Source organism: Phenylobacterium sp. Root700, from assembly GCF_001429025.1.
GTDB lineage: Bacteria > Pseudomonadota > Alphaproteobacteria > Caulobacterales > Caulobacteraceae > Phenylobacterium.
In genome coordinates this window covers 1-54244 of sequence record NZ_LMHT01000008.1, presented here as the reverse complement: position 1 = coordinate 54244, position 54244 = coordinate 1, and the positions used below count along the sequence as shown (strand labels likewise).

Annotated in this window: 56 protein-coding genes (1 of these 56 cut by a window edge); 33 read left to right on the top strand and 23 right to left on the bottom strand. The window is 67.9% G+C overall.

Annotated elements, in window-relative coordinates:
- The 3 genes from ASE02_RS03965 to ASE02_RS03955 all read right to left on the bottom strand — a co-directional run.
- A protein-coding gene (locus tag ASE02_RS03965; RefSeq protein WP_056731377.1) for an Hsp33 family molecular chaperone crosses the window boundary here: on the bottom strand, positions 1-182 show its start. 733 nt of this gene lie to the left of the window's left edge; only the first 182 of its 915 coding nucleotides appear in the window; it begins with the start codon at positions 180-182; the stop codon falls past the left edge of the window.
- A 57-nt stretch (positions 183-239) separates the two neighbouring features.
- Entirely contained in the window at positions 240-1178 is a 939-nt protein-coding gene (gene argF / locus ASE02_RS03960) for an ornithine carbamoyltransferase (RefSeq protein ID WP_056731376.1), read from the bottom strand.
- Positions 1179-1283: 105 nt separating this feature from the next.
- Positions 1284-2462, bottom strand: coding sequence for an aspartate aminotransferase family protein (locus tag ASE02_RS03955; RefSeq protein WP_056731389.1), 1179 nt, complete (start codon positions 2460-2462; stop codon positions 1284-1286).
- Between the two features lie 224 nt (positions 2463-2686).
- Between ASE02_RS03955 and ASE02_RS03950 the strand changes: the two genes are divergently transcribed.
- Complete coding sequence (locus ASE02_RS03950) at positions 2687-3097, top strand: YbaY family lipoprotein (protein ID WP_082601866.1); 411 nt, start codon at positions 2687-2689, stop codon at positions 3095-3097.
- A 15-nt stretch (positions 3098-3112) separates the two neighbouring features.
- On the opposite strand, the gene ASE02_RS03945 is transcribed toward ASE02_RS03950, so the two are convergent.
- The gene (locus ASE02_RS03945) at positions 3113-3934 is read right to left on the bottom strand and encodes an ABC transporter permease (protein ID WP_056731374.1); all 822 of its coding nucleotides are present in this window, start codon (positions 3932-3934) and stop codon (positions 3113-3115) included.
- A 315-nt stretch (positions 3935-4249) separates the two neighbouring features.
- Between ASE02_RS03945 and ASE02_RS03940 the strand changes: the two genes are divergently transcribed.
- From ASE02_RS03940 to ASE02_RS03925, 4 genes are all read left to right on the top strand, one after another.
- Positions 4250-4753, top strand: a complete 504-nt coding sequence (locus ASE02_RS03940; protein ID WP_056731372.1) for a GcrA family cell cycle regulator — start codon at positions 4250-4252, stop codon at positions 4751-4753.
- A 122-nt stretch (positions 4754-4875) separates the two neighbouring features.
- On the top strand, positions 4876-6345 hold the full coding sequence (gene xseA / locus ASE02_RS03935) for an exodeoxyribonuclease VII large subunit (protein ID WP_056731370.1): 1470 nt from the start codon (positions 4876-4878) through the stop codon (positions 6343-6345).
- Between the two features lie 28 nt (positions 6346-6373).
- Complete coding sequence (locus ASE02_RS03930) at positions 6374-6592, top strand: DUF2093 domain-containing protein (protein ID WP_056731368.1); 219 nt, start codon at positions 6374-6376, stop codon at positions 6590-6592.
- 49 nt (positions 6593-6641) lie between these two features.
- On the top strand, positions 6642-7427 hold the full coding sequence (locus ASE02_RS03925; protein ID WP_235536605.1) for a M23 family metallopeptidase: 786 nt from the start codon (positions 6642-6644) through the stop codon (positions 7425-7427).
- Positions 7428-7525: 98 nt separating this feature from the next.
- On the opposite strand, the gene ASE02_RS03920 is transcribed toward ASE02_RS03925, so the two are convergent.
- A complete protein-coding gene (locus ASE02_RS03920; protein ID WP_056731365.1) occupies positions 7526-8440 on the bottom strand; it encodes a lysophospholipid acyltransferase family protein in 915 nt (304 codons plus the stop codon).
- 126 nt (positions 8441-8566) lie between these two features.
- On the opposite strand from ASE02_RS03920, the gene ASE02_RS03915 reads away from it, so the two are divergent.
- Together ASE02_RS03915 and hisN are read left to right on the top strand one after the other, a co-directional pair.
- Entirely contained in the window at positions 8567-8962 is a 396-nt protein-coding gene (locus ASE02_RS03915; RefSeq protein ID WP_056731363.1) for a helix-turn-helix domain-containing protein, read from the top strand.
- Between the two features lie 75 nt (positions 8963-9037).
- On the top strand, positions 9038-9859 hold the full coding sequence (gene hisN, locus ASE02_RS03910; RefSeq protein ID WP_056731360.1) for a histidinol-phosphatase: 822 nt from the start codon (positions 9038-9040) through the stop codon (positions 9857-9859).
- Here the strand turns inward: hisN and ASE02_RS21930 are convergent, their stop codons facing one another.
- The 3 genes from ASE02_RS21930 to ASE02_RS03895 all read right to left on the bottom strand — a co-directional run bounded on the left by ASE02_RS21930 (position 9860) and on the right by ASE02_RS03895 (position 12220).
- Positions 9860-11362 carry an alpha/beta fold hydrolase gene (locus ASE02_RS21930; RefSeq protein WP_082601865.1) on the bottom strand — a complete coding sequence of 501 codons (1503 nt, stop codon included), beginning with the start codon at positions 11360-11362 and terminating at the stop codon, positions 9860-9862.
- The gene (locus tag ASE02_RS03900) at positions 11359-11670 is read right to left on the bottom strand and encodes an SCP2 sterol-binding domain-containing protein (protein ID WP_056731358.1); all 312 of its coding nucleotides are present in this window, start codon (positions 11668-11670) and stop codon (positions 11359-11361) included. The genes ASE02_RS21930 and ASE02_RS03900 overlap by 4 nt, the downstream gene beginning before the upstream one ends.
- A 103-nt stretch (positions 11671-11773) precedes the next feature.
- Entirely contained in the window at positions 11774-12220 is a 447-nt protein-coding gene (locus ASE02_RS03895; protein WP_056731356.1) for a DUF3617 family protein, read from the bottom strand.
- Positions 12221-12390: 170 nt separating this feature from the next.
- On the opposite strand from ASE02_RS03895, the gene ASE02_RS03890 reads away from it, so the two are divergent.
- On the top strand, positions 12391-13002 hold the full coding sequence (locus ASE02_RS03890) for an MSMEG_1061 family FMN-dependent PPOX-type flavoprotein (protein ID WP_056731354.1): 612 nt from the start codon (positions 12391-12393) through the stop codon (positions 13000-13002).
- Here ASE02_RS03890 and ASE02_RS03885 read toward each other — a convergent pair.
- Together ASE02_RS03885 and ASE02_RS03880 are read right to left on the bottom strand one after the other, a co-directional pair.
- Entirely contained in the window at positions 12999-13895 is an 897-nt protein-coding gene (locus ASE02_RS03885) for a class I SAM-dependent methyltransferase (protein ID WP_369818517.1), read from the bottom strand. The two genes, ASE02_RS03890 and ASE02_RS03885, sit on opposite strands and share 4 nt — an antisense overlap.
- A 63-nt stretch (positions 13896-13958) precedes the next feature.
- Entirely contained in the window at positions 13959-14804 is an 846-nt protein-coding gene (locus tag ASE02_RS03880) for a class I SAM-dependent methyltransferase (RefSeq protein WP_056731352.1), read from the bottom strand.
- A gap of 258 nt (positions 14805-15062) precedes the next feature.
- Between ASE02_RS03880 and ASE02_RS03875 the strand changes: the two genes are divergently transcribed.
- Both ASE02_RS03875 and ASE02_RS03870 read left to right on the top strand, forming a co-directional pair.
- A complete protein-coding gene (locus ASE02_RS03875) occupies positions 15063-15518 on the top strand; it encodes an Hsp20 family protein (RefSeq protein WP_056731350.1) in 456 nt (151 codons plus the stop codon).
- 186 nt (positions 15519-15704) lie between these two features.
- On the top strand, positions 15705-16073 hold the full coding sequence (locus ASE02_RS03870) for a GFA family protein (protein WP_056731348.1): 369 nt from the start codon (positions 15705-15707) through the stop codon (positions 16071-16073).
- A gap of 1 nt (position 16074) precedes the next feature.
- Here the strand turns inward: ASE02_RS03870 and ASE02_RS03865 are convergent, their stop codons facing one another.
- From ASE02_RS03865 to gpmA, 5 genes are all read right to left on the bottom strand, one after another.
- On the bottom strand, positions 16075-16842 hold the full coding sequence (locus ASE02_RS03865; protein ID WP_056731345.1) for a crotonase/enoyl-CoA hydratase family protein: 768 nt from the start codon (positions 16840-16842) through the stop codon (positions 16075-16077).
- Between the two features lie 50 nt (positions 16843-16892).
- Positions 16893-18119 carry a pentapeptide repeat-containing protein gene (locus ASE02_RS03860; protein ID WP_056731343.1) on the bottom strand — a complete coding sequence of 409 codons (1227 nt, stop codon included), beginning with the start codon at positions 18117-18119 and terminating at the stop codon, positions 16893-16895.
- Between the two features lie 150 nt (positions 18120-18269).
- Entirely contained in the window at positions 18270-19529 is a 1260-nt protein-coding gene (locus ASE02_RS03855; RefSeq protein ID WP_056731341.1) for a pentapeptide repeat-containing protein, read from the bottom strand.
- An 80-nt stretch (positions 19530-19609) separates the two neighbouring features.
- Entirely contained in the window at positions 19610-20059 is a 450-nt protein-coding gene (locus ASE02_RS03850; RefSeq protein WP_235536604.1) for a bifunctional diaminohydroxyphosphoribosylaminopyrimidine deaminase/5-amino-6-(5-phosphoribosylamino)uracil reductase RibD, read from the bottom strand.
- Entirely contained in the window at positions 20056-20769 is a 714-nt protein-coding gene (gpmA, locus tag ASE02_RS03845) for a 2,3-diphosphoglycerate-dependent phosphoglycerate mutase (RefSeq protein WP_056731339.1), read from the bottom strand. Before gpmA ends, ASE02_RS03850 begins: the two co-directional genes overlap by 4 nt.
- 102 nt (positions 20770-20871) lie before the next feature.
- Between gpmA and ASE02_RS03840 the strand changes: the two genes are divergently transcribed.
- The 7 genes from ASE02_RS03840 (at position 20872) to ASE02_RS03810 (ending at position 28376) form a co-directional block, all read left to right on the top strand.
- Positions 20872-21117, top strand: coding sequence for a hypothetical protein (locus ASE02_RS03840; RefSeq protein WP_056731337.1), 246 nt, complete (start codon positions 20872-20874; stop codon positions 21115-21117).
- Positions 21118-21145: 28 nt separating this feature from the next.
- The gene (locus tag ASE02_RS03835) at positions 21146-22108 is read left to right on the top strand and encodes an SIS domain-containing protein (protein ID WP_056731335.1); all 963 of its coding nucleotides are present in this window, start codon (positions 21146-21148) and stop codon (positions 22106-22108) included.
- 97 nt (positions 22109-22205) lie between these two features.
- Positions 22206-23705 (top strand): phosphomannomutase/phosphoglucomutase, encoded by a 1500-nt coding sequence (locus tag ASE02_RS03830; RefSeq protein WP_056731333.1) that lies wholly within the window; start codon positions 22206-22208, stop codon positions 23703-23705.
- 133 nt (positions 23706-23838) lie between these two features.
- Positions 23839-25140 (top strand): UDP-glucose/GDP-mannose dehydrogenase family protein, encoded by a 1302-nt coding sequence (locus ASE02_RS03825; protein ID WP_056731331.1) that lies wholly within the window; start codon positions 23839-23841, stop codon positions 25138-25140.
- Between the two features lie 605 nt (positions 25141-25745).
- Complete coding sequence (locus ASE02_RS03820) at positions 25746-26438, top strand: DUF969 domain-containing protein (protein WP_056731329.1); 693 nt, start codon at positions 25746-25748, stop codon at positions 26436-26438.
- A complete protein-coding gene (locus tag ASE02_RS03815; protein ID WP_056731327.1) occupies positions 26435-27385 on the top strand; it encodes a DUF979 domain-containing protein in 951 nt (316 codons plus the stop codon). Before ASE02_RS03820 ends, ASE02_RS03815 begins: the two co-directional genes overlap by 4 nt.
- Positions 27363-28376, top strand: a complete 1014-nt coding sequence (locus ASE02_RS03810) for a DUF2891 domain-containing protein (protein ID WP_056731324.1) — start codon at positions 27363-27365, stop codon at positions 28374-28376. The genes ASE02_RS03815 and ASE02_RS03810 overlap by 23 nt, the downstream gene beginning before the upstream one ends.
- 147 nt (positions 28377-28523) lie before the next feature.
- Here ASE02_RS03810 and ASE02_RS03805 read toward each other — a convergent pair whose 3' ends face one another.
- Both ASE02_RS03805 and glmM read right to left on the bottom strand, forming a co-directional pair.
- The gene (locus ASE02_RS03805) at positions 28524-29540 is read right to left on the bottom strand and encodes an adenosine deaminase (protein WP_056731322.1); all 1017 of its coding nucleotides are present in this window, start codon (positions 29538-29540) and stop codon (positions 28524-28526) included.
- Positions 29541-29543: 3 nt separating this feature from the next.
- Positions 29544-30896, bottom strand: a complete 1353-nt coding sequence (gene glmM, locus ASE02_RS03800; protein WP_056731320.1) for a phosphoglucosamine mutase — start codon at positions 30894-30896, stop codon at positions 29544-29546.
- 110 nt (positions 30897-31006) lie between these two features.
- Here glmM and glmS point away from each other — a divergent pair, with 110 nt between their 5' ends.
- Positions 31007-32824, top strand: a complete 1818-nt coding sequence (gene glmS / locus ASE02_RS03795) for a glutamine--fructose-6-phosphate transaminase (isomerizing) (RefSeq protein WP_056731381.1) — start codon at positions 31007-31009, stop codon at positions 32822-32824.
- Between the two features lie 4 nt (positions 32825-32828).
- Here glmS and ASE02_RS03790 read toward each other — a convergent pair whose 3' ends face one another.
- Positions 32829-33113 carry a hypothetical protein gene (locus ASE02_RS03790; protein WP_056731319.1) on the bottom strand — a complete coding sequence of 95 codons (285 nt, stop codon included), beginning with the start codon at positions 33111-33113 and terminating at the stop codon, positions 32829-32831.
- A 192-nt stretch (positions 33114-33305) separates the two neighbouring features.
- Between ASE02_RS03790 and ASE02_RS03785 the strand changes: the two genes are divergently transcribed.
- Together ASE02_RS03785 and ASE02_RS03780 are read left to right on the top strand one after the other, a co-directional pair.
- Positions 33306-34175, top strand: a complete 870-nt coding sequence (locus tag ASE02_RS03785; RefSeq protein ID WP_056731317.1) for a UTP--glucose-1-phosphate uridylyltransferase — start codon at positions 33306-33308, stop codon at positions 34173-34175.
- Between the two features lie 8 nt (positions 34176-34183).
- Positions 34184-35044: an NAD(P)-dependent oxidoreductase gene (locus tag ASE02_RS03780; RefSeq protein WP_056731315.1), complete on the top strand. Its 861-nt coding sequence runs from the start codon at positions 34184-34186 to the stop codon at positions 35042-35044.
- Between the two features lie 37 nt (positions 35045-35081).
- On the opposite strand, the gene chrA is transcribed toward ASE02_RS03780, so the two are convergent.
- Positions 35082-36431 carry a chromate efflux transporter gene (gene chrA / locus ASE02_RS03775; RefSeq protein WP_056731313.1) on the bottom strand — a complete coding sequence of 450 codons (1350 nt, stop codon included), beginning with the start codon at positions 36429-36431 and terminating at the stop codon, positions 35082-35084.
- A complete protein-coding gene (locus ASE02_RS03770) occupies positions 36428-37183 on the bottom strand; it encodes an alpha/beta fold hydrolase (protein ID WP_056731311.1) in 756 nt (251 codons plus the stop codon). The genes chrA and ASE02_RS03770 overlap by 4 nt, the downstream gene beginning before the upstream one ends.
- A gap of 83 nt (positions 37184-37266) precedes the next feature.
- Here ASE02_RS03770 and ASE02_RS03765 point away from each other — a divergent pair, with 83 nt between their 5' ends.
- From ASE02_RS03765 to ASE02_RS03740, 6 genes are all read left to right on the top strand, one after another.
- Positions 37267-38445, top strand: coding sequence for a glycosyltransferase family 4 protein (locus ASE02_RS03765; RefSeq protein WP_235536603.1), 1179 nt, complete (start codon positions 37267-37269; stop codon positions 38443-38445).
- Positions 38445-39419 carry a glycosyltransferase family 9 protein gene (locus tag ASE02_RS03760; RefSeq protein WP_056731309.1) on the top strand — a complete coding sequence of 325 codons (975 nt, stop codon included), beginning with the start codon at positions 38445-38447 and terminating at the stop codon, positions 39417-39419. The genes ASE02_RS03765 and ASE02_RS03760 overlap by 1 nt, the downstream gene beginning before the upstream one ends.
- Before the next feature lie 141 nt (positions 39420-39560).
- A complete protein-coding gene (gene infC / locus ASE02_RS03755) occupies positions 39561-40082 on the top strand; it encodes a translation initiation factor IF-3 (protein ID WP_056731308.1) in 522 nt (173 codons plus the stop codon).
- 140 nt (positions 40083-40222) lie between these two features.
- Positions 40223-41893 carry an amidohydrolase gene (locus ASE02_RS03750; RefSeq protein ID WP_235536606.1) on the top strand — a complete coding sequence of 557 codons (1671 nt, stop codon included), beginning with the start codon at positions 40223-40225 and terminating at the stop codon, positions 41891-41893.
- A gap of 113 nt (positions 41894-42006) precedes the next feature.
- A complete protein-coding gene (locus tag ASE02_RS03745) occupies positions 42007-43242 on the top strand; it encodes an MFS transporter (RefSeq protein WP_082601864.1) in 1236 nt (411 codons plus the stop codon).
- The gene (locus tag ASE02_RS03740) at positions 43239-44444 is read left to right on the top strand and encodes an MFS transporter (RefSeq protein WP_056731302.1); all 1206 of its coding nucleotides are present in this window, start codon (positions 43239-43241) and stop codon (positions 44442-44444) included. Before ASE02_RS03745 ends, ASE02_RS03740 begins: the two co-directional genes overlap by 4 nt.
- On the opposite strand, the gene ASE02_RS03735 is transcribed toward ASE02_RS03740, so the two are convergent.
- Positions 44441-44917 (bottom strand): Lrp/AsnC family transcriptional regulator, encoded by a 477-nt coding sequence (locus ASE02_RS03735; protein WP_056731299.1) that lies wholly within the window; start codon positions 44915-44917, stop codon positions 44441-44443. The genes ASE02_RS03740 and ASE02_RS03735 overlap by 4 nt on opposite strands.
- A gap of 84 nt (positions 44918-45001) precedes the next feature.
- Between ASE02_RS03735 and ASE02_RS03730 the strand changes: the two genes are divergently transcribed.
- Positions 45002-45916 carry a DMT family transporter gene (locus ASE02_RS03730; protein WP_056731297.1) on the top strand — a complete coding sequence of 305 codons (915 nt, stop codon included), beginning with the start codon at positions 45002-45004 and terminating at the stop codon, positions 45914-45916.
- A gap of 6 nt (positions 45917-45922) precedes the next feature.
- On the opposite strand, the gene ASE02_RS03725 is transcribed toward ASE02_RS03730, so the two are convergent.
- Positions 45923-46639 (bottom strand): DUF1345 domain-containing protein, encoded by a 717-nt coding sequence (locus tag ASE02_RS03725; RefSeq protein ID WP_056731295.1) that lies wholly within the window; start codon positions 46637-46639, stop codon positions 45923-45925.
- Between the two features lie 190 nt (positions 46640-46829).
- On the opposite strand from ASE02_RS03725, the gene rpmI reads away from it, so the two are divergent.
- From rpmI to pheT, 5 genes are all read left to right on the top strand, one after another.
- Positions 46830-47030: a 50S ribosomal protein L35 gene (rpmI, locus tag ASE02_RS03720; RefSeq protein ID WP_056731293.1), complete on the top strand. Its 201-nt coding sequence runs from the start codon at positions 46830-46832 to the stop codon at positions 47028-47030.
- Positions 47031-47043: 13 nt separating this feature from the next.
- The gene (gene rplT, locus ASE02_RS03715; RefSeq protein WP_056731292.1) at positions 47044-47400 is read left to right on the top strand and encodes a 50S ribosomal protein L20; all 357 of its coding nucleotides are present in this window, start codon (positions 47044-47046) and stop codon (positions 47398-47400) included.
- A 118-nt stretch (positions 47401-47518) separates the two neighbouring features.
- On the top strand, positions 47519-48622 hold the full coding sequence (gene pheS, locus ASE02_RS03710) for a phenylalanine--tRNA ligase subunit alpha (RefSeq protein WP_056731290.1): 1104 nt from the start codon (positions 47519-47521) through the stop codon (positions 48620-48622).
- Positions 48622-49029: an ASCH domain-containing protein gene (locus ASE02_RS03705; protein WP_056731289.1), complete on the top strand. Its 408-nt coding sequence runs from the start codon at positions 48622-48624 to the stop codon at positions 49027-49029. The genes pheS and ASE02_RS03705 overlap by 1 nt, the downstream gene beginning before the upstream one ends.
- Positions 49026-51401 (top strand): phenylalanine--tRNA ligase subunit beta, encoded by a 2376-nt coding sequence (gene pheT / locus ASE02_RS03700; protein ID WP_056731287.1) that lies wholly within the window; start codon positions 49026-49028, stop codon positions 51399-51401. The genes ASE02_RS03705 and pheT overlap by 4 nt, the downstream gene beginning before the upstream one ends.
- Positions 51402-51520: 119 nt before the next feature.
- Here pheT and ASE02_RS03695 read toward each other — a convergent pair whose 3' ends face one another.
- Positions 51521-52147: a DUF1134 domain-containing protein gene (locus ASE02_RS03695; RefSeq protein ID WP_056731286.1), complete on the bottom strand. Its 627-nt coding sequence runs from the start codon at positions 52145-52147 to the stop codon at positions 51521-51523.
- 206 nt (positions 52148-52353) lie between these two features.
- Here ASE02_RS03695 and lepA point away from each other — a divergent pair, with 206 nt between their 5' ends.
- Positions 52354-54159, top strand: a complete 1806-nt coding sequence (gene lepA / locus ASE02_RS03690) for a translation elongation factor 4 (RefSeq protein WP_056731284.1) — start codon at positions 52354-52356, stop codon at positions 54157-54159.
- Positions 54160-54244 lie beyond the last annotated feature (85 nt).

Here is a 54244-nt window from a genome sequence, read left to right as displayed (position 1 = left end):
AGGGCGGCGAGCGCGCAGGCCTCCCCGAGCAGATTGGCGACCGGTTCGGGATAGTCGTGGCCGGAAATGATCTCGTGGACGGCCGCGCCCATACGAACGAGGCGGCCGCGCACGGACTCCCCTTCGACCTGGAAGGGGGCGACGATGTCATCGGGGGCGATTTGAAGAGCTATGTCGGACATGGTGCGGGCATATAGGGGCGGCGTCCTTCAGTTGCGAGCTTCAGCGCCGCGTGATCGTTAGCCGATCGCGCCGAAACACCAGGCCAGGATCGACTTCTGGGCGTGGATGCGGTTTTCCGCCTCATCCCAGATCACCGACCGCGGCCCATCGATCACGGCGTCGGTCACTTCCTCGCCGCGGTGCGCGGGCAGGCAGTGCATGAAGATCCCGTCCTTGTCGGCAAGCGCCATCAGGCCCTCGTCGACCTGATAGGGCTCAAGGGCCGCCAGGCGCTCGTCGTGGTCGGTGTCGCCCATCGAAACCCAGGTGTCGGTCAGGACGCAGTCGGCGCCGCGCACGGCCTCGCGCGGGTCGTCCGTGGTCATGATCTGGCCCTGCAACTCGGCGGCCCGCGCCAGATCCATCAGATCAGGGTGATAGACCGCCGGGCTGGCGATGTTCAGCTTAAAGCCCAGCTTCGGCGCCGCATGGATGAAGCTCGAGCACATGTTGTTGCCATCGCCCACCCAGGCGAAGGTCCTGCCGGCCACCGGCCCGCGATGCTCCTCGAAGGTCATCAGGTCGGCGATGATCTGGCAGGGGTGCCCCTTGTCGGACAGACCGTTGATCACCGGCACGCTGGAGGCGTAGGCCAGCCGCTCCACGTCCTCGTGGCTGTTGGCGCGCAGCATGATGGCGTCGACCATCCGCGACAGCACCTTGGCGGTGTCCTCGATGCTCTCGCCGCGACCCAGCTGCATGTCGTTGGCCGTGGAGATGATCACGTCGCCGCCCAGCTGGCGCATCGCCGCGTCGAACGAGAAGCGCGTGCGGGTCGAGTTCTTCTGGAAGATCATCGCCAGGGTCCGCTCGCGGGCCGGCGCGTCGCCGTCCACGCGGCCCTGCGGCCAGCCGCGCCGCGCGGCCTTGCGCGCCTGGGCGTCATCGAGGATGGCGCGCAGGTCGGCGGCTTCAAGCCGCCACAGGTCAACGAAGTGTCTCGGCGATTGGGTCATCGACTAGCTCCAACTCCGATCGCCCCGACCATTGGCCGGGGCCCAGTTTCCGCTGGAAGACCGGAGAGCTTGATGTGGCGCCGGCTCGGCGCCGGATCGAACGGGTTAGGCCGCCGCCTTGGCCTTGGCGCGGGCGGCTTCGCAGGCCAGCTCCAACTTGCTGACCGCTTCGCGCGCTTCCTCGAGCGTGAGGGTGAGCGGCGGCAGCAGGCGTATGCAGTTGTCGCCGCCACCGGCGATCAGCAGGTGCTGGTCGCGGGCGTGCTGCATGAACTCGCGGTTCGGCGTGGCGAGCTTCAGGCCCATCAGCATGCCCTTGCCGCGGATATCGACCACGACGTCGGGATAGCGGTCCTTCAGACCGTTGAACTGCTGGGTGAAGTAGCCGGTGACCTCGCGGACGTGGTCCATCAGCTCCGGCTTGGCGAGCTCCTCCATCGAGGCCAGCGCCACCGCCATGGCCAGCGGGTTGCCGCCGTAGGTCGAGCCGTGCGAGCCGACCGTCATGCCGGCTCCCGCCTCGGCGCTGGTGACGCACGCGCCGACCGGGAAACCGCCGCCGAGCGCCTTGGCCAGCGCCAGGATGTCGGGCTTCACGCCATCGGCCCATTCATAGGCGAACAGCTTGCCGGTCCGGCCCAGGCCGCACTGGATCTCGTCGAAGATCAGCAAGGTCCCGGTTTCATCGCAAAGCTGGCGCAGCGCCTTCAGGCTCTGCTCGGACAGCGAACGCGCGCCGCCCTCGCCCTGCACGGGCTCGACGATGATCGCCGCCGTGGTCGGGCCGACGGCCGCCTTCAGGGCGTCCATGTCGTCGAAGGGCAGTTGGACGAAGCCTGGCATCCGGGGGCCGAAGCCTTCCAGATAGGCCGCGTTGCCCGAGGCGTTGACCGAGGCCAGGGTGCGGCCGTGGAACGAGCCCTCGAAACCAATGATGTCGATCCGCTCAACGTCGCCGCGCGCCCAGTGATACTTGCGCGCGGTCTTGATCGCGCACTCGATCGCCTCGGCGCCGGAGTTGGTGAAGAACACCTCGTCCAGGCCGGTCAGGTCGGTCAGCACCTTGGCCAGCTTTTCCTGGCCCGGGATCTTGAAGACGTTGGAGACGTGCCAGAGCTTCTCGGCCTGGTCCTTCACCGCCTGGACCAGCTTGGGGTGGGAGTGGCCCAGCGCGTTGACCGCGATGCCGGCCATGCAGTCGAGATAGGCCACGCCGTCCGTGGTGAACAGTCGCGCGCCTTCGCCTCGTTCAAACGCCAGCGGGGCGCGATTATAGACGCCCATGATGTGGTCGCTGGGAACGGTCGCGGCTTGATGCGCGGTCTTTTCAGTCACGGGGATGGCCCTCCGAAAACGTAATCAGCCCCGCTGCTGGGCGGCGGGGACTGGAAGGCTTGGCGTTTTCCGCTTGGAACGGGGGTCTGTCAATCGTCGGTTCTGTGACAGCCGATAGACGATGGCGACCTGTGGGTTCATGGTCACGGGACCGATCCATGCAGGAGTAGAGCATGAGCCTTCCGCAGACACTCGCCGTCGCCGCCGCCTTGGGCCTTTCGGGATGCGCCTCCATGCAGCCGCCGGCCGGAACAGCGGAGGTGACGGGCTCTGTCATCTATCGCGAGCGGATCATGCTGGCGCCGCCCGGCGTGGTGACCGTAACCCTGGCCGACACCTCGCCGATGGACGCCCCGGCCAAGGTGATCGCCACCCAGGTGATCTCCGACGTCCGCGCCCCGCCGATCAACTTCAAGCTGGCCTATGACCCGGCCAAGATCATCCCCAACCACACCTATTCGGTCTCGGCCCGCATCGAGGTCGACGGCAAGCTGCGCTTCATCACCGACACTCATACGCCGGTGATCACCCGGGGGGCGCCGACCCATGTCGAGATGATCGCCGTGGGCGTGCCGCAGACCTGAACCCTGGGGCCGGCTTCAGGTCTTCAGCTTGTAGCCGGTCTCGAACATCCACATGCACAGGCAGGCGAAGGCGATCACCAGGCCGGCGGTCACGCCGACCCCGGCCAGCAGCGAGCCCTCCGCGTGGCCGATGAAGCCGTAGCGGAACCCGTCGATCAGATAGAAGAACGGGTTGTAGTGACTGGCCGTGCGGAACGGCTCGGGCAGGCGGTCGACCAGGTAGAAGGTCCCCGACAGGAACGTCATCGGCATGATGATGAAGTTGGTCACCACCGCCATGTGGTCGAACTTCTCGGCCCACAGCCCAGCCATAATCCCCAGCATGCCCAGGATCAGCGCCGCGCTGATCCCGAAATAGAGCACCGCCCAAAGATGGGTGATCGGCAGCCAGGCGAAGGGCAGGATCGCCGCGAAGGTCACCGCGCCCACCACCACCCCGCGGGTCGCCGCGCCGAGCGCGAAGGCCAGCACCTGCTCCAGCGGCGTCAGCGGCGGGGTCATGAAGTCGCCGACCAGGCCGTTGAACTTGGCCTGCAGCAGCGATGACGACGAGTTCGAGAAGGCGTTGTTCAGGATCTGCATCATGATCAGCCCCGGCGCGACGAAGATCGCGAAGGGTGTTCCATGGATCGGCGGGGCCGCGCCCTGCACGGCCACCACGAAGACCATCATATAGAGAAGGGCCGTCACCACCGGGGCGGCCAGGGTCTGCATCCCCACCTTCCAGAACCGGCGGATCTCGCGCAGGTAAAGCGTGGTGAAACCGGCCCAGTTGAACCCGTGATAGTCGCGGGGCTGGGGCGGAATGACGGCGTCGGCGGCGGGCATGTCCTTCATGTAAGCCGATGTGCGCTCGCCGCGTTCAGATCGCAAGCGCAGGCCCCGCTTTCCCGGCCGCCAATCGCCCGAAACACCCCCCGAAACGTCCAGTTTTTCGCCGCCCCGGCCGCTCGCCTGTGGAGCGAATTTCGAATCAACGACGCTACATGTGGTTTCTGTGGACGAAGGAGAGGGCGCCTATTGTGGCTATTAAGGAAGTTGTTACGATATCTGGTAGTTGATGGCGGTCAGAAAGTGGGACTGCCACAAGATGTTGATCCCGGCCACCGCGGGGGCGGCGCCGGGACCTTATGCAGCGGGTGGAGGCCAGATATGGGTTGGACTGACGAACGCGTCGAGAGTCTGAAGAAACTCTGGCAAGACGGCCTCTCGGCCAGCCAGATCGCGAAACAATTGGGCGGGGTGACCCGCAACGCCGTCATCGGCAAGGTCCACCGCCTGGGCCTGTCGGGTCGCGCCACGCCGTCGAAGCCGGCTCGCCCGGTGTTCAAGGCGCCGCGTCCGGCGCGTCCCGCCGCGGCTCCGGCCGCGCCGCGTCGCATCGCCGAACCGGCGATCGCCGCCAGCGCACCTGCGCCGGCGCCGGTCCGCTATATCGACGAAGCTCCGGGCTCGGCCACCGTGCTGACCCTGGGCGCGCACATGTGCAAGTGGCCGATCGGCGATCCGTCGAGCGACAGCTTCACCTTCTGCGGTCGTCGCCAGGATGAGGGCGTCTACTGCATGGAGCACGCGCGCGTCGCCTATCAGCCGGTGCAGACCAAGAAGCGTTCGGGCGCCAACGAACTGGCCCGCTCGCTACGCCGCTACATCTAATCCGGGGGGATGGGTTGGGGCGCGTATAACGACGGCACGGCTGTCGACGTACGCGCCCTAACTTCCTCCGGCCCTCTACGCGGGGGGTTGGCTTTGAGGCTCTCGCCGCTATGTCTGCGGTCATGACCGACGTCGAGCCCGACACCGACTCCAACGCCAAGGCCTACTCGGTCTCCGAACTCGCCTTCGCGCTTAAGCGCACGCTTGAAGACGCCTACGGCTTCGTCCGTTTGCGCGCCGAGCTTTCCAAGGTCACCCACCACTCCAACGGGCACGTCTATCTGACGCTCAAGGACGAGCGCTCAGCCATCGACGGCGTGGTGTGGAAGGGATCGGTGAAAAACCTGTCCGTCCGGCCCGAGCATGGGCTGGAAGTGATCGTCACCGGCAAGATCACCACCTACCCCGCCGGGTCCCGCTATCAGATCGTCATCGAGACCATGGAGGTCGCCGGCGTCGGCGCCCTGCTGGCCCAGCTTGAGCGGCTGAAGGCCAAGCTCCAGGGCGAAGGGTTGTTCGACCCGGCCCGCAAGCAGCCGCTGCCGACCATGCCGGCGACGATCGGCGTGATCACCAGCCCGACCGGCGCTGTGATCCGCGACATCCTGCACCGCATCCGCGACCGCTGGCCTTGCCGGGTCATCGTCTGGCCCTGCGTCGTCCAGGGCGACGCCGCCGCCGCCCAGGTCGGTAACGCCATCCAACGCTTCAACGCCCTGCCCCTCGATGGGCCGGTGCCGCGCCCCGACATCTTGATCGTCGCGCGCGGCGGCGGTTCGGTCGAGGATCTGTGGGCCTTCAACGATGAAACCCTGGCCCGCATCGTCGCGGCTGGGACCATCCCGCTAATCTCCGCCGTCGGCCACGAGACCGACACCACCCTGATCGACTTCGTCTCCGACCGCCGCGCGCCGACGCCCACCGCCGCGGCCGAGATGGCTACGCCGGTGCTGCCGGAGCTGCGGGCCTATATCGGCGATCTCTCCAGCCGCCTGCACCGCTGCGGCGGCCGGGCGGTCGAGGATCGCCGGGGACGGGTCGAGCATGCCGGGCGCGCCCTGGCTCGCGTGCCGGATCTGGTGGAGATGGCCGCCCAGCGGTTCAACCTCGCCGCCAGCCGCCTCGGCGCCGGCCTCTCGCGCAATGTCGCCGCCCACCATACCGACTTGGTGCGGGTGTCTTCGCGCCTGTCGCCCAGCCTGCTGCAACGGCCGCAGCAAGTTCACACCGAACGGCTGACCCGATTGCTGGTCCGGATGAAGCCGGCGATGGAGCGCAAGCTGGAGCGCACGGCCGAGCGGCTGACCAGCCTGGGCAAGCTCTACGCCTCGGTCGATCCCAGCGCGCCGCTGAAGCGCGGCTTCGCCCGGGTGCACCGCGCCGACGGCTCCCTGGTCCGCGAGGGCGGCTCGCTGCTCAGCGGCGAAGGCGTGCGGCTGGTGTTCGCCGACCAGTCCCGCGACGCCGTCGTCGATGGACCGGCGAGCGTGGTCGCTCCCCCCATTGCATCTGTCGCGCCGCCCGCGCCCGCCAGGCCGGCGCGCCCTGCGAAGCCCGCAACGACGCCATCCAACCAGGGCGATCTGTTCTGATCGGTTTTGGCGCGCTAGACTGCACGACATGAACGCCCACGACCGCGACCTCACCGGCTCCGACATCGCCTCGCTCCACTATGGCGACGGCGAGTTCGTCGTTCTCAAGCCGGGACGCTACGTGATCTGCGCCGTCTCCAAGGTGAAGATCCCGGTGGAGGCCCTGCGCTACTGGAACCCAGCCCTCCAGGAAGCCTACGCCACGCCGGTAGAAGCATTGGCGCGGTGGAAAGACCTCAATCCCTGACGCGCGCCTGAGCCGCCGCGGGGCGGTTGTCGGGCTGGCCTCGATCGCATTGTCCGCCCCGGCCCGCGCCGCCGAGCCTCTCGCTCTGGCTGGCCGCTATCAGCAGGGCGGCTTCGCCATTGGGCGCACCGCGCCTGGCGCGCAGACGTACCTGGACGGTCAGGCCGTCACCCGCGCCTCGCCGGCCGGCTTCTTCATCATCGGTTTTGACCGCGACGCCAGCGCCCGGTCCACCCTGCGTGTCGCCGGCTCGGAAGGCGAGACCAGCCGCACGCTCGATATCGCCAGGGGCGACTTCGACGTTCAGCGCATCACGGTCGGCCCGGTCATTCCCGGCACGGCCAGCCCCGAGCTGGAAGCCCGCATCGCCGCCGAGAGCCGCCGCAAGGCCGCCGCCTTCGCCAGCCGCTCCGACCGCGACGACTTCCGCAACGGGTTCTCCTCGCCGGTCCGCGATTTCCGGGTCACCGCCCGCTATGGCGGCCAGCGGATCCTCAACGGCGTGCCCCGCCCGCCCCACTACGGGATCGATCTGGCCGCGCCGCGCGGAACGCCCGTCTACGCCCCGGCCGGCGGCGTCGTCCTGCTGGCGGAGAACGGCATGCTCTTCGAGGGCGGGCTGATCATGATCGATCACGGCCAGGGCCTGGTCGCCGCCTACCTGCATCTCAGCAGCGTCGATGTGCTGCGCGGCCAGAGCGTCACCCGAGGCGAGCGCATCGGCGCCGTCGGCGCCACCGGCCGCGCCACCGGCCCGCACCTCTGCTGGCGCCTGAAATGGCGGGGCCGGAACATGAACCCCATGCTCCTGGTCGGCGCCCAGACGCCTGTTTAGCGGCTGATCGCGAACTGAACGCGGAGGTCACACCCCCACTTCGTCATCCTAGGCCTTGTGCCTAGGATGACGAAGGAGGAAGAAGCTCCCAGCTCTCGCTACCGCGCCCGCTTATAGGTCTCGCTGGGCCAGCGCTTATGGGTCCAGAACCATTCGGCCGGCCGCTCGCGCACCCGCTCTTCGATGAAGGCGTTGACCTGGCGCACGCCCGCCTCGATGTCGGCGGTCATGTTGCCGGTGTGCTCCAGGTGGATCGGATCGTGCACCACCACGTGGAAGCGCGCCTTGTGCTTGCGCTGCACCGACATCGGCTGAAGCACCGTATTGAAGCGCAGGGCCAGCCGCGAAGGGCCCGGCGCGGTGTGCGCCATCAGGCCAAACAGCGGCGCGGCCACCCCGCCGTTGAATTTCTGGTCGTTCATCAGCGCCACGGACTCGCCGCGTCCCAGCGCCGCCAGCAGTTCACGCGCGCCGTCGCCGCCCTTCGGCGCGAAATATCGGACCCCATAGCGGAAGCGATAGGCGCGGACCCGCTTCTCCACGTGCGGGTTGTTCATCGCCCGATAGGTGATCTGGCACTGCACGGGCGAATTCACGATGGTCGCGGGCATCACCTCGAAGTTCGAGAAGTGGCCCGAAACGAACACCACCGGCTCCTGTTTGGCGGCGATCTCGTCGAGACGCTGGCCATTCACCACCTCCACGCGGTCCGGCGCGCCGATGATCCGGTCCATGATCAGCAGTTCCAGGAAGGTGCGGCCGGTATTGTCCCACTGCTCGACCAGCAACCGCGCGATCTCGGCCTCGGACGCCTCTGGAAAGACGATGCGAAGATTGGTTTCGGCCACCCGATGCGCCCCGGTCAACGGGCCCAAGGCCTTGAAAAACCACGCCCCGAAGTCCGAAACCGTGTCGACGGGCAATATCCTGGCGAAGGCGATCACCACGTCGAAGGCCATCGCCTCCAATCGCCACAAAATGTCCTGCGCCACCGAGGGCCGAGCCTGCGTCATGCCCTGTAGTAATCGCCTCGTTCCCTGTCGCGCAACGCGAACGGCGCTCGCTTGGCGCGCGACTTGCGAAATTCCCTGCGAGCCGTCTCGCTTTGGGACGGAGGCAAGCAGACGAATGAGGGGGTCATGGAACCCACTGGCAACAACATCGACGTTCACCTGGGCAAGCGCCTTCGCCGGCGCCGGCGGCTGCTGGGTCTGACCCAGCAACAACTGGCGGGCTCCTGCGGCGTTCGCTTCCAACAGATTCAAAAATACGAGTGCGGCGCCAACCGCATCTCGGCGGCTCGCCTCTGGCAGCTGTCCGAGGCGCTGGAGGTTCCCGTCGGGTACTTCTACGACGGCCTGACCGAGGCCGCTCAACGTGAGCACTCGGCTGGCGAAGGCGAGGCCGGCGGCGAAATGTTCGCCCGCAAGGAAACCCTCGACCTGATCCGCGCCTACTACCAGCTCGGCGAACGCCCCCGGCGTCGCCTCCTCGACCTCGCCAAATCGCTTAACGGCGACCACGAGATCGCCTGACGGCTCGCCTCCGTTCGCCTACCGCGATGTCCGGGGGGATATCGCGGAAGCCAGCGGCGAGGTAAAGCGGGAGCCATGCCCGCCTCCACCCTCGCCGCTGGCCGCTTGGCCGAACTCGACAGCTTCCTGATCGAGCTGAACGCCGCCTCCGCGGAGGTGATCCTGCCGCTCTATCGGGCCGACCACGGCCTGGAAGACAAGGGTGGGGCCAAGGGCTTCGATCCCGTCACCGCCGCCGACAAGGGCGCCGAGGTCGCGATCCGCAAACTGATCGCCGAGCGCTATCCCGACCACGGGGTGATCGGCGAGGAATATGGCGAGGACCGCCCGGACGCAGAGTTCGTCTGGGTGCTGGATCCCGTCGACGGCACCCGCGCCTTCATCGCCGGCCTGCCGCTGTGGTGCACCCTGATCGGCCTTCGGCACAACGGCCGCCCGGTCCTGGGCTCCATCGGCCAACCCTATCTGGATGAGATCTTCCTCGGCCACGCCGGAGGATCGCGCCTGATCGCGCGCGGCGAGACTCGCCGATTGCAGGTTCGCCCCTGCCCCAAGCTGACCGACGCCATCATCGCCACCACCGACCCGGAGGCCTGTTTCGACGGGCCCGAGCTGGGCGCCTGGACCCAGGTGCGCGCTGCCGCCCGCCTCGCGCGGCTGGGCTGCGACGCCTACGCCTACGCCATGGTGGCGATGGGCAAGATGGACATGGTGATCGAGGCGGGACTGAAGTCCTGGGACATCGAGTCGGCCATCCCGCTGATCGAGGGCGCGGGCGGCATGGTCACCGACTGGCGCGGCCAGCCGGTGGGTCAGCACGGTGGACAGATCGCCATCGCCGGCGACCGGGCCTGCCTCGACGAGGCCCTGGTCGCCCTACGGCGTTCGGCGAAGTAGCTACTTCTTCGGCGCGGCGGCCTTCTTGGCGGCCGGCTTGGCGGCCGGCTTGGCGGCGAACTTCGCGGCAGCCGCCTTCGGCGCGGCCGGAGCCTTCACCGCAGCGGGTTTCGCCGCAGGCTTCGGAGCCGCAACCTTGGCGGCGGCTTTAGGAGCTGCGGCCTTAGGAGCCGTAGCCTTCACCGCGGGCTTCTTGGCTGCGGCCGCCTTCGGCGCGGGCGCCGCCTTCGTCACAGCCGCCTTCGGCGCGGCGGCCTTGGCCGCAGGAGCCTTGGCCGGGGCCGGGGCCTTCTTCGGAGCGGCCTTGGCGACTTCAGCCTTCTTCGGCGCGGCCGGCTTGGCGGCGGCCTTCGCGGCGGCGGGCTTCGCAGCAGCCGGTTTCGGAGCAGCGGCCTTCGCGGCCGGCTTCTTGGCGGCGGCGGGCTTGGCGACAGGCGCCGGGGTCGGCGCGGCGGCGGCTGCCGGAGCCGGGGCAGGTGTCGGAGCGGGCGCGGGCGTCGGAGCAGGAGCCGCCGCCAGCGGTTGAGGCGCAGGGGCCGCGGGTTTGGCGGCGGGCGCAGGAGCAGGCGCCGACTTGCCCAGCAGGGCGTCGAGCGCACGCAGGAAGATGTTCCGCATAGTGTCCGTCTCCATCAGAATTTCGTGGTACGCGCCTGGAGCACTGATGAACTCGCCCTTGGGCAGGTTCTTCGCGACGGCGCGTTGAGCGTCGTTGTCGACGAGCTTGTCTTGTTCGGCTGAAACGATGACGACCGGAATCGTCACGTTTTTCAAGTTCGCGGGTTGAGCCAGATAGGCTGTCGCGCGGAATGCGAAATCGAGCCAACCCCAGGTCGGACCGGCGAGGTCCAAGTCTGGATAGGCCGCGACCTGCGCCTTGGCCCGCTCATAGCGCACCCGGTCGTGGGTTAGCACGTTGTTTTCGAAGGTTTCTGAGGAACCCGGCGGCCGCGCGAACCGACCGGCCCGGCCAAGCAGCACATTCAGGCCGGCCACGACGCGCGCGATCCCCGATGGAATGCCGCCGGTGAGCAGGCCCAGCATCGGGGCCGACAGGATCGCGCCCTCGAACCGCTTGGCCTGGCCATGCGCCAGGGCCAGCAGAGTCAGGCAGCCGCCCATCGAGTGGCCGATGGCGAACCAGGGCTTGGGCAGCTGATCCTCGTAGGCGCCCAGCAGGGCGTGGTAGTCGGCGAGGAAGGCTTGATAACCGTCCGCATGGCCGGCCCGGCGGTCCTTCAGTTCACGATGCGACAGCCCCTGGCCGCGCCAGTCGTGAACCAGCACCACGAAGCCGCGGCCGGTCAGATCCTCGATCGTCTCGAAATACTTCTCGATCGGTTCGGTGCGCCCGCCGCTAAGCACGACGGAGCCGCGCGCCGCGCCCTTGGCCGGGAACAGCGCCGCGCGCAGACGCGCGCCGCCCGCGCCCACGAACCACTCGGCCTTCCCGCCGGCGGGAACCGGCGCGCTCGGGATCGAGATCAGCGGGGCGTCGGTCATGACAGCTTCGAAAACAGGGCCTGCATCTGAGGCTGCAGCGACATCGCCAGCCCCATGTCCGACACCTTGAGCCGCCCGGTGATCACCGCGGTCATCGGATTGAGCTCGCCCTTGCCCAGGGCCTTCAGGTCCCGCTGGCTGATCGACACCGTCAGATCCGCCGGCTTGTCGTCGTTCGACACCTGCGCGCCGTCGATATGGATGATCCCTTCGCCGCGCAGATCGACCTTGAACGACTTGCCCAGCCCGGAGTCTTCGCCCACGGCCGCGCTCACGCGTTCGGTCAATTCCTGCAGGGTCGTCGTCATGGGCGCAATCTCACATCAATGTGAGCGCCACCTTCGCCTCAAGCGCGAGCCAAGTAAACGGCGCGCCTAGGGTTTGAACGGCGATTTCCCCTGCGGCTCCTGGTTAGCTGGCCGGTGCCGCCGGGACGGGGCAGGTGTCGCTGATACGCTTAGCGCTCGTCGTGGCCCGGCCGCTGAGCGGCAGGCCGGCATAAGTCGTGCTGATGTCGGCGATCATGGTGAAGCTGCTGGGCGAATAGGTTCCCGTGGCCTGAAGCGCCGCCTTGCTGCCATTCTTGGTCGCGCATTGGCCTTTCAGGGTGATCTTGCCGTCCTTGAAGACCCGCGTCGGGTAGTCGCATTTGTAGTGGCGGTTGGACGGCCCCATCACGAACTTGGCGACCTCGGCCGGGGTGATGCAGCGTTTTTCCGTCTTGGTCTGGCTGATGATCGCCGAGACCTTGTTGGTCACTTCCCAGTAGCCGGGCTGGATCGTCGTGTCCTGGGCGAGCGCCGGAGCGGCCAACAGGGCGCAGACGGGGATCAGGGCGAAGGCGGTCTTGCGGATCATCTCGTACCTTTAGCTCACGGCGTTCCGGGCAGACTAGCGGCTTCAACCTGACCATAGCCTGACCGATGTGGCCCAGGCCCGTTCATCTGGGGTGACAACCCTGCCGTTCAAGCGCACTGTTAATAACGCTTCTTAACAGCAAGTCCAAATAGCAGCCGGGAAGACGCCTCGTGAAGACCCTGCAACTCGCCGATCTCGACAGCATCTATCGCCCGCCGGGCCAGCTGGTCCTCGACAAGGTGCTCGGCCATGTCGAGAAACACGGTCGCAGCTTCATCGCCCTGTCGCCGTTCTGCGTGGTCAGCTCGGCCGGGCCTGACGGCGGTCTCGACGTCTCGCCGCGCGGCGGCGAACCGGGCTTCGTGCACGTCAGCGACGACGGCAAGACGCTCTTCCTGCCCGACCGCCCCGGCAACAACCGGCTGGACAACATCCGCAACCTTCTGGCCGGGCCAGGCCGGATCGGCATGATGTTCATGATCCCGGGCTTCGACGACGTGTTCCGCGTCAATGGCGCCGCCGCCGCCACCGACGACGCCGAGCTGCTGGCCCAGTTCGTGGAGTTCGGGAAAACGCCGCGACTGATCGTGACCATCGCGGTCGAGGAGGCCTTCTTCCACTGCCCCAAGGCGATCATGCGCGCCAAGCTCTGGGAGCCTGAGGCCCAGGTCGATCGCAGCGCCCTGCCCTCAGGCGCCGAGATGGTCATGGACCAGCTGCAGATGGGCAAGCCGCCGGTCAGCGACGAGGTGATCATCGAGAGCTACAAGACGCAGCTCTAGACGGCGGGCTTCAACAGCCTCAGCGTCATGCGGTCGCTCTCGCCGATGGCCTCATAGGGCGCTCGGTCGAAGGACGGATTGGGCGCCTCGCCGCGCGGCGAGGTCAGGCGCACCGGCGGCAGGGTCCAAACCCCGAACGGGTGGTTGCGGGTGTCCTTCGGATTGGCGTTGATCTCGCTGGTCTTGTCGAGAACGAAGCCCGCCTCCTGCGCCAGGCGCACGGCGTAGGCCTGCTGCACATAGCCGTCGGCGGCCAGCACGTCCTGGACGTCGCCCGGCGCGGCGCGGTGCTCCTCGATGCCCAGCACGCCGCCGGGCTTCAGGGCGGCGAAGGCGTCGGCGAAGGCCTTCTCGACGATGCCCGCCGCCATCCAGTTGTGCAGGTTGCGCAGGAACAGCACCAGGTCGGCGCTGCCCGCCGGCGCCACCGGGCCGCTGGTGGCGCCGAAGGCGGTGATCTCGACCTCGCCATAGATTTTGGGCTTGGCCTTCAACTTGGCGCGATAGGCCTCGACGATCTCCACCGCGGCCGGATCGGTCGGCTCCAGGTCGGCGGCGATCAGCTTGCCGTCGTTGGCCGCCAGATAGGGCGCCAGGATGTCGGTGAACCAGCCGGCGCCGGGCCAGAACTCGACCACCGTCTGGCCAGGCTTCAGCCCCCAGAACTCCAGGCTCTCGACCGGGTGGCGCCAGGGATCGCGCGCCTTGTCGGCGGGCAGGCGCCAATCGCCGGCCACCGCCTGCGGGAGGCTCATGCCCTTGGCCGGGCGGCTCACCGCCGCCGCCTCGGGCGCGGTCTCGGCTTTCTTGCCGCAGGCCGCGAGCGCCAGAGCGCCCGCAAGCGCACTACGCCGCGAGACCGAAACCATCGAAATCGAAAGTGAACGCCGCATACAGATCCTAGAAACCGCCCCGGGTCGCCTAGCGTGACCCGGGACGATGGTCAAAGCATGGCCCTAGGGCTTCACGAACCGCAGGGTCATGCGGTCGCTTTCGCCGATCGCGTCGTACTTGGTGCGGTCGAAACTGGCGTCCGCCGGCTGGCCGCCCTGAGCCGAGCGACGCACCGGCGGCAGGGTCCAGACGCCGAAGGGGTGGTCCTTGGTGTCCTTCGGATTGGCGTTGATCTCCGACCTGGCCGCCAGCTTGAAGCCCGCCTTCTCAGCGGCGGCGATCACCGTGTCGGTGGCGACATAGCCGTCGCTGGCGCCGGGCAGCTGGGCGCGGGTCGGATCGGAGCGGTGCTCCTCGACCGCCAGCACGCCGCCTTTCTTGAGCACCGCGTGGAAGTCCTTGAACACCTTGTCCATCATGCCTTCCTGCCCCATCCAGTTGTGGACGTTGCGGGCGGTGATGACGACGTCGGCCGACCCCGGCGCGCCGAGCGGCTCGGACACCGGGCCAAAGCCGACATAGGCGATCTTTCCGAACTTGGCCTGGTCGGCGTACTTGCCCTCGAACTCGGCGCGGCCCTTGCGGGCGCCGTCGGACAGCTTCGGGTTCAGGATGTCGGCGACGCCGGCCACATAGGTCCCGCCGGTCGCCTTGGCGTAGGGGGCCAGGATCTCAGTCCAGTAGCCCGTACCCGGTGAAACCTCGATGATCGTCTTCTTGGGGCCGACGCTCCAGAAGGCCAGCGACTCGTAGGGATGGCGCGCGGCGTCACGGGCGACGTGTTCGGCGCTGCGTTGCGGGCCGGCGATGGCGGCCTGCAGAGCCTTGTCCTCCGCGGCCGCAGCGGGCTGGGCGATGGCGACCGTCGCGGCGAAGGCGGCGAGCAGGGCAAGCTTGCGATGGGACATCTCTGGTGGAGCCTTGTTTGTTTCCTGGACGGCCGGGAGCCTAGTTGCGGCGACGCCCCTGGCAAGCGCCTTGAGCATTCGTTTCAGGCCGGCAACGAAATTGTCGGGAAAAGGGGGACTTGAACGCGCCTCGACGCCTCCCACCTAAGCATCCGAAGGCGCTGGACATCCGGGCCTTCCGGGCAATGTGCGAGGCCGCTTTTGGCTCGCGCGCCGCCTGACCAACGCAACCTTGCTTAAGCCAAGAAGGTACCTGACATGCGCACGATCGACTTTTCCCCCCTCTACCGCTCTGTCGTCGGTTTCGACCGCCTGGCCTCGCTGCTGGAAACCGCCAGCGTCGACGCCGCGACCGGCTATCCGCCGTACAACATCGAGCGCACCGACGAGAACACCTACCGCGTCGAGATCGCGGTCGCCGGGTTCCGTCCCGAAGAACTGAACATCGAGGTCAAGGAGAACCTGCTGACCGTGACGGGCCGCAAGCCCGCCAATGACGACCAGCGCCGGTTCCTCCACCGCGGCCTGGCCGAGCGCAACTTCGAGCGCCGGTTCCAACTCGCCGACTATGTGGTGGTGACCGAAGCCGCGCTCGCCGACGGCCTGCTCTCCATCTCGCTGAAGCGCGAGCTGCCCGAAGCCCTGAAACCCCGCCGGATCGAGATCACCACCTCGGTTCAGCCCAACCTGATCGAAGGTGAGAAGGCCGCCTAACCTCCCCCCCGAGGCGGCCTTTGCCCTTCCAGGGGCGGCGCGCGACCGCGCCGCCCCTACCCCTCTCCTCCCGAACCACCACTAGGCGGCGCCCCCCGGCGCCGCCTTTCTTTTGGCCGCAACTGACAGCACGGTGTCAGCAGGCGAGGCCTACAACCGACGCCTGACCACAGCGGAGGAAACCAGATGTCCTTGAAGGGAAGCTGCCATTGCGGCGCGACGCAGTTCGAGGTGACCGAGGCGCCGGCCAGCGTCACCAGCTGCAACTGCTCATACTGCTCCAAGCGGGGCGGGCTGTGGGCCTATTACACGCCCGCGCAGTTCAAGCTGACGACCGCGCGTGACCGGGTCTCGACCTACCAGTGGGGCGGCTACTTCGGCCAACACCACTTCTGCGGAATCTGCGGCTGCACCACCTATGGCGAGAGCCCGGACTGGGTCGACTACAAGCCCGACTACGCCAACCCGAAGATCGGCGTGAACGCGCGGCTGTTCGACGACTTCGATCTGTCCGCCGTGCCGGTCGAACACGTGGACGGCAAGAACAGCTGGTAGCTCAGAACGTCCCGTGCCGCCCTTGGCCGGACACGAAGCGGGTCGCGCCCTCAAGGCCTTCGCCGGTGCGCAGGGTGGCGCGGCCAAGTTCGATCTCGCGCCGGGTCGCGGCGTCCCAGTCCAGCGACCACTGCGCGATGGCCGAGGCCCGGTCGTTGCGCAGGCAGGTCTGCGGAAAGGCCGAAAGCTGGGCGGCGAGCTCCAGCGCCACAGCCAGCGCTTCGCCACGCGGCGCCAACCGGTTCGCCAACCCGATCTCGTAGGCTTCCTTGGCCTCAACCGGCCGACCGGTGAGGATCAGGTCCATGGCGCGCGAGTGACCGATCAGGCGCGGCAGGCGCACGGTGCCGAGATCGATCAGCGGCACGCCGAACCGTCGGCAGAACACCCCGAACACCGCGCCCTCGGCCGCCACCCGCAGGTCGCACCAGGCCGCGACCTCCAGGCCGCCGGCGACGGCGTGGCCCTCCACCGCGGCGATCACCGGCTTGGAGAGCGCGAGCCGCGTACAGCCCATCGGCCCCAGGTCGCCCTCGGTGTGAACAGGATTGCCCCGCCCCTCGCTGACGCCCTTGAGATCGGCGCCGGCGCAGAACGTCCCCCCGCGCCCCTGAAGGACGGCGACGTCCAGCGCCTCGTCGGCGTCGAAGGCCTTGAAGGCGTCATAGAGCGCTTGGGCGGTGGCGCCGTCGACGGCGTTGCGGCGCTCCGGCCGCTCGATGGTGACGACGGCCGTCCGGCCGTGGATTTCGACGCTGACCATTTCCATGACGAGGCCTCCCAGGAACAGGAGGCCACGTTAGGCGAGGCGCCGCTACGTCAGACGAACTTGATTCGACGGGGCCGGGTTTCCTCCAGCCCGACCACCGCGGCCAGCTGCGCATCCTTGAAACTGGCGTCGTCCAGATAGGCGCCGGTGAAATCGGCGCCGCGCAGGTCGGCGCCATCCAGGACCGCCCCGGTCAGGTCGCAGCCCTCGGCGTGGGCGTAGCGGATCTTGGCGTGGGCGAGATAACCCGGCGTCGTCCGGTCGGCGCTGATCGGCAACGGCGCGAACACCGCGTCGCGCAGATCGGCCTTGATCAGATTGGCCTGGCTGAGCCGGATGCCGCGCAGGTCGGCGTCGGCGAAACACGCCCCGCGCAGGTCCGCGCCCTCGAGATTGGCGCCCTGCATCTGCGCGCCGGTCAGATCGACCCCGACCATGATCGCGCCCTTGGCGCTGCACGCGCTCAGCCGCAGGCCGCGCAAACGGCCGCGCAACGGTCGCAGGTCCTCGCCGTCCAGAATGGCCGGGCGGCCTTCGCGGCCGCCGGTATGGCACCACAGGTGGTTGGCCTGGATCATCGCCAGCAGTTGCGGCGCGCGCGCGATGGCCTCGGCGCTGGGCGCGGCGACGATGCCGGTCACGTCGGTGGTCGAGGAGGTCCGCGATCCGCGCAGATCCACGTCGGTCATCACCGAATAGGAAAGGTTCGCGCCCTCGAAATTCGTCCCACCCAGATCGGCTCCGTCCAGGATCACGCCGGAGAGGTTCGCGTCCTTGAAATTGGCCCGCGAGAGCTTGGCGCCCCGCATCGAACAATCGGTGAAGTCGGCGGCGAAGGCGGTGACGTCCTCCATCTGAGATTCATTGAGCGTGGCGCCGGCCAGCACCGCCGAATCCAGTTGCCCGTGCCGATGCTCATGCGACGTCGCCGACAGTCCCTTGCTGGGGTGCGGCACCGCCACCTGGCCGATGCGGAAATCGGCCTGGGTCAGGTCGGCCTGGGTCAGGTCGGCGCCGCGCAGGCAGGCGCCTCGCAGGTCGGCCCGCACCAGGCTGGCGCCGCGCAGATCGGCCTTGCGCAGGTCCGAGCCGAAGAAATTGACCCGGTCGAGCTTGGCCTTCACCAGCCGCGCGCCGTCCAGGATCGAGGCGGAGATATCGGCGTCGGACAGGTCGCGGCGCGACAGATCGCAGCCCGACATGTCGACGAAGCGGAGGGAGGCGCGCTTACCGCCCGGCTTGCCGGAAAGAAAACGCTCATGGGCCGCGACGATCATGTCGACCTCGCCCTGCGAGAGTCTTCGTCGACCGAGTAACCCGACACTGCTCACGACTGCAGTCCCTCCTGACAACACTGTGGAGCGGACCGCATAACGACGTAATGCCGACTGAACAGTTAAGCTTACCGCCCTTAGGCGACGCCTAGATCAAATGACGTCTTCAAGACCCCGGGCGCCCCACTTTTGGGCGTTGGTCAGGTTGGCCTGGCGCACCATGGCGTTGGTGAAATTGGCGCGCGAAAGGTCGGCGTCGACGAAGATGGCGTGACGGCAGTCGGCCCGCGCCAGGTCGGCGTTCTTCAGCACCGCGCCGGTCAGGTTACACGGCAAGGTGCGGTCGGCCCCCAGCAGCAACGGCCCCATCTGGGCGTCGCGCAGGTCAGCCCCGGAAAGCTTGGCGCCGATCAGGCGCGCGCCGCGCAGGTCGGCGCGTCGCAGGTTGCAGTTGCGCAGGTCCGCGCCGTCGAGTTGGGCGCCCTGGAGTTGCACGCCTTCCATGTCGAGGCCGTAGAAGACCGCGCCCTTGGCCGACAGCGCCGTCAGGTTGAAGCCGCGAATGGTCTCCAGCGCACGCAGGTCGGCGTTGTCGAACACCGACGGGGTGCCTTCGCCGCCGCCGGTCTCGCACCACTTGGCATGATCGCGGATCATGATCTTGTAGGGCAGGTCCTCGACCGACTTGCCGGAGGGCTCGTCGGTCAGCACGCCGCGCATGTCAGCCTTGCTGATGTTCCAGGCGAAGGTCTTGGCGCCCACCAAGATCACGTCGCGCATGTCGGCGCCGGCCAGGTCCGCGCCCGACAGGTCGCAGCCGGCCATGTTGGCGCCCGACATGTTGGCTTGCTTCAGGTTCGCCCGAACGAGCTTGGCGTCCTTCAAGATGGCGTCGCTGAAGTCGGCCTTGATGGCCATCACGCCCGACAGACGCGAGCGTTCCAGGTTGGCGCCGGCCAGGATCGCGCCGGACGCTTCCCCCACCCGATTGACGTGCTCCAGCACCCGCAGGCCCTTGTCGCGGTCGCCCACGGCGATGGAGCCTTCACGCAGGTCGGCTTCGAACAGGTCGGCGGCGGTGAGGTTCGCGCCCCGCAGGCACGCGCCGCGCAGGTCGGCGCGGCGCAGCGAGGCGTCGGTCATGTTGGCGTTCTGCAGATCGGCGCCGAACAGGTTGGCATGATCGAGTCGTATGCCCTGCATCTGGCAGTTGGCGAGAATCGCGCCGGTCAGATCGGCGTCGCAGAGATTCTTGCCGCGCAGGTCGAGCCCGGTCAGGTCCTTCCACGAGAACACCGCGCGGGCGCCGCCGGGCTTCGATGTCCACAGCCGGTCGTGTTTGGCGCAGATAGCGTCCAGCTCGTGCTGATCGAGCTTGCGCAACTCCTGAACGGGCGCGGGCTGAGCGGACATATCGAACCTAGGACCCCACTTGTTTCAGGGTCATCCTAGAGCCCGCCCAATTAACACGCCCTTTCCGAGACTTAGCCCGGCTATGGTAAATTTCGCTGCGGCGAGTAGTCGACATAGAGGCTGGTGGCCTCGGCCTCCAGCACCCCCAGCCGCACCTTGACGCCCGCCGCGCGCAGCCGCTCCGCCCCCTGTCCGGAGGCCAGCGCCGAGGCGTCCTCGCAGGCGATGGCCACCTCGGCGACGCCGCTGGCGGTCAGGCGTTCGGAGCAGGACGCCGCCCCAGATGAGCGTGCGCCGCACGGCTCCAAGGTGACATAGGCGACCGCCCCACGAGCCTTTTCACCAGCCTGTTCAAGGGCTTGCTCTTCGGCATGCGGCCGACCGCCCTGCGCCGTCACGCCCTCGCCGACCACCACCCCGTCCTTGACGATGACGCAGCCGACGCTCGGATTGTCGGCCGTCAAGCCAAGGTGGGTCCGCGCCAGGGCGATGGCGCGGCGCATATGGTCCTGGTCGGACGGGTCGATCATGCCGCCTGCGGCAAGGCCGTGGCGCGGGCCTCGTCGAGGTAGCGCGCGGCCACCGGCTTAAGGTTAGCGTCGAGTTCGATCAGCAGCGGATTTCCGGTCGGGATCTCGACCGCCATAATCCCCTCGGCGCTGAGGCCGTAAAGCAGCTTCACGATAGCCCGCAGCGAGTTGCCGTGGGCGGCGATCAGCAGGGTCTCGCCGGCCGCCAGATGCGGCGCGATCTCGGCGTTCCAATAGGGTTCGACCCGCTCGAGCGTGGTCTTCAGGCTCTCGGTGTCGGGCAGGACGGCGCCGGCGTAGCGACGGTCCTTGGAGAAATCGAACTCGCCACCGGCCGCGAGCGGCGGCGGCGGGGTGTCATAGGACCGGCGCCAGGTCTTCACCTGCTCCTCGCCGTGCTTGGCGGCGGTCTCGGTCTTGTTAAGTCCGGTCAGGCCGCCGTAATGGCGCTCGTTCAGCCGCCAGTCCTTGATCTCCGGCACGAAGGCCTGACCCGCGGCGCCCAGGGCCAGCCACAGGGTGCGGATCGCGCGGGTCTGGACCGAGGTGTAGGCGCGATCGATCTGCAGACCGGCGGCCTTGATCAGCTCGCCGCCCTTGCGGGCCTGGGCTTCGCCTTCCGACGTCAGATCCACGTCCACCCAGCCGGTGAAGCGGTCTTCGAGGTTCCACTGGCTCTGGCCATGGCGGAGAAGGATCAGGGTCGGCAAAGCGCTGCGCTCCTTTGGAGGGTTGCGAGCGGGCTAAGGCGCGAGGCTCCCAGCGTCAAGGTCCGCTGGCTCCCTGCGACAGCGGCGGCTATATGAGCACAGATGCGCGATCGCCTGTTCTTTCCCCTGCTCGCGGCCCTGGCGGTCGCCATGGTGGCCTTGGCCGCCGTCTGGCCGCAGGGTCTGGGCGACCGATCGCCGCCGCCTTTCGGTCACACGCCGATCCAGCAGACCGCCGCGGTCAAGGCGGCGATGCAGCGCGAGACCAAGGCCTCGGAACAACGGCTGAACGCCGCCCGCAACGCGGTCGCCGACGCTCAGACCCAGGCGATCTCGCCCACGAAATGACAGCCTCCGCCTCCAGGATGACGGGCCAATGACTGATTTTGACGCCATCGCCGTGGGCCGCCGGGTGCTGACCACCGAGGCCGACGCCCTGAAACTTCAGGCCGACACGCTCGGCGAGGCCTTCGCCAAGGCCGTCGACCTGCTGTTCGCCGCCAAGGGCCGGATCATCTGCACCGGCATCGGCAAGTCCGGCCACGTGGCCAAGAAGATCGCCGCGACCTTCGCCTCCACCGGCGCGCCGGCCTTCTTCGTCCACGCCAACGAGGCCAGCCACGGAGACCTCGGCATGATCGCCGACGGCGACGTGATCCTGGCGCTGTCGAAGTCGGGCCAGAACCAGGAACTGGCCGACATCCTGGCCTATTCCCGCCGCTTCCACATTCCGCTGATCGCCCTGACGGCGGCTCCCGACAGCCCGCTCGGCCAGGCCGCCGACGTCGTGCTGCAACTGGCCGACGCCGCCGAGGTCACCGCCGAGGTCAAGGCGCCGACCACCTCGACCACCTTGCAGATCGCGCTGGGCGACGCGCTGGCGGTTTCGCTGCTCGAGCGCCGCGGCTTCACCGCCAAGGACTTCAAGACCTTCCATCCCGGCGGCAAGCTGGGCGCGATGCTGCGCACGGTCGGCGACCTGATGCATGGCGCGGAGGAGTTGCCGCTGGTCTCGCAGAACACGCCGATGACCGAGGCGCTGCTCGTCATGACCAGCAAGGCGTTCGGCATCGTCGGCGTCACCGGTCCTGACGGCGCCCTGCAAGGGGTGATCACCGACGGCGACCTGCGCCGCCACATCGAGAGCCTGATGACCCAGACCGCCGGCGAGGTGATGACGCCGGGTCCGAAGAAGTCCGCGCCCCCCGGCATGCTGGCCTCCGAAGCGCTGGCCCTGATGAGCGATCCGCTGCCGATGGTCACGGTCCTGTTTGTCATCGACGCCGGCAAGCCGGTGGGCATTTTGCGCATCCACGACCTGATCCGCGCGGGCGTTTGACGACCTCACGAAACCGAAACTCGTCGCTCGCGTTCGCTTGGCCTTAAGGTCTCCCGACCTTTAAGAGCGAAGCTGCACTAGAGATAACGGAGTTACGATGCTGCCTGTCCCGCGCGCCGACCTCGTGCCCAACACCTTCGACTACGAGATCATGCCCCTGGTGAAGGCCACCGGCTTCCGCGAATACGACGCGCGCTGGCTGTTCGGTCCGGAGATCAACCTGCTGGGGATCGAGGCGCTGGGCCTGGGGCTCGGGACCTACATCCAGGAGCTCGGCCAGACCAAGATCGTGGTCGGCCACGACTACCGTTCCTATTCGCTCTCCATCAAGCAGGCCCTGACGGTCGGTCTGGTCGCCGCCGGCTGCGAGGTGGTCGACATCGGCCTGGCCCTCTCGCCCACCGCCTATTTCGCCCAGTTCGCGCTCGATGCGCCCTGCGTCGCCATGGTCACCGCCAGCCACAATGAGAACGGCTGGACCGGCGTGAAGATGGGCGCCCAGCGCCCGCTCACCTTCGGCCCCGTCGAGATGGGCCGCCTGAAGGAGATCGTGCTCGGCGGCCAGAGCGTCGCCAGGGCCGGCGGTTCCCTGACCCACGTCTCGGGCTTCCAGGCGACCTTCATCGCCGACGTCTCCAGCCGCACCAAGATCCAACGCCCGCTGAAGGTGGTCTGCGCCTGCGGCAACGGCACCGCCGGCGCCTTCGCGCCCCAGGCCCTGCGCAACATGGGCGTCGAGGTCATCGAGATGGACTGCGATCTCGATTGGAACTTCCCCCGCTACAACCCCAATCCCGAAGATCACGAGATGCTCATGGAGATGGCCAAGGCCGTCCGCGAGCATGGCGCCGATCTGGCCCTGGGCTTCGACGGCGACGGTGACCGCTGCGGCGTGGTGGACGACACCGGCGAGGAGATCTTCGCCGACAAGATCGGCCTGATGCTGGCCCGCGACCTGTCGCTGCTGCACAAGAACGCGACCTTCGTGGTCGATGTGAAATCGACCGGCCTATTCGCCACCGACCCGGTGCTGAAGGCCAACGGCGCCAAGACCGTCTACTGGAAGACCGGCCACAGCTACATCAAGCGCAAGACCGCCGAACTCGGTGCGCTCGCCGGCTTCGAAAAGAGCGGCCACTTCTTCTTCAACGACCCGATCGGCCGCGGCTACGACTGCGGACTGACGGCCGCCGCCGCGATCCTGGCGATGATGGACCGCAACCCGGGCAAGAAGCTCTCCGAGCTGAAGGAGGCCCTGCCGATCGCCTACACCTCGCTCACCATGTCGCCGCACTGCGCCGACGAGGAAAAGTACGGCGTGGTGGACGACGTGGTGGCCGAGTACGAGCAACTGGCCAAGGACGGCGGGACCATCCTGGGTCGCAAGATCGTCGAGGTGATCACGGTCAACGGGGTCCGTGTCGCCCTGGAAGACGGCTCCTGGGTGCTGGTCCGGGCCTCCTCCAACAAGCCGGAGATCGTCGTCGTCGTGGAGAGCACCCGCTCGGAGGACGACATGCGCGCCCTCTTCCGCGAGGAAGTGAAGCCGCGTTTGGCCAAACGCTCACAGGTCGGCGCCTACAACCAGGAAATCTGAAGCCTGCGCCCTCTCAAGGGGCGCAACTTTTGCTGCAACGCAGGATCAATGTGCCGTTCTGGACCGGCTGCGATTGCGAGGGTGATCGCAGCATGGTGAAAGACGGCGACGCGAACGGATCTAAGGGTAATTCATGCACGTCACGATGATCGGCACCGGCTATGTGGGCCTGGTGAGCGGGGCTTGCTTCGCCGATTTCGGTCACACCGTGACCTGCATCGACAAGGACGCCAGCAAGATCGAACGCCTGCGTTCAGGCGGTATTCCGATCTTTGAGCCGGGGCTCGAGCAACTGGTCGCCAGCAACGTCAAGGCCGGCCGCCTGTTCTTCGATACTGAGGCCGCCGAGGCGGTGAAGAAGGCCGACGCCGTGTTCATCGCCGTGGGCACGCCCTCGCGCCGCGGCGACGGCCACGCCGACCTCTCCTATGTCTACGCCGCCGCCGAAGAGATCGCCGGCCTGCTGGACGGCTTCACCGTGATCGTCACCAAGTCGACCGTCCCGGTCGGCACCGGCGACGAAATCGAGAAAATCATCAAGGCCAAGCGCCCCGACGCCCAGTTCGCCGTGGTCTCCAATCCGGAGTTCCTGCGCGAAGGCGCCGCCATCGAGGACTTCAAGCGCCCTGACCGCGTCGTGGTCGGCATCGAGGACGAGCGCGCCCGCCCGGTCATGACCGAGCTTTACCGGCCGCTCTATCTGAACGAGACGCCGATCGTCTTCACCGGCCGTCGCACCAGCGAACTGATCAAGTACGCCGCCAACGCCTTCCTCGCCATGAAGATCACCTTCATCAACGAGATGGCCGATCTCTGCGAAGCCGTCGGCGCCGACGTGCAGCAGGTGGCGCGCGGCATCGGCCTGGACAAGCGGATCGGCGGCAAGTTCCTGCACGCCGGCCCCGGTTATGGCGGCTCCTGCTTCCCGAAGGACACCCTGGCCCTGGTCCGCACCGCGACCGACGCCGGTTCGCCCGTTCGGTTGATCGAGACCACCGTCAAGGTCAACGACGACCGCAAGAAAGCCATGGCGCTCAAGGTTTCGGCGACCGCCGAGGACCTGAAGGGCAAGACCGTCGGGGTCCTGGGCCTCACCTTCAAGCCCAACACCGACGACATGCGCGACGCGCCCAGCCTCGATATCGTCCCGGCCCTCGAAGCCATGGGCGCCAAGGTCCAGGCGTTCGATCCCGAGGGCCTGCACGAGGCGCGGCAGTTGCTGCCCAATGTGGATTTCAAGAACGATCCCTACGAGGTCGCCACCGGCGCCGACGTCCTGGTGATCATCACCGAATGGGACCAGTTCCGCGCGCTCGATCTCGACCGCGTAAAGCTGCTGATGAACGCCCCGGTGCTCGTCGACCTGCGCAACATCTACAAGCCCGCCGACGTCCGCGCCCGAGGCTTCAAATACGCCTCGATCGGCCGAGCCTAGACCTCGTCAAGGTCCCCGCCTGTTCCTTCGAGAGAGGCGGCGGGGATCGCACGCTGCAATCCGCCGGCCCAAGCGGGCCAGGCAGAGGCGTGGATATGTCAGGAAAATGCGACCGCCCAACGCCGCTGTCGCGGCTTGCAATCTCAGGGCTTCGTCATCCGTTAGCGCAACGCTCAGCCGTCAGACTGAGGGTCCGCTGGTCAGCAGATGAATGAGCATGTTGCCGATCCACAGCGCACCGGCCCAGAAGGCGAGCGCAAGGACCGCGACAAAGGCGAGGCAAGCGACGGAGGTCAAACCCCGCATCGTCCCCCGCGATCCGCCCCCAACGGTGACGTTTCGTGGCATGTTTCGCTCCCAGTACCTTTTTTCGCTCCACACCGGTCAAGCGGCGTGAAGGAAAAGAAGCTGACACGATTTAACCATTCTGGATAGTCCTGTCGCTTCTACTTCAAATACGCATGAACTCGCCGAACGATCCCTTGCCGCGCCAACGATCTGCCTTTGCCGGAAACCTCCGCGACCGCGGATTTGATCTGCGCAATTGCAGAGCCCGCCGCCCCGGTTAGAGTCGACGCTCGCGCCAGGAACGGAGGGGTCGTCGCGTGCTGTCGCTGATCGGCATCTTCGTCGTCGTGGTGGGCTTCATGGCCCGCCTGAACCCATTGCTGGTCGTCACAGTCGCGGCCCTCGTCACCGGGCTCGCGGGCGGGATGGGGCCGGTCGAGGTCGTCGAGACCTTCGGCAAGGCGTTCAAGGAAAACCGCTATGTCAGCATCGTCTGGGTGGTGCTGCCGGTCATCGGCCTGCTGGAACGCGGCGGCCTGCAGGAGCGGGCCAAGACCCTGATCGGTAATATCCGCGCGGCCACCACCGGACGGCTGTTGCTGCTCTACTTCATCCTGCGCCAGGCCACGGCGGCGCTCGGCCTCACCTCGCTGGGCGGCCACGCCCAGATGGTCCGCCCGCTGATCGCGCCGATGGCCGAGGCCGCCGCTGAAACCCATTACGGCCCGCTGGACGATGACACCCGCCAGTCGATCCGCGCCCATACCGCGGCGGTCGACAACATCGCGCTGTTCTTCGGCGAAGATATCTTCATCGCCATCGCCTCGATCCTGCTGATCAAGGGCTTCCTGGAGCAGAACGGCATTCTGATCGAGCCGCTGCACCTGTCGATGTGGGCGATCCCCACCGCCATCTGCGCGCTGCTGATCCACGGGACCCGGCTGATGCTGCTGGACCGCCGGCTGGCGCGCATCCTGGCCGACGCCCGCCCGCCTGAGACCGGCCAATGATCGGCCTGGAGGTCCTCTATGTAATCGGCGGGGCCTTCTTCGCCGCCATCGCGGTCTTGAGCGCCCGCGACGCCAGCAATCCCAAACGCTGGAAGAACACCGCCTTCTGGGGCCTTTTCGCCGTCAGTTTCCTGTTCGGCTCGCACCTGCCGGACGTCGCGAACGGCCTGGTGGTCATCGCCATGGTGGCGATCGCCGGCTTCGGCGGCCTCGGCCAGGGCGCGCCCGCCACCACCGCCCCGGAGGAACGGCGGCAAAGCGCCGCCCAGCTGGGCGGGCGGCTGTTCCTGCCGGCCCTGGCCATCCCGGCCACCGCCCTGACCGGCACCTTCGCGTTCAAGCGCCCCGAACTGGCGGGGCTGGTCGATCCGAAACAGGCGACCCTGGTGTCGCTGATCCTCGGCGTCTTCGTGGCGCTGGCCATCGCCATGCCGATGCTGCGGGCCAAGCCGATCGTCCCGCTGCAAGAAGGCCGCCGCCTGCTGGACACCGTCGGCTGGGCCGCGGTGCTGCCGCAGATGCTGGCGGCGCTGGGCGCGGTGTTCGCCGCCGCCGGCGTCGGCGCGGCCATCGGCCAACTGGCCGGCCAGTGGCTGCCGGAGGGGAGCCAGCTCGCCGCCGTCGTGGCCTACACCTTCGGCATGGCGATCTTCACGATGATCATGGGCAACGCCTTCGCGGCCTTCCCGGTGATGACCGCCGGCATCGGCCTGCCGCTCATCGTCATGCGCTTTGGCGGCGACCCGGCGATCATGGGCGCCATCGGCATGCTGTCGGGGTTCTGCGGGACGCTGATGACCCCGATGGCCGCCAACTTCAACATCGTCCCGGCCGCATTGCTGGAACTGAAAGACCGCAACGGGGTGATCTGGGCCCAACTCCCGACCGCCCTCCTCCTGCTGCTGGCCAACACGGCGCTGATGTATGTCCTCGTCTTCCGTTTCTGAGCTCACCCCCGACCTCGCCGCCCGGTTCGCGCGGCTGGCGCTCGGCCATGTGACCCGGCCCTACCCCTACAAGCTCGACCACGTGATGACCGGCGACCACGACGTCCTGCCGCCGCGTGTGCTGCACCCGATCTTCCACGGCAGCTTCGACTGGCACTCCTGCGTCCACGGCTACTGGCTGCTGGCCCGTCTGCTGCGGCGGTTCCCAGGCGCCCCCGAGGCGGCCGAGATCCGCGCCCTGTTCGACGCCAACTTCACGCCCGACAAGGCGGCCGGCGAGCTGGCCTATCTCGCCCGTCCCGCCAGCGCCGGGTTCGAACGCCCCTATGGCTGGGCCTGGCTGCTGATGCTGGGCGCGGAGTTGGAGCGGCACGAAGAGCAGACCTGGGCGCAGGCTGTCGCCCCGCTGGCGCGCGCCTTCGCCGACCGCTTCAAGGCCTTCTTGCCCAAGGCGACCTATCCGATCCGCACCGGCACGCACTTCAACACCGCCTTCGCCCTGGCCCTGGCGGCCGAATATGCCGGTCAGGTCGGTGATCAAGAGTTCGCCCGCCTCATCGAGACCACGGCCAGAGGTTGGTATCTGGCCGACGCCGGAGCCGCCGCCTGGGAGCCCAGCGGCGATGATTTCTTGTCGCCGACCCTGGTGGAGGCCGAGTGCCTGCGCCGCGTCCTGCCGACCGCCGACTTTCGGCTATGGTTCGGAAAATTCCTGCCGCAGGCCGCAGAGCGACTGCCTGCCAGCCTGTTCACCCCGGCCAGCGTCAGCGACCGGACCGACGGCAAGATCGCCCATCTCGACGGCCTGAACCTCAGCCGCGCCTGGTGCTGGCGCGCCATCGCCGGGACCTTGGCCCTGGGCGACCCGGCCCGCAGCGTCGCACTGGCGAGCGCCGAGCAGCATCTGGCGGCCGGCCTGGAGCACGTCGCCGGCGACTATATGGGCGAGCACTGGCTGGCGACTTTCGCCCTGCTGGCGCTGGAAGCCTAGGAGGGCCCCCACCGCTCGTCATCCTCCGGTCGTCTGAAAGACGATCCGGGCGACCCAAGCTGAGTCGCAAAGCTGGCCAGGCCGTTTGGGTCCCCCGGATCAGCCTGCGGCTGACCGGAGGATGACGAGAGAGGGGATAGCGAGGCGCTAGGCGGCGCTAGCCACGTACCGGTCGATCTGCGCCAGATGCGCGGCGATCTCGTCGGGGCCCAGGAACGAGCCGGTGAAGCTGTTGCGGGCCAGGGTCACCAGTTCGTCCCGGCTGAGGTCCAGCGCCTGGGCTGTCTCGACCCAGTTCTGGCCCAGATAGCCGCCGAAATAGGCCGGGTCGTCGGAGTTGATCGTGGCTCGCAGCCCCAGCCCAAGCATCTTGCGCAGCGGATGGGCGGTCAGGTCGTCGACCACGCAGAGCTTGAGGTTCGAGAGCGGGCAGACGGTCAGCGTCATCCCCTCGCGCGCCAGCCGCTCGGTCAGGGCGTCGTCCTCCAGGGCGCGATTGCCGTGATCGATGCGGTCGACCTCCAGCATGTCCAGCGCCTGATAGACATAGTCCGGCGGCCCCTCTTCACCCGCATGGGCGACGGTCTTCAGGCCCTTGGCGCGCGCCGCGGCGAAGACCCGGGCGAACTTGGCGGGCGGATGGCCGACCTCCGAGGAGTCCAGCCCCACCCCAACGATGCGGTCCAGATAGGGCTCAGCCTGTTTCAGGGTCTCGAAGGCGTCTTCTTCCGAAAGGTGGCGCAGGAAACAGAGGATCAGCTTCGAGGTGACCTCCAACTCCGCCTCGGCCTGCGCCATCGCGGCCAGCAGTCCGTCCGCCACCACCGCGAAGGGAACGCCGCGCTCAGTGTGGGTCTGCGGGTCGAAGAAGATCTCGGCATGACGCGCGCCATCGGCGGCGATACGCCGGAAATAGGCCATGGCCAGGTCGTGGAAGTCCTGCTGGGTCAGCAGCACCCGCGCGCCCTGGTAATAGATGTCCAGGAAGTCCTGCAGGTTCGAGAACGCATAGGCCGCCCGCACCGCCTCGACGTCGGCGAACGGCAGCTCCACCCCGTTGCGGCGGGCGAATTCGAACATCTGCTCGGGCTCGAGACTGCCCTCGATGTGCAGGTGCAGTTCGGCCTTGGGCAATCCGCGGATGAAGTCGGTGAGCTGGTCCACGACCTAGGCCGCCGCCTTCTTCACGGCGCCGACGATGTCCTTGACCACCTGGCTGACCAGCTTCTCGTCGTCGCCCTCGGCCATCACTCGGATCAGCGGTTCGGTGCCCGAGGCGCGGACCACGATGCGGCCGGTCCCGTTCAGGCGATGCTCGGCCTGCGCGATCACGTCCTTGACCTGCTCGGTCTCCAGCGGCTTACCGCCGGCGAAGCGCACGTTCTCCAACAGTTGCGGCACCGGCACGAACTGACGGGCCAGCAGGCTCATCGGTTGGCCGGAATCCTTCAGCACCGCCAGCACCTGCAAAGCCGCCAGCAGGCCGTCGCCCGTGGTCGAATAGTCGGACATGATCATGTGGCCGGACTGCTCGCCGCCCAGGTTGAAGCCGCCCTCGCGCATGCGGGCCATCACATAGCGGTCGCCGACCTTGGTGCGTTCCAGCTTCAGGTCCCGCGCCGCCAGGAAGCGTTCCAGGCCAAGGTTCGACATCACGGTCGCCACCACGCCGCCGCCGGTCAGTTGATTGTTGCGCGCCCAGGCGTCGGCGATGATCGCCATGATCTGGTCGCCGTCGACCACGTGGCCCTTCTCGTCGCAGATCAGCAGCCGGTCGGCGTCGCCGTCCAGGGCGATCCCGAGATCGGCGCGATACTCCTTCACCGCCCGCACCATGGCGTCGGGATGGGTGGAGCCGCATTCCTCGTTGATGTTGGTGCCGTCGGGATCAACACCGATCTTGATGACCTCGGCGCCCAGTTCGTAGAGCACCACCGGCGCCACCTTGTAGGCCGCGCCGTTCGCGCAATCGATCACCACCCGCAGGCCGGCCAGGCTGAGGCGGCGCGGGAAGGTGGCCTTGGCGATCTCGACGTAACGAGCCTGGGAATCATCCACCCGCGCCACGCGGCCCAGCATGGTCGGTTCGGCCAGGCCGTCGGCCAGACCCTGATCCATCAGCGCCTCGATCTCCAGCTCCCGGGCGTCCGACAGCTTGTAGCCGTCAGGGCCGAACAGCTTGATGCCGTTGTCGACATAGGCGTTGTGCGAGGCCGAGATCATCACGCCCAGGTCGGCGCGCAGCGAACGGGTCATCATCGCCACGCCCGGAGTCGGCATGGGCCCCAGCAGGCGCACGTCCATGCCCACGCTGGCGAAACCCGCCACCAGGGCCGGTTCGACCATGTAGCCGGACAGCCGGGTGTCCTTGCCGATCACCACCATGTGGCGGCGGTCGTCCTGCGACATGAACAGCTTGCCCGCCGCCAGGCCGACCCGCAGGGCCACCTCGGCGGTCATCGGGTGGCTGTTGGCCTGGCCGCGGATGCCGTCGGTTCCGAAATAGGCGCGCTTGGTCATTCGGGTTCTCGAAACGAAACGAAACTCAGATTTAATCGACGCCGCGTTTGCGAATGCTAAAGGCGGCTCAGGATTATCACGTCTTCCTGCGCCAAAAGGAACTCCGGGTCATGTGCGGCATCATCGGCATCGTCGGAACGGCCCCGGTCCAGGATCGGTTGATCGAGAGCCTGAGACGGCTGGAATATCGCGGCTATGACAGCGCCGGCATCGCCGGCGTGGTCGGCGGCAAGGTCGAGCGCCGCCGCGCCAAGGGTAAAATCCGGGCGCTGGAAGACGTCCTGGCGGAAACACCGCTGACCGCGACGGTGGGCATCGGCCACACCCGCTGGGCCACGCACGGCGCGCCGTCGGTGCCCAACGCCCACCCCCATCAGGCCGGCAAGGTGACGCTGGTCCACAACGGCATCATCGAGAACTTCGCCGAACTGCGCCACGAACTGGAAGCCGCCGGCCGGGTCTTCGAAAGCGAAACCGACACCGAGGTCATCGCCCAACTGCTCGATTCAGAGCTCGCCACCGGTCTGGAGCCGCTGGCCGCCCTGAAGGCCACCCTGGACCGGCTGACCGGCGCCTATGCGCTCGGCGTGCTGATCGAGGGCGAAGAGAACCTGGTCATGGGCGCCCGCCGCGGCAGCCCGCTGGTCGTCGGCTATGGCGACGGCGAGATGTTCATCGGCTCCGACGCCCTGGCGGTCGGCCCGTTCACCAACAAGATCGCCTATCTGGACGAGGGCGATTACGTCGCCATCGACCACACCAGCGCCCGCATCTTCGATGAAAACGGCAAGCCGGCCGAGCGCAAGGTCCAGATCGTCTCGGCCTCGGCCGCCCTGGTCGAGAAGGGCAACTACCGGCATTTCATGGAAAAGGAGATCCATGACCAGCCGGACGCCTGCCAGCACACGCTTTCGGCCTATCTGGACCCGGTGTCCGGCAAGGCGACCGCGCCCGGCGGCGTCGACTTCGCCAAGATCGACCGGCTGCAGATCGTCGCCTGCGGCACCGCCTATTACGCCGGCCTGATCAGCCGCTACCTGTTCGAGAGCCTCGCCCGCCTGCCGGTGGACATCGATGTGGCCTCCGAGTTCCGCTATCGCGAGCCGCCGGTGTCGCCAAACACCCTGGCCATCATGGTTTCGCAGTCGGGGGAGACGGCCGACACCCTGGCCTCGCTGCGCTGGTGCAAGTCCCAGGGGCTGACGACAGCCGCCGTGGTCAATGTCCACCAATCGACCATGGCCCGCGAAGCCGACCTGTTGTTCCCCACCCATGCGGGTCCCGAGATCGGCGTCGCCTCGACCAAGGCCTTCACCAGCCAGGTGGCGGCGCTGAGCGCCCTGGCCATCGCCGCGGCCGCCGCGCGCGGCCACATCGACGCGGCCGAAGAGGCCCGGCTGTCAAAACTGTTGCTGGAAGCCCCGCGCCTGATCGCCGAATCCATCAAGGCCGAGGAAGCGATCCGCGCCCTGGCGCCCGAGCTCGCCAAGGCCCGGGACGTGCTCTATTTCGGCCGCGGCGCGATGTCGGCCCTGGCCCTCGAGGGCGCGCTGAAGCTCAAGGAGATCAGCTACATCCACGCCGAAGGCTACGCCGCCGGCGAGCTGAAGCACGGGCCGATCGCCCTGATCGACGAAGCCACCCCGGTCATCGTCATCGCCCCGTACGGCGGCCTCTTCGAGAAGACCATGTCGAACATGAGCGAGGTGATGGCCCGGGGCGGCCCCATCCTGCTGATCACCGACGAGGAAGGCGCCAAGCATGCGCCCAAGGGCGTCAAGGTGATCGTGGCGCCGACCTGCGACCCGTTGGTCGCGCCGCTGGTCTTCTCCGCGCCCATCCAGTTGCTGGCCTATTACGTGGCCGTCCAGAAAGGCGCGGATGTCGACCAGCCGCGTAACCTGGCCAAGTCGGTGACCGTCGAGTAGCGGCCTACTTCGTGGCTGGCGGAGTCGCCGCCATCGAGTTGGTGGCGGGCGGCGTGGCGGCCATCGAACCTTCGGCCGGAGGCGTCGCGGCCATCGAGCCGGTAGCCGGCGGAGCAGCGGTCATCGCGTCGGCGGGCGGGGTTGCGGCCATGCTGTCGGCCGGCGCGGTCGCGGCGGCGTCAGCGGCGGCCGCATCGGCGGCGGGGGCTTCGGTCTTCTTGCTGCAGGCCGAGAGCGAGACGGCGAGAGCCGAAGCCGCGACCAGCGCGGAAATTGTACGAATTTTCATGGAGTGCCCTTCTACGTTTGCGGGGGACGTCTCCTGAACCCTTCACGGTCTCGTGAGTTCCGATGACCGATCACAATTCAGGCGGGAAACCCCATTGGCGGCCGAATCGACGGCGGTTTGTGGGGTCACCCGGGCGTAACGGTGGATTTCGAAAGCTCCGTCGTCTAGTCGGGGACTGAACGGGAGGGCTGAATGACCAAACGTGTGCGTAAAGCGGTGCTGCCGGTCGCGGGGCTAGGCACTCGCGTCCTGCCCGTCGCCCGGGCGACGCCGAAGAACCTGCTCAACGTGTTCGACCGCCCCATCCTCTCCTATGTGGTCGAGGAAGCGCGCGCGGCGGGCATCGAACATTTCATCTTCATCACCAGCCGTGGCCAAGGCGCCATCGAGGACTATTTCGACGGCAACCCCGAGATCGAGGGGGCGCTGGAGGCCAAGGGCAAGACCGACGTTCTGGCCGAAGTCCGTCGCGATATCCTGCCCCCGGGCTCCATGAGTTTCATACGCCAGATGGCCCCGTTGGGTCTTGGCCACGCGGTCTGGTGCGCGCGCGAGTTGATCGGCGACGAGCCTTTCGCGGTGATCTTGCCCGACATGCTGATGGCCGCGAAAACCCCGGCCATGGCCCAGACCGTCGCGGCCTATGAGAAGGTCGGCGGCAACATCGTGGTGGTCGAGTCCGTGCCCGACAGCGAGACCCACAAGTACGGGATCGTGGCGCTCGACGGACAGGACGGCCGGATCAGCAAGATGACCGGGATGGTCGAGAAGCCCGCCCAGGGAACCGCCCCGTCGAACCTGATCATTTCGGGCCGCTACATCCTGCAGCCGGAAATCTTCCCGTTGCTGGAGCGCCAAGGCAAAGGCGCCGGCGGCGAGATCCAGCTCACCGACTCGATGATCGAGCTGATGAAGTCCCAGGACTTCCACGCCCTCGAATACGAGGGGACCACCTATGACTGCGGCGACAAGATCGGCCTGCTGAAGGCCAATATCGCCTTCGCGCTGGATCGCCCCGAGTTCGCCGACGCCGCCCGCGCGGCGATCAAGGACCTGCTCTAGGAGCTCCCATGCGCCTCTTAGTCTACGGTTACGGCTTCGCGGGCCGCGCCCTGGCGACGCGCCTGGCGGCCAAGGGCTGGAGCATCTCGGCGACCTATCTCGACGAGGCGACCGCCGCCCAGATGGCCGCCGACGGGATCGATCCGGTTCCCGCCCTCGACAAGGAGGCGGTGGCCGCCCGACTGGCCGACACCCAGGCGATCCTGATCACCACGCCGCCCGGTCCCGAGGGCTGCCCCGCGTTGCAGGTGCTGGTCCCGGCGCTGGCCACGGCTGGCGCCTTCCCTGACTGGATCGGCTACCTCTCGACCACCGGCGTCTATGGCGACCGGCGCGGGGGCTGGGTGTTCGAAGACAGCCGCCTGGCCGCCCAGTCGCTGGAAGGCGCGCGGCGCGTGGCCGCCGAGCGCGACTGGCTGGAGGTTGGCCGCGGCATGGGCCTGACGGTCACCATCCACCGCCTGCCCGGCATTTACGGCCCTGGCCGCTCGGCCTTCGACCGCCTGCGGGCCGGCCGGGCCCGGCGCGTCGCAGCGCCGGAACATCTGTTCAGCCGTATTCACGTCGATGATCTCGCCGCCGGGCTTGAGGCCTCGATCGCCAAGCCCCGGGCCGGCGGGATCTACAATCTCTGCGACGACGAGCCGGCGTCCAACAGCGACGTGTTCGCCCATGCCGCCGGCCTGATCGGCCTGCCGGTCCCGCCCGAGGAGCCTCTCGACCTGGAGGCCCTGCCGCCCCAGGCGCGGCGCTTCTACACCGAGACCAAGCGGGTCTCGAACGCCAGGGCCAAGGCCGAACTCGGCTGGCGCCCGGCCTATCCGACCTACCGCGAAGGCCTCGCCGCGATCCTGGCGGGCGAGCGTTGAACCTAAATCCCTCTCCCTCGGGAGAGGAGAAACGACCTCAGCTGAGATAGCTCAGCGCCAGCCCGCCCACCGCGCAGGCCAGCAGGGTCGGCCCCATGCCGACCTTGAACCGCAGCATAGCGACCATCGCCGCCAGGGTCAGCAACGCCGGTCGCCAGTCCAGGCTGAGCAGGTTGGGCACATCGGGTCCGACGCCGAAGACCGTGACCTGGCTCACCTTGCCGAACAACACGTGCAAGCCAAACCACAGGGCCAGATTGGCGATCACCCCGACCACCGCCGCGGTGATCGCCGCCAGCGCCGCAGCGGCGGCGCGATGGCCGCGCAGGGCCTCGACATAGGGCGCGCCCAGGAAGATCCACAGGAAGCACGGCGCGAAGGTCACCCAGGTGGTCAGCAGCGCCCCCAGCGCCCCGGCCAGCAGCGGGTGCAGGCCGCCGGCCTCGCGATAGGCCGCCAGGAAGCCCACGAACTGCAGCACCATGATCAGCGGACCCGGCGTGGTCTCGGCCAACCCCAGGCCATCGGCCATCTCTCCGGGCTTCAGCCAGCCGAAGCCCTCGACCGCCGCCTGGGCCACATAGGCCAGCACCGCATAGGCGCCGCCGAAGGTCACCACCCCCATGGTCGAGAAGAACCCGGCGAGCTTGGTCCAGACGCTGGCGTCCCCGAACATCAGGTAGAGGATGGCCACCGGGGCCAGCCACACCGGCAGCCAGATCGCCAGCACCCGCAAGGCCCGCCCGCGCGAGGGCGTCAGGTGGCTGGCGCCGCCGGCTTCGATGATCTGATCGACCAATCCCGGCCGCTCGTCCTTGATCTCATCGCCATGGCCGCCGGCCGAGACCAGCTGGGGCGCAAACCACCCGAGCAGGCCCGCCGCCAGGATGATCAGGGGAAAGGGGATGTTCAGCACATAGAGGCCCGCGAAGGCCGCCGCGGCGATCGCCACCGAGGCCGGGGTCTTCAAGGCCCGGCGCCCGACCCGCAGCACCGCCTCGACCACCACCGCCAGGACGGCGGACTTCACGCCGAGGAACAGGGCCGCGACGATCGGGGTGGTTCCGTAAAGGACATAGGCGATGCTGAGCGCCAGCATCACCGCCGCACCCGGCAGCACGAAGAAGATCCCCGCGACCAGACCGCCGGCCGTCCGGTGCATCAGCCAGCCGATATAGGTGGCCAGTTGCTGGGCCTCAGGCCCCGGCAGCAACATGCAGTAGTTCAGGGCGTGCAGGAATCGGCGCTCGCCGATCCAGCCGCGTTCCTCGACCAACATCTTGTGCATCAGGGCGATCTGCCCGGCCGGGCCGCCAAAGCTCAGAACCCCGATCCGCGCCCAGACCCGCGCCGCCTCCCAGAAGCTGGGCAAGGTGGCTGGGGTCATGCGGGGCCGGCGACCACGTCGTCCAGGGCCGCGAGCAGGCGGGCGATGTCCTGCGGGCGCGACAGCCGGTGATCCCCGTCCTTGATCAGGGTGAAGACCACGTCCTGGCTGCGCATCGCCTGGGCCAGCTCCAGGGCGTGCCGCCAAGGCACGTCGGGGTCGGCGCCGCCTTGCAGGATACGCACGGGCGCCTCGACGTTCACCGGCCCCGGCAGGATCGACCAGCGCGCGCCGTCCTCCAGCAGCTCCCGGGTGATCGGATAGGGGTCGCCATAGTCGGACGGCCGGAGCCAGACGCCCGTCGCGTCCAGTTCGGCGCGGTCGGCGGCGGTCATCTCCGGCGCCATCAGCTTCTCGGTGAAGTCCGGCGCGGGCGCGATCAGCACCAGGGCCTTGAGGCGCTCGCCCATCGCCGGGGCCGCCAGGCAGGAAATCCAGCCGCCCATCGACGAGCCGACCAGCACAACCTCGCCCGTGGCGAGCTCGGTCAGGACCGCCAGGGCGTCCCCGCGCCAGCGGGTGATCGTGCCCTCGGCGAAGTCGCCGGACGACTCTCCATGGCCGAAATAGTCAAAGCGGACATAGGCTTGGCCGCGCGTCAGCGCCCAATCGGCCAGGGCCTGGGCCTTGGTCCCGGCCATGTCGGACCGGAAGCCGCCCAGCCAGACCACGGTCGGCCCGGCGCCGTCCACGCGCCGCCAGGCGATCCTCGCTCCGTCCGGCCGTTCCAGAAAACCCGTTGTCTCGCCCATGACCGCCCTCATAACGCGAGGATGTGACATCGTCAGCACGCCATCGGGGTTTACCAAACCGAGGCTTACGCTATGCAGAACCCGTGACGCTTCCCCCAGACTTCACCCTGCTGCAAGTCGTGCCCGAGCTCGAAACCGGCGGGGCCGAACAGACCACCATCGATGTGGCCCATGCGGTCGTGCGCGCCGGCGGCAAGGCGCTGGTCGCCACGCGTGGCGGTCGGATGGCCGCGCGCCTGGAAGCCGACGGCGCCCGCCTGGCCCAGATGCCGGTCCAGACCAAAAATCCGCTGGTCATGCTGGGCAACGCCGCGCGCCTGGTCGACCTGATCCGCCGGGAAAATGTCTCCATCGTCCACGCCCGCAGCCGCGCGCCGGCTTTCTCGGCGCTGTGGGCGGCCCAGGCGACCAAGACGCCGTTCGTGGCCACCTATCACGGCGTCTACAACGCCAAGAACAAGCTGAAACGCTGGTACAACGCGGTGATGACCCGCGGCGACCTGGTGATCGCCAATTCCAACTACACCCGCGACCACGTGCTGGCCGAGCATGGCCTCGATCCGGCGCGGATCGTCTCCATTCCGCGCGGCGTCGACCTGGAGCGTTTCAATCCGAGCTGGGTGACGCCCGAGCGGGTCCAGGCGCTGCGCGAGGCCTGGGGCCTCGAGCCCAAGGACCGGCGGGTGAAGCTGCTGCTGGCCGGGCGCCTGACCCGCATCAAGGGCCACTTGCTGATCATCGAGGCCGCGCGCCAGATGAAGGCCCAGGGCCGCGACGACTTCCTGATCATCTTCGCCGGCGACGACCAGGGCCGCACCGAATATCGGCTGGAGGTCGAGAACGCCATCGTCCAGGCCGGGCTCGCCGGCCAGGTCCGCGTGGTCGGCCATTGCGACGACATGCCGGCCGCCTACCAGATTTGCGACATCGCCATGCTGCCGACCACCAAGCCGGAATCCTTTGGCCGCACGGCGGTCGAACCCCAGGTGATGGGCAAGCCGGTGCTGGCCTCCGACCACGGCGGCACCACCGAGACCGTGGTCCCCGGCGAGACCGGTTGGCTGGTCGCGGTCGACGATCCGGCCGCCTGGGCCCTGACCATGACCAAGGCCATCGAGATGGGTCCGGCCCGCCTGGCCGCCATGGGGCAGGCCGCCGCCAACCGCGCGCGCCGCCTCTATTCCGTCGACGCCATGTGCGAGGCGACGCTGGAGGCCTACGGCCATGTGCTGGCCGCCCGCCGTTCGGGGTTCAGCGCCTGATGGCCCGCGAAATCAAAAAAATCCTGGTCATCAAGCTGTCGGCCCTGGGCGACTTCGTCCTGGCCCTGGCGGCGATGAAGAAGATCCGCCAGGTGCACAAGCGGGCCCACATCACCCTGCTGACCACCCCGCCCTTCGAGGGCCTGGCCAAGGCCTGCCCCTATTTCAACGCCGTGGAGACCGACGGCCGGCCGGCCGGACTGGGCGAATGGGTCGAACTGCGCAGGCGCATCAAGGCGGCGCGCTACGACCGGGTCTACGACCTGCAGACCTCGGCCCAGTCGGGGCGCATCTTCCACATGCTGGCGCCCTTCCCGCCCGAATGGTCCGGGATCGCCGCCGGCTGCGCCCTGCCGCACAAGAACCCGGCCCGCAACAGCATGCACACCCTGGAGCGCCAGGCCGACCAGCTGAAATACGCCGGCATCTGGCCCGACGCCCCGACCGAGCCCGGCAGCGCGCCGGGTCCGGACCTATCGTGGGTGCTGCCCAAGCCATCACAGCTGCGCCCGGTGCCCGGCGGCGTGAAGCCCCGGCCCTATGCGCTGTTCATCCCCGGCGGTTCGGCTCACCGGCTGGACAAGCGCTGGCCGGCCGAACGCTACGGCCAGCTCGGCCGGATCCTGTTCGAGCGCGGCTACGACATCGTCATCATCGGCGGCTTGCAGGAGAGCGCCCTGGCCCGCCAGATCCAGCGCGACGTGGGCCAGGCCCGCGACCTCACCGGCCGCACGGACTTCGCCAAGGTGGCGATGCTGGGCGCGAAGGCGGCCTTGGTGGTCGGCAACGACACCGGCCCGTTGCACCTGGCCGCAGCCACCGGCGCGCCCACCGTGGTGATGTTCTCCAACGCGTCCGATCCCTCCCTGGCCGCGCCGCGCGGCCACGTAACGGTGCTCCAGGCCGAGAACCTCGCGGAACTCCCGGTTTCGGCGGTTCTACAGGCCGCAAACGCCCTTCTGCCGGCCGCTTGAGTCGATAGCGACCAGCGAGTGCGCTGCGCCGCTTGATCCGGGGGTCCGCCTTCGTCATATATGGTGGGACGACCGGAGCCTTCGTGCTGCCGGCCGTTCCCGTTACAACAGCTCTAGGAGCGAAAGCCTATTCGCCGCCCGATGCAGGCGCCGCCCGTCAAAGACGGACCGCGCATCAATGAAGACATTCGCGTTCCCAAAGTTCTGCTCATCGATCAGCACGGTGAGAAGCAGGGCGTGATGCCGACTTCGTCCGCCATGGAGGCCGCCGCAGAAGCAGGTCTCGATCTCGTCGAGATCGTGCCCAACGCGGATCCGCCCGTCTGCAAGATCCTGGACTACGGCAAGTTCAAGTTCCAGGAGCAGAAGAAGAAGAACGAAGCGCGCAAGCGGCAAAAGGTCGTCGAGATCAAGGAGATCAAACTCCGCCCGAACATCGACACCCACGACTACGACGTCAAAGCCAAGGCGATGCATCGCTTCTTCGAAGAAGGCGACAAGGTGAAGGTCACCCTGCGCTTCCGCGGACGCGAGCTTGCTCACCCCGAGCTGGGCATGAAACTGCTTCAGCAGGTGAAGGCCGACTTCGATCCGGTGGCGAAGGTTGAGTACGAGCCCCGCATGGAAGGCCGTCAGATGATCATGATCCTGGCCCCGCGCTGACGCGCGACCAGGACCACTGACAATCGATTAAGGCGGCCGCCCTCAGGGTGGCCGCCTTTTTCGTGCGCCGCGCCCAAGCTTGACGCTGCCCGCGCGGGAGGGCCTGCTGGCGAGCGTCACGGGAGGGCTCTGTCTTGCACGTGCTTATCACGGCCATGGCGCTTCTGGCGCTGTCGCCCGGCTGCGGCTGGGCCGCCGACCTCTATCTGGTGAACGGCAAGATCTTTACGGGCGTGGGCGAGCCGGCTGCCCAGGCGCTGGCTATCCAGGGCGGCAAGATCGCCGCCGTTGGCGAGAACGGCGCCATCCGCGCCATGGCGCGCGACAAGGCCGCGGTGATCGACTTGGGCGGCCGTCTAGTGACGCCTGGCCTGATCGAAGCTCATGGCCATGCCGGCTCTGCGGCGCCGACGCGCCAGGCCGCCATGCCGAACCTGCCATGGCCCGGTCCGACGCCCGAGGAGGCTATCGCCGCCATCACGGCGGCGGCCCGCCAGGGACCGGGCTGGGTGAGCGGCGAGATCGGCCCCCTGGCGATCAACGATCAGCGCGATTGGCGCGCGGCGCTGGACGCAGCCGCCCCAGCCAACCCCGTCATGCTGCAGGTCTGGTGGGGCCACGGAACGCTGCTGAATTCCGCGGCGCTGAAGGCGCTGGGCGTGGAAGATACGGCGAGCGATCCGCTCGGGGGCTGGTTTGGCCGCCGCGCCGACGGAAGCCTTGACGGCCGGGTGCGCGAGAACGCCGAGTGGCGCCTGATGCGCGCCCGCGACGCCGCTCAGCCGCCGCAGGCCTTCGCGGCCCGCTACAGCGCCACTGCGGCGCTCTACGCCGGCTGGGGCGTCACCACCTATCATCAGATGCTGAACAACCAGGCGCTGCCAGACGCATTGGCCGCGCTGAAAATCTCTCGGCCAACCATCAAATGGCGGCTCTACGGCTGGGCCATGCCGGATCGGCAGATCGCCGACGCCTGGGATCAGTTCGCCGCTCCCTTGGCGCCGGTTGATCGGGTGCGCGCGGCCGGGATCAAATGGGTGCTGGACGCCACGCCGATCGAGCGCGACGCCCACATGAGCGCGCCCTACGCCGACCGCCCAGGCTGGTCCGGGCGTTCGAACTACACGGACGATCAGCTCCATGCCCTGTTGGCCGGCATCCTCGCCCATCCGGGCCAACAGGCGGCGCTGCATGTAGTCGGCGACGCCGAGCTTGCCCGGCTGATGGACGCGATGGAGGCGGCCGCGCCCCCCGCGACCTGGGTGCAGCGCCGGGTGCGCGTCGAGCATGGGGACGGCCTTACGGCCGGCAGGTTCGAGCAGGTCAGGCGCCTGGGCATGGTCGTCGTGCAAAACCCGCTGCATCTGAACCCGATGCCGGACGAGCGCGGCGTCCCGATGATGTCCGCGCGCCTCGGTTCGCGCGCGCCCGCATTCTTGCCTCTCAAGTCGCTCCTCGCCGCCGGCGTACCCCTTGCGCTCGGCTCCGACGCCGGAGGCCCGCCGGCCAACCCCTTCCTCAACATCATGCTGGCGGTCATCCACCCGACCGCCCCCGGCGAGGCCCTCGACCGCGAACAGGCGCTGGCCGCCTACACCTCCGGCGGAGCCTTCGCCGAACGGGCGGAGTTGGAGAAGGGACGGATCGCGGTCGGGATGGCCGCGGACCTCGCGGTGCTTTCCCAGGACATCTTGGTCGTCCCGCTGGACGCCCTGCCCGCCACGCGCAGCCTGCTCACCCTGGTCGATGGAGAGGTGGCGCACGCCGACGCCCCATTCACGATCCTGAAACCCGCACTCTCGGCTCCATAGGCCGCCGCCTTCGGGTCCATACTGCGACCTAGGAGCCGCAGTGCCGCGCGACAAACAACCGACCCCAGCACTCGGGCTTGCGGCGCGCCGCAGCTCCGCTTAACAGCGTTCACATGTCCGACACCGCGCCCCAGCGGGCCGCACCGTCCCCGATGGCGGCGCCGTCCCTGATCGCCGTCATCTTCATAAATATGCTCGGCTTCGGGATCATCGTTCCGTTGCTGCCCTTCTATGCCAAGTCGTTCGACGCCCCGGCATGGCAGATCGCGCTGATCTTCTCGGCCTATTCGGTCGGGGCCTTCTTCGGCGAACCCTTCTGGGGGCGGCTTTCCGACAAGTACGGCCGCAAGCCGCTGCTGATCTCGACGATCACCGGCAACTGCCTCTGCTATCTGGCGCTGGCCTTCGCCCCCAATATCTGGGTCGCCTTCGCGATCCGCCTGGTGGGCGGGCTGGCGGCCGGCAACGGCGCGGTGGTCCAGGGCTACATCGCCGACGTCACCCCGCCGGAAAAGCGCGCCCGCCTGCTGTCGTACCAAGGCGCGGCCTGGAACGTTGGCCTGATCTTCGGCCCGATGGTGGGTGGGCTGTTCGCCCATCCGAACGCCGGCCCGATCGGATTCCGCATCCCGCTGTTCATCGCCTCGGGCCTGGCGGCGCTCTGCGTTGTGGCGATCATGGTGTTCATCAAGGAAAGCCGGGTCCGCAGCCAGGCGATCACCCATCGGCCCAGCCGCTGGGCGGCGATCAGCGACGCCGTCGGCCACCCCGTGATCGGCCGACTGATGCTGCTGACCTTCCTGGTCGGCTTCGCCTTCACCGGCATCGAATCAACCTTCGGCCTCTGGTCGCAGGCCAAGTTCGGCTGGGGGCCGCGTGAGATCGGGGTCTGCTTCGCCTTCACCGGGGCGGCCGCCGCCCTGACCCAGACCTTCCTGACCGGACGGCTGTCGGAGACCTATGGGCCCGGCAAGATGTTGGCCATCGGCATGGGGCTGACGGTCGTGGCCGCCGCCGGCCAGACCCTCTCGCCGGGCGGCGGGGTGACCATCGCCCTGATGTGCCTGACCGCGATCGGCCAGTCGGTGGCCTGGCCCAATGTCAGCGCCATGATCTCCCAGACCGCCGATCCCTATCGGCAGGGACAGATCCTTGGCCTCAACAACGCCACCGGCGCCCTGGCCCGGGTGGTCGGCCCGTTCTGCGCGGGCCTGATCTTCCCGGTCCTGCTGGACGGACCGTTCATCATGGGCGCCCTGGTCGTGGCGCCCGCCATCTTCCTGGCCCTGGCCGCAAGCCGGCGCGCCGCCGCCCAACTCGCCAAGACGCCGCCGGCGCCCACGCCATGAACCCCGCCGCGCCGGCGCCTGACGACGACAAGCGCGCCCTGTTCATCCTGCTGTCGGTGATCTTCCTCAACATCGCCGGCTTTGGCCTGGTGATCCCGCTGCTGCCGTTCTTCGGCAAGGCGCTGAACGCGCCGGCCTGGCAGATCGCCCTGCTGTTCTCGATGTTCTCGTTCGGCCAGTTCCTGGGCGAGCCGTTCTGGGGCCGATTGTCGGACCGGGTCGGACGCCGGCCGGTGTTGATCGTCACCATCGCCGTCGCCGCGCTCTGCTACGTGGCGCTGGCCTTCGCGCCCAACATCTGGCTGGCCTTCGTGGCGCGGTTCGCCGGCGGCTTCTTCGCCGGCAACATCTCGACCCTGCAGGGCTGCATGGCCGACATCACCCCGCCGGACAAACGCGCCGGGCGGATGGGCGTGATGGGCTCGGCCTTCTCGCTCGGCTTCATGACCGGCCCGGCGCTCGGCGGCCTGCTCGCCCACCCTGAGCTTGGCCCCGTCGGCTTCCAGATCCCGCTGTTCGCCGCCGCCGCCTTCGGCCTGGCCTCGTCGGTCTGCGTCGCGCTGTTCGTGCGCGAGACCCGGCCGCCGACCGGGCAGCCCCGTCCCAAGGGACGCCCGCCGGCCCTGCGCGACGCCATCGCTCATCCGATCATCTCTCGGGTCATGATCATCGGCTTCGTCATCGTCTCCGGTTTCGCCGGCATCGAGGCGACCTACGGCCTATGGACCGAGGCCAAGTTCGGCTGGGGCCCGCGCGAGATCGGCTTCGCCTTCGTGGTGATCGGGGTGATCGGCGCCTTCGCCCAGGGGATCGGCACCGGAGCCCTGGTCCGCCGCTTCGGCGAGCCGCGCGTCCTGATCGCCGGCCTGACGCTGATGTGCATCGGCATGCTGGTGCAATTCTCGTCGCAGGTCTGGCCGATGGCCGTAGTGGGCCTGGCCATCGTCGGCTTCGGCCAGTCGATCTGCTTCCCGAACCTGGTGGCGCTGATCTCGCTCTCCACCCCGCCCGACAGGCAGGGCGAGATGCTCGGCCTCAACATGTCGAACAACGCGCTCGCCCGGATCGGCGGCCCGATCTACGCGGGCCAGCTGTTCTCGCTAGTCTCGCCCGGCGCGCCGTTCGCGCTGGGCGCCTTCCTGATCCTGCCCGCCCTGGTCATGGCCTATCAGGTGATGAAGCTGATCCCCCGGCGCACCTAGGGCGCCAACCGCGCCCTTTGCGGATCAGGCCGCACGATCTCGCGCAGGACGACCAGGGTTTCGAAGGAGCGGACCTGCGTGTGGTCGGTCAGCACCTGCGAGCAGAAGGTCTCGTAGGCCTCCATGGATGGCACGGCGATCATCAGCAGGAAGTCCGTGCCGCCGGTCACCTGCCAGGCCCCAAGGATTTCCGGCCGGTTCTTCACCCTCGCCGCAAAGGCGGTCATGACGCCCTCGCGCTCCATCTTCACCAGAACCTGAACCGTGATGGTCCGGGCCAGCCGCGCCGGATCGACGACCGCGATGTCGGCGGCGATCACCCCCGTGGCCCGCAGGCGTCGCAGTCGGCGCAGCACGGCGGACTCCGACAGCCCCACCGCCTCGCCCAGAACCCGGGCCGGCTGAAGATTGTCGCGCCGCACCAGCGCCAGCAGCCGGTGGTCGAAGTCATCCAAGATGACGGATTCCGTCATAATAGCGCTCCGATCGCCCGTTTCCGCCGCACCGACGACCGTTTTCGCCGACATCCGCCACGGCATTCTCAGTAGTTTGCCGCCATGTCGAGGATATTCACCAACACCCAGGCGATGAGCCTGCGCGCGCTGACGCCCTATGCGGCGCTCATCGGCGCCATCATTTCGATCAACCTCGGCACCTCGTTCGCCAAGCAGCTGTTCCCCCTGGTCGGCGCCCAGGGGACCACGGCCTACCGGGTCGGCTTCTCCGCCGTGCTGCTCTGCCTGGCCTGGCGGCCCTGGCGCTTGAAGCTGGGCCGCGAGGATCTGACGAAGGTCGCGCTCTACGGCGTCGTGCTCGGGCTGATGAACCTCAGCTTCTACATGTCGATCCGGACCATCCCGCTGGGGCTGGCCATCGCCATCGAATTCCTGGGCCCCTTGAGCCTGGCGCTCATTCATTCACGCCGGCCGATCCATTTCGTCTGGCTGGGCGTCGCCATGCTGGGCCTTGGCCTGCTGTTGCCGCTGGGGCGTCTCAGCAGCAGCCTGGACCTGACCGGCGTCGCCTTCGCCGCCGCCGCGGCGGTGTTCTGGGCGCTTTACATCATCCTGGGCAAGCGGACCGGCCACCTGCCCGCCGGTCAGTCGGTGGCGCTGGGCATGGCGACCGCGGCGCTGTTCCTGGTCCCCATCGGCCTGATCGAGGCCGGCGCAAAGCTGCTGAACCCGCTCACCCTTGGCCTTGGGCTGATCGTCGCGATCATCTCCAGCGCCATCCCCTTCTCCCTGGAGATGGTCGCCCTGCGCGGCATGCCCAAGCGCAGCTTCGGCGTCATGCTCAGCCTGGAGCCGGCGGCCGGCGCCATCGCCGGGCTGCTGATCCTGGGCGAACACCTCGTCTCCACCCAATGGCTGGCGATCGGCCTCATCGTCGCCGCCAGCGTCGGCACCATCCTGACCGATCCGGCCCGGGCCGAGGACATGCTGGAGGACGGCCCCGCCGCCGCCCCTTAGCCCGCCCTAGAACAGGCCGGCGAGCAGGTTGATGGTCAGGGCCAGCACCACGGTGTTGAAGGTGAAGGCGACGATCCCCTGCACCGTGCCGATCCGCCGGAGCGCCTTGGAGGTGAAGGCGATGTCGGCCGTCTGGCTGGCCACGCCGATGACCACGGCGAAGTGCACGAAGTCCCAGTAGTCCGGCGCCTCGCCGCCCGGAAACAGCAGGCCGCCCGCGTCCTTCCCGCCCGTCTCGTCGGGGGCGTAATATTCGTGGGCGTAGTGCAGGGCGAAGATCATCTGCACCATGAACCAGGACACCGCCACGGTGGCGAAGACCAGCCCGATCCGCAGCGCCTTGACCACGCCCTGATCGGCCTTGGCCGCCGACAGCTCCGCGCCGATCACCCAGATGCTCGCCGCCGCCGCCAACACCACCAGCGCCAGGATCAGCCCCTGGCCCTCATCCTGCGTGGCCGCCGTCGCCCGTATCGTGGAGGGCCGCGCGCCCCACATCATCATGACCGCCGCGACGATGAAGCTCAGGCAGGTGGCGTTCCACGCCAGGATCGCCGAGGTGACGAGGCTCAAGCTGCTGGGAATAACCAGGCAGGCCACCCAGACGATCAGCCCCGCCAGCATGGCGCCGACCAGCCGGGGGCGGCTGGCGAACGGTCCCAGCATGCGCGGCAGCTGCCTGCGGTGGTCCCGGTTGCGGATGGGGGCTCGCTTGGGACTCATCTGCACATCGCTCCTGACGGGTCGAACGGCTATATCGCAATCGGCCCCGGGCGAGGCGCGCGAGACTCAAACCCTTGCCTTCTTTCGCCCTTTCACGTAAACGCCCCGCTCTTCGGAGTCGTCTGGCCAAAGGCATGCCAGGGCGACTCGTCAATACGCCAGAGGACGGGGTTAGCGCTCCGTAAGAGAAATGCCCAAACTGAAGACTAAGTCAGGCGTTAAGAAGCGCTTCAAATTGACTGCGACCGGTAAGCTGAAAGCCGGCGTGGCGGGCAAGCGTCACCGCTTGATCAACCACAACGCGAAGTACATCCGTCAGAACCGCGGCACCAAGGTGATGAGCGAAGCTGATACGAAGATCGTCAAGCTTTGGCTCCCCTACGGCCTCTAAGGAGAACTGACACATGGCTCGCGTTAAACGGGGCGTAACCGCCCACGCCAAGCACAAAAAAGTTCTCGAGCAGGCCAAGGGTTTCTATGGCCGCCGTAAGAACACCATCCGCACGGCCAAGGCCGCTGTGGACAAGGCCGGCCAGTACGCCTACCGCGACCGCAAGGTCCGCAAGCGTAACTTCCGCTCGCTGTGGATCCAGCGCATCAACGCTGCGGCCCGCCTCGAAGGCTTCACCTATTCCCAGTTTATCTTCGGCCTTGATAAGGCCGGGATCGAAATCGACCGCAAAGTCCTCTCGGACATCGCGGGTAACGATCCGGTTGGTTTCAAGGCCATCGCCGACAAGGTTCGCACCGCGCTGGCTTGAGGCCATTTGAGTCCAACGACTTAACTGAGCATTCGAGAAGCCCTCCGGTGAGAACCGCCGGAGGGCTTTTTGCTGCCCTCTTCACGCGCCCCGTCCGTTCCCCTAGACGAGCCCCGTCATGACCGCACAACTCGAAGCCGATATCACCACCGCCATCGACGACGCCGCCGATGGCCCGGCCCTGGAAGCCGTGCGCATCGCCGCGCTCGGCAAGTCCGGCTCCATCTCCGACCTGCTGAAGTCGCTGGGCTCCATGAGCCCGGACGAGCGCCGCGAGCGCGGCCCGCAGATCAACGGCCTGCGCGACCGCGTCGCCGCCCAGATCGCGCAGAAGAAGGCCGCCTTGGAGAGCGCCGAACTCGACGCCAAGCTGGCCGCCGAGCGCGTCGACCTCTCGCTGCCGGCCCCGCCGCGCCGCCGCGGCTCGGTCCATCCGACCATGCAGGTCATGGACGAGATGATCGCCGTCTTCGCCGAGATGGGCTTTTCCGTCGCCGAAGGCCCGGACATCGAGACCGACTTCAACAACTTCACCGCCCTGAATTTCCCGCCCAAGCACCCGGCGCGGGAAATGCACGACACCTTCTTCCTGCCGGAAGACGCCCATGGGGAGCGCAAGGTCCTGCGCACCCACACCAGCCCGGTCCAGGTGCGGGTGATGCACAAGGTCAACGAGAAGCTGCCCGGCTGGATCGCCAACGGCCAGGAGCCGCCGATCCGCGTGATCGTGCCCGGTCGGACGTTCCGCAAGGACAGCGACCAGACCCACACGCCGATGTTCCACCAGATCGAAGGCCTGGTGATCGACAAGGCCATCCACATGGGCCACCTGAAGTGGACGCTGGAAACCTTCATCGCGCGGTTCTTCGAGACCTCGGAAGTGACGACGCGCTTCCGGCCGCACCACTTCCCGTTCACCGAGCCCAGCGCCGAGATGGACGTCCAGTGCGACCGCTCAGGCGGCGAGGTGAAGATCGGCCAGGGCACCGACTGGCTGGAGATCCTCGGCTGCGGAATGGTTCACCCCAACGTGCTGCGCAATGTCGGGCTTGATCCCGACGTCTGGCAGGGCTTCGCCTTCGGCTGCGGCGTCGACCGCCTCGGCGTCCTGAAATACGGCATGCCCGACCTGCGCGACATGTTCGCCAGCGACGTCCGCTGGCTGGAGCACTACGGCTTCAGCCCCTACGCCGCCCCGAACCCGGCGACGGGCCTGAGCTGATGGCCGGATCGGCCGCCCATGCATCGCTGGAGCATTTCGCTTTCGGCGACAGCCCGGCTACGGCCGACGCGCTTCTCGCCCTCGTCCTTGAGGGCAAGAAGACCGCGACTTGCTGGGCGGCGATCCAAGGCCTGAAGGGCAGCGAACTCGGCGCGCGCTATGTCGTGCTCGACGGAGCCGCCAGGCCCCGCGCCATCATCGAATCCACCGAACTTGTCCAACGCCGCTTCGATGAGGTCGATCCCACCTTCGCCGCCGAAGAAGGCGAAGGCGATCTCAGCCGGGCTCACTGGGCTACCGTTCACGAAGACTGTTTCACACGCGAAGGCACCTACGCGCCCGACATGTTGCTCTGGTGCGAGCGCTTCCGCCTGATCGAGATTATCGGCGAAGGAGCCGATCAATGAAATTCACGCTCTCCTGGCTCCGGGATCACCTGGACACCACCGCCACCGCTCAACAGGTGGTCGACGCCATGACCATGGCCGGCCTCGAGGTCGAGCATGTCGACGATCCGGCGACCAAGCTGGCGGCGTTCTCCGTCGCCAAGATCGTCGAGGCGGTCCAGCATCCCAACGCCGACCGCCTGCGCGTCTGCCAGGTCGAGACCAGGGACGGCCGCAAGGAGATCGTCTGCGGGGCGCCCAACGCCCGCGTCGGCCTGACCACCATCTACGCCCCCATCGGCGCCTATGTGCCGGGCCTGGGCGTCACCCTGGTCGAGAAGCCGGTGCGCGGCGTGGTCTCCAACGGCATGCTCTGCTCGGCCTCCGAGCTGGAGACGGCCTCGGAATCCGACGGCATCATGGAATTGCCGGACGATCTGGCGGTCGGGACCTCGGCCGCCGAGGCGCTGAGCCTGGAAGCGGTGATCGACTTCGAAGTCACCCCCAACCGCCCCGACTGGCTGGGCGTCGTCGGCATCGCCCGCGACCTGGCCGCCGCGGGCCTCGGAACCCTGAAGGACGTCGGCGTCGCCAAGGTCCCGGGCCAGTTCCCCAACCCCGTCGAGATCCGCCTAGACGGCGTCGGCGCTTGCCGCCAGTTCTCCGGCCGGCTGATCCGGGGCGTGAAGAACGGCCCCTCGCCGGCCTGGCTGCAGCAGAAGCTGCTCTCGATCGGCCTGCGCCCCATCAACGCCCTGGTCGACGTCACCAACCTAATCACCTACGACCGCGCCCGGCCGCTGCACGTCTATGACGCGGCCAAGCTGACCGGCGGCTTCATCGAAGCGCGCCTCGGCCGCGAGGGCGAGAGCTTCGAAGCCCTCGACGGCAAGACCTACGCGATCACGCCGGACATGACCGTCATCACCGACGCCTCAGGCGTCATCGGCCTCGGCGGCGTCATGGGCGGCGTCAGCACGGGCAGCTCGGACGAAACCACCGACGTCTTCGTCGAGAGCGCCTGGTTCGACCCGATCTCGACCGCCCAGACCGGCCGCGCCACCGGCATCAACTCCGACGCCCAGTACCGCTTCGCGCGCGGCGTCGATCCTGAGAGCCTGGTTCCTGGCCTGGAGCTGGCGACCAAGCTGATCCTCGAGCTCTGCGGCGGCGAGCCGTCGGAGATCACGGTCACTGGCGAAGCCCTGCCGCGCCCGGCGCCCATCGACTTCGACCGCGCCTACGTCAAGAAGCTGGCGGGCCTGGACCTGCAGCCGCAGCGGATCGACGACATCCTGCGCGACCTTGGTTTCGCCATCGACGGCGATGTGGTCGCGCCGCCCTCGTGGCGCCGCGACGTCGAAGGCAAGGCCGATCTGGTGGAGGAAGTGGCGCGCATCGAGGGCTACGACGCCCTGCCCGCCCTGCCGCTGCCCGAGATGCCGCCCACCGCCGGCGGCGTGCTGACCGCCCGCCAGGCGCGTATCCGCGCCGGCCGCCGCGCCATGGCCGCCAAGGGCTATGCCGAGACCATCACCTGGAGCTTCACCAAGCGCGACACCGCCCGCCTGTTCGGCGGCGGCCAGGACGAGCTGGTCGTCACCAATCCGATCGCCTCAGATCTGGACTGCATGCGCCCCTCGATCCTGCCGAACCTGATCGAGGCCGCCGGCCGCAACGCCCGTCGCGGGTTCCCAGACGTGGCGCTGTTCGAGATCGGACCGTTCTACAAGGGCGACCAGCCCGCCGACCAGCTGACCAGCATCGCCGCCGTCGTCGCCCCGCACGCGCCGCGTCGCTGGGACGGCGCCAAGCCCGACGCCCTGTTCGAACTGAAGGCCGACCTGATGTCGCTGCTGGACGATCTCGGCGCGCCGACCACGTCGCTGCAGGTCACCCAATCGGGCCAGTCGGACTGGTGGCATCCGGGCCGCTCGGCCGCGCTGCGCCTGGGCAAGAACGCGCTGGTCGAGTTCGGCGAGATCCATCCGCGCATCCTGAAGGCGCTGGATGTCGAGGGCCCGATCCTGGCCTTCGAACTGATCGTCGACGCGATCCCCGAGCCGAAGAAGAAGGCCACCAAGACCAAGCCGGCGCTGGAGCTGTCCGCCCTGATGCCGCTGTCGCGCGACTTCGCCTTCGTGGTCGCCGCCGATGTCGCGGCCTCCGACCTGATCAAGGCCGTGGCCGGCGCGGACAAGGCGCTGATCACTCAGGCCCGGGTGTTCGACGTCTATCAGGGCCCCGGCGTGCCGGAAGGCTCGAAGTCGGTCGCGGTCGAGGTGCTGCTGCAGCCGCGCGAAAAGACCCTGACCGACGCCGAGATCGAGGCCTTGTCGGCCAAGGTCGTGGCGGCGGCCGAAAAGGCCGTGGGCGCCAAGCTGCGGGGGTGATCCAAGACAGGTGAGGGGGCGGCGCAAAGCGACGCTCAACCGCCGATCCGCCTGCGCGGCGGAACGGCCGGTGTCCCCTCACCCAACCTCTCCCCAGCGGGGAAAGGCGTTAGGGCCTTCTAGAAAGGCAGCACGCGCCGTTGGCGGCTGAAGCCGAGATAGCCGACATTCGCGCCCAGGCGCAGGCCGACGCCGGCGCGGATCGGGGCGATGGTGACGTCGTCGGAGCGCAGATAGTTCACGCCCAGGCCGGCGATCAGATAGGCCGCGCCCTCGACACCCGGGAACCGCTGGAAGATCACTTCCGGGTACTGGAGATTGTAGCAGAGGGTGAAGACCCGGCTGGCGTTGCCGCCGAAGTCCCAGCCGACCGATGGTCCCTGCCAGAAGACCTCCACGGGCTGGCGGTTCTTCATATAGAGCAGGCCGCGGCCATAGCGCGCGCCGCCGACAAAGGCGCCCGAAGCTTCCTCACCGGCGATGTAGGCGGTGGGCTTGCCGTTGTCCTGGAACACCCGTTCGATGGCGCCGCCCGCGGCCTCGGCGCCGACGCCCAGGAAGTCCGAGACGTTGTTGACGATTTCATCGCGGTTGTAGGTTTCGGCCTGACCGGCGGAATAGCTCGGATTGGCCGTGGCGGACGGCGAAGGCGATGGCGGCGAGCCGGGCCCGCCCGGCTGAGCAGACGCGCAGCCTGCAGCGCCAAGCGTGGCCAGTCCCGAAACGATGAGCGTACGGCGATCCATGTGTCGCAAAATCCTTGAAGCTTGAACGAGCCTCACATCCCCAGAGGGCATGAATGGGGCGGTCAGGCTTAACGTCCGATTAACCATGCACAGACGGNGAGCCCCCTCCACCGCTTCGCGGTCCCCCTCCCCCGTTCCCGTTGGTCACGGGGGAGGAAAACACGCACGCTCGCGATCTCGCGTGAATGTGCTAGACGCAGCGGACCATGACGACGCCTCTGTCCCACATCCGCAATTTCTCCATCGTCGCCCACATCGACCACGGGAAATCGACGCTCTCCGATCGCCTGATCCAGGAAACTGGCGGCCTCACCAAGCGTGAGATGACCGAGCAGGTTCTGGACAACATGGAGATCGAGCGCGAGCGCGGCATCACCATCAAGGCCCAGACCGTCCGCCTCGAATACAAAGCCAAGGACGGCGAGACCTATGTCCTGAACCTGATGGACACCCCCGGTCACGTCGACTTCGCCTATGAGGTCAGCCGCTCGCTGGCCGCCTGCGAAGGCTCGATCCTGGTCGTCGACTCCTCGCAAGGCGTCGAGGCCCAGACCCTGGCCAACGTCTATCAGGCGATCGACAACAATCACGAGATCGTCCCAGTCCTGAACAAGATCGACCTGCCCGCGGCCGAGCCGGAACGGGTGCGTCAGCAGATCGAGGACGTGATCGGCATCGACGCCTCTGAAGCGGTGCTCTGCTCGGCCAAGACCGGCGAAGGCATCGCCGAGGTGCTGGAAGCAGTGATCGCCAGATTGCCGCCGCCCAAGGGCGACCGTGACGCGCCGCTGAAGGCGCTGCTGGTCGACGCCTGGTACGACCCCTATCTCGGCGTCGTGGTCCTGGTCCGCGTGCTCGACGGCGTCCTGCGCTCGGGCATGAAGGTCCGGATGATGAACGCCGGCGCCAACCACCAAGTGGACAGGATCGGGGTCTTCACCCCCAAGCAGACCGAGGTCGCTGAGCTTGGTCCCGGCGAGATCGGCTACATCACCGCCCAGATCAAGCAGGTCGCCGACGCCGCCGTCGGCGACACGATCACCGAGGAAAAGCGTCAGACCGAGAAGGCCCTGCCGGGCTTCCGGGTCGCCCAGTCGGTGGTGTTCTGCGGCCTGTTTCCGGTGGACGCCGCCGACTTCGAGGACCTGCGCGCCGCCATCGGCCGCCTGCGCCTGAACGACGCCTCCTTCACCTACGAGATGGAAACCAGCGCCGCGCTGGGCTTCGGCTTCCGCTGCGGGTTCCTGGGGCTGCTGCACCTGGAGATCATCCAGGAGCGCCTGAGCCGCGAGTTCGACCTCGACCTGATCGCGACCGCACCCAGCGTGGTCTACAAGATCCACATGAACGATGGCAGCGAGATCGAGCTGCACAATCCGGCCGACATGCCGGACCCGGTGAAGATCACCAGCATCAGCGAGCCTTGGATCAAGGCGACGATCCTGACGCCGGACGAGTACCTCGGCTCGGTCATCAAGCTCTGCCAGGACCGCCGCGGCGAACAGCGGGAGCTGAGCTATGTCGGCTCGCGCGCCCTGGTGGTCTACGACCTGCCGCTCAACGAAGTGGTGTTCGACTTCTACGACCGCCTGAAGAGCGTCTCGAAGGGCTACGCCTCCTTCGACTACGCCATCGAGGGCTACCGCGTTGGCGACCTGGTGAAGATGTCGATCCTGGTCAACGCCGAGCCGGTGGACGCGCTCTCGATGCTGGTCCACCGCGACCGCGCCGAGACCCGTGGCCGCGGCATGGTCGAGAAGATGAAGGACCTGATCAGCCCGCACCAATTCCAGATCCCGCTGCAGGCGGCGATCGGCGGCCGGATCGTGGCCCGCGAGACCATCCGCGCCCTGCGCAAGGACGTGACGGCCAAGTGCTACGGCGGCGACATGAGCCGCAAGCGCAAGCTGCTGGACAAGCAGAAGGCCGGCAAAAAGCGCATGCGCCAGTTCGGCAAGGTGGAGATCCCGCAGGAGGCCTTCATCGCCGCCCTGAAGATGGACGCCGACTAGAGAGAAGTCCCTCTCCCCGCTCGGGCCTGTTGCGAAATTCGCTGATCGTGATTCCCTGGTGCTGAGCCAGGGAGTCGTCGATGTC

What these genes read in the sequence shown, in the direction of transcription:
- ASE02_RS03730 (WP_056731297.1), top strand. Translation starts at nt 45,002, where the DNA reads ATGTCGAGGATATTCACCAACACCCAGGCGATGAGCCTGCGCGCGCTG.
- ASE02_RS03810 (WP_056731324.1), top strand. Translation starts at nt 27,363, where the DNA reads ATGTCCTCGTCTTCCGTTTCTGAGCTCACCCCCGACCTCGCCGCCCGG.
- ASE02_RS03850 (WP_235536604.1), bottom strand. Translation starts at nt 20,059, where the DNA reads ATGATCGACCCGTCCGACCAGGACCATATGCGCCGCGCCATCGCCCTG.
- pheT (WP_056731287.1), top strand. Translation starts at nt 49,026, where the DNA reads ATGAAATTCACGCTCTCCTGGCTCCGGGATCACCTGGACACCACCGCC.
- ASE02_RS03940 (WP_056731372.1), top strand. Translation starts at nt 4,250, where the DNA reads ATGGGTTGGACTGACGAACGCGTCGAGAGTCTGAAGAAACTCTGGCAA.
- ASE02_RS03735 (WP_056731299.1), bottom strand. Translation starts at nt 44,917, where the DNA reads ATGACGGAATCCGTCATCTTGGATGACTTCGACCACCGGCTGCTGGCG.
- rpmI (WP_056731293.1), top strand. Translation starts at nt 46,830, where the DNA reads ATGCCCAAACTGAAGACTAAGTCAGGCGTTAAGAAGCGCTTCAAATTG.
- ASE02_RS03930 (WP_056731368.1), top strand. Translation starts at nt 6,374, where the DNA reads ATGAACGCCCACGACCGCGACCTCACCGGCTCCGACATCGCCTCGCTC.
- ASE02_RS03745 (WP_082601864.1), top strand. Translation starts at nt 42,007, where the DNA reads ATGTCCGACACCGCGCCCCAGCGGGCCGCACCGTCCCCGATGGCGGCG.
- ASE02_RS03695 (WP_056731286.1), bottom strand. Translation starts at nt 52,147, where the DNA reads ATGGATCGCCGTACGCTCATCGTTTCGGGACTGGCCACGCTTGGCGCT.
- ASE02_RS03760 (WP_056731309.1), top strand. Translation starts at nt 38,445, where the DNA reads ATGGCCCGCGAAATCAAAAAAATCCTGGTCATCAAGCTGTCGGCCCTG.
- argF (WP_056731376.1), bottom strand. Translation starts at nt 1,178, where the DNA reads ATGACCCAATCGCCGAGACACTTCGTTGACCTGTGGCGGCTTGAAGCC.
- chrA (WP_056731313.1), bottom strand. Translation starts at nt 36,431, where the DNA reads ATGACCCCAGCCACCTTGCCCAGCTTCTGGGAGGCGGCGCGGGTCTGG.
- ASE02_RS03860 (WP_056731343.1), bottom strand. Translation starts at nt 18,119, where the DNA reads ATGATCGTCGCGGCCCATGAGCGTTTTCTTTCCGGCAAGCCGGGCGGT.
- ASE02_RS03880 (WP_056731352.1), bottom strand. Translation starts at nt 14,804, where the DNA reads ATGTCCCATCGCAAGCTTGCCCTGCTCGCCGCCTTCGCCGCGACGGTC.
- ASE02_RS21930 (WP_082601865.1), bottom strand. Translation starts at nt 11,362, where the DNA reads ATGACCGACGCCCCGCTGATCTCGATCCCGAGCGCGCCGGTTCCCGCC.
- ASE02_RS03870 (WP_056731348.1), top strand. Translation starts at nt 15,705, where the DNA reads ATGTCCTTGAAGGGAAGCTGCCATTGCGGCGCGACGCAGTTCGAGGTG.
- glmS (WP_056731381.1), top strand. Translation starts at nt 31,007, where the DNA reads ATGTGCGGCATCATCGGCATCGTCGGAACGGCCCCGGTCCAGGATCGG.
- ASE02_RS03835 (WP_056731335.1), top strand. Translation starts at nt 21,146, where the DNA reads ATGACTGATTTTGACGCCATCGCCGTGGGCCGCCGGGTGCTGACCACC.
- ASE02_RS03855 (WP_056731341.1), bottom strand. Translation starts at nt 19,529, where the DNA reads ATGTCCGCTCAGCCCGCGCCCGTTCAGGAGTTGCGCAAGCTCGATCAG.
- ASE02_RS03955 (WP_056731389.1), bottom strand. Translation starts at nt 2,462, where the DNA reads ATGGGCGTCTATAATCGCGCCCCGCTGGCGTTTGAACGAGGCGAAGGC.
- ASE02_RS03785 (WP_056731317.1), top strand. Translation starts at nt 33,306, where the DNA reads ATGACCAAACGTGTGCGTAAAGCGGTGCTGCCGGTCGCGGGGCTAGGC.
- lepA (WP_056731284.1), top strand. Translation starts at nt 52,354, where the DNA reads ATGACGACGCCTCTGTCCCACATCCGCAATTTCTCCATCGTCGCCCAC.
- ASE02_RS03920 (WP_056731365.1), bottom strand. Translation starts at nt 8,440, where the DNA reads ATGACGCAGGCTCGGCCCTCGGTGGCGCAGGACATTTTGTGGCGATTG.
- ASE02_RS03865 (WP_056731345.1), bottom strand. Translation starts at nt 16,842, where the DNA reads ATGGAAATGGTCAGCGTCGAAATCCACGGCCGGACGGCCGTCGTCACC.
- ASE02_RS03900 (WP_056731358.1), bottom strand. Translation starts at nt 11,670, where the DNA reads ATGACGACGACCCTGCAGGAATTGACCGAACGCGTGAGCGCGGCCGTG.
- ASE02_RS03915 (WP_056731363.1), top strand. Translation starts at nt 8,567, where the DNA reads ATGGAACCCACTGGCAACAACATCGACGTTCACCTGGGCAAGCGCCTT.
- ASE02_RS03875 (WP_056731350.1), top strand. Translation starts at nt 15,063, where the DNA reads ATGCGCACGATCGACTTTTCCCCCCTCTACCGCTCTGTCGTCGGTTTC.
- ASE02_RS03770 (WP_056731311.1), bottom strand. Translation starts at nt 37,183, where the DNA reads ATGGGCGAGACAACGGGTTTTCTGGAACGGCCGGACGGAGCGAGGATC.
- ASE02_RS03815 (WP_056731327.1), top strand. Translation starts at nt 26,435, where the DNA reads ATGATCGGCCTGGAGGTCCTCTATGTAATCGGCGGGGCCTTCTTCGCC.
- ASE02_RS03705 (WP_056731289.1), top strand. Translation starts at nt 48,622, where the DNA reads ATGGCCGGATCGGCCGCCCATGCATCGCTGGAGCATTTCGCTTTCGGC.
- ASE02_RS03725 (WP_056731295.1), bottom strand. Translation starts at nt 46,639, where the DNA reads ATGAGTCCCAAGCGAGCCCCCATCCGCAACCGGGACCACCGCAGGCAG.
- ASE02_RS03840 (WP_056731337.1), top strand. Translation starts at nt 20,872, where the DNA reads ATGCGCGATCGCCTGTTCTTTCCCCTGCTCGCGGCCCTGGCGGTCGCC.
- glmM (WP_056731320.1), bottom strand. Translation starts at nt 30,896, where the DNA reads ATGACCAAGCGCGCCTATTTCGGAACCGACGGCATCCGCGGCCAGGCC.
- ASE02_RS03885 (WP_369818517.1), bottom strand. Translation starts at nt 13,895, where the DNA reads ATGCGGCGTTCACTTTCGATTTCGATGGTTTCGGTCTCGCGGCGTAGT.
- ASE02_RS03740 (WP_056731302.1), top strand. Translation starts at nt 43,239, where the DNA reads ATGAACCCCGCCGCGCCGGCGCCTGACGACGACAAGCGCGCCCTGTTC.
- pheS (WP_056731290.1), top strand. Translation starts at nt 47,519, where the DNA reads ATGACCGCACAACTCGAAGCCGATATCACCACCGCCATCGACGACGCC.
- rplT (WP_056731292.1), top strand. Translation starts at nt 47,044, where the DNA reads ATGGCTCGCGTTAAACGGGGCGTAACCGCCCACGCCAAGCACAAAAAA.
- infC (WP_056731308.1), top strand. Translation starts at nt 39,561, where the DNA reads ATGCAGGCGCCGCCCGTCAAAGACGGACCGCGCATCAATGAAGACATT.
- xseA (WP_056731370.1), top strand. Translation starts at nt 4,876, where the DNA reads ATGACCGACGTCGAGCCCGACACCGACTCCAACGCCAAGGCCTACTCG.
- ASE02_RS03790 (WP_056731319.1), bottom strand. Translation starts at nt 33,113, where the DNA reads ATGAAAATTCGTACAATTTCCGCGCTGGTCGCGGCTTCGGCTCTCGCC.
- ASE02_RS03830 (WP_056731333.1), top strand. Translation starts at nt 22,206, where the DNA reads ATGCTGCCTGTCCCGCGCGCCGACCTCGTGCCCAACACCTTCGACTAC.
- ASE02_RS03825 (WP_056731331.1), top strand. Translation starts at nt 23,839, where the DNA reads ATGCACGTCACGATGATCGGCACCGGCTATGTGGGCCTGGTGAGCGGG.
- ASE02_RS03950 (WP_082601866.1), top strand. Translation starts at nt 2,687, where the DNA reads ATGAGCCTTCCGCAGACACTCGCCGTCGCCGCCGCCTTGGGCCTTTCG.
- ASE02_RS03945 (WP_056731374.1), bottom strand. Translation starts at nt 3,934, where the DNA reads ATGAAGGACATGCCCGCCGCCGACGCCGTCATTCCGCCCCAGCCCCGC.
- ASE02_RS03895 (WP_056731356.1), bottom strand. Translation starts at nt 12,220, where the DNA reads ATGATCCGCAAGACCGCCTTCGCCCTGATCCCCGTCTGCGCCCTGTTG.
- hisN (WP_056731360.1), top strand. Translation starts at nt 9,038, where the DNA reads ATGCCCGCCTCCACCCTCGCCGCTGGCCGCTTGGCCGAACTCGACAGC.
- ASE02_RS03780 (WP_056731315.1), top strand. Translation starts at nt 34,184, where the DNA reads ATGCGCCTCTTAGTCTACGGTTACGGCTTCGCGGGCCGCGCCCTGGCG.